Origin of the sequence: Shewanella sp. NKUCC01_JLK, assembly GCF_019345615.1 — a bacterium.
Lineage (GTDB): Bacteria > Pseudomonadota > Gammaproteobacteria > Enterobacterales > Shewanellaceae > Shewanella > Shewanella oncorhynchi.
Window position 1 is genome coordinate 56,618 of the sequence record NZ_JAHKRD010000020.1, and the last position, 56,144, is coordinate 112,761.

Here is a 56,144-nt window from a genome sequence, read left to right on the forward strand (position 1 = left end):
TTATCGGCAAATAAAAGGCACCACGATTGAAGTACCAGATTGGGTACAAGTACCGGCTTTCGCGGAGTTTAGTGAAGCAAAATTGGAGAAGAGCCGGCGCGCGATTGCGTATCTACGCAGTAAGTATTTTGGGAATGGAGTTGGTAAACGAAAAACCAGAGTCGCAGAAAAAACAAAGCCACAACCGCTGTAACGGTTATGGCCGATATCACTTAATGAGGCACACCAAATGATGGCAAGAAGCATAGCAGTAACTTCCCCTTTAATTCAAGCACCCGCCCTAATTTTGTCGGCGCTGACCACAGCGCAGGAGGCTAATGCCTTTATGAACCAATTTAATTTTGACCTTAACAATCATTACCACAGCAGCATGCGCCGGCTAATGGTGGATGTGCATACCCGCCATGGTGATGCGCTCGCGGATGCAAACCCTATGAGCGCTGCACGTTATCGCGGTATGGCGGCAGGGCTTGAGCGCGTTGCGCTATTGGTGCTGAACGATTCAATTCTGTACCACGCGTGTAGCGAGCTGGGCGATGAGCTTGAGCGGCTACATGAAGAAATGATGGCGGAGTCTGAACAATAAAAGTGGGGGATTTATGAAATTAGCCAATGTCGAGTTATCAGAAATCAGAGTTGTCTCGCTTTACGTGATCACCTGTTTCATGTGTGAAAAACAACTCCATCTAGCCGCGAGTGAAATTGATGCCAGCGTTAGTGATGCAGCAGCAATGGCCGCTTCACAGGGCTGGCATAGCTACGAAACCAGCGATGAAAGCTGTTCTGTTGCCTGCCCAAGCTGCATTAAAGAAGCGCAGGAAAACGAAGGGGAGGATTAAGCATGTGTACGTTAGCCGCAGCAGAACGAATGTTAGCCACTGGCAAGTTTTACAGCGCCGGCACCTTAGCCGCCGAATTAGGCATTTCGGCCGCGAGTGCGTCGGGCAAGTTATCGAACATTCGTTCTTCAAAAAAATATCAGTGCGTGGTGACGCCTTTGCCCAATCGCAAGGTCAAGGTTGTTGCCATTAATGGTAAGTCTGTTTCTAAACAATCGATGTGGGATTTGGTGCTGTTTAAGCGGCCATTACCGCAGGGAGTGCACGCATGAGTCAGCATTGCCAAATCATTGCAGAACTAGGCTCAGCACCGCGGCCTGTTTTTAATGGGCGCCACCCAGCGGGTTTGCGCAGTGACGGTTTGCCTTATGCCAGCCGCTGCAAAGTGAGCGCTGCAAAACGCGCGCGGACTCGCCGTATTGAAGATATGGCGTTAGCCAAAGAACTGGGCATTAACCTAGAAGAATTACAGGGCGGTGCTCTATGAATGATCATCAAGCCGACACTGAATTTAGTTGTCCCACTCACTCTAAAAATGGTGGCTGAGTCATGGCTAAAAAGTCGCACCGTTTCGCGCATTTATTGCAGCACTTTCGAGCTAATCGGGTGGATTTATTGATCCGCCTGAGACAGTACCAAGAAGACCCTACAGAGCTAAGCTTAGCAAGATTAGCCGCAGTACTGGGCGCACTTGAGTGCCTTTACTGGCAGGCGCTTGGCTGTGACGAAGTGTTATTTGCTAAAAAAATTGCGCGTACTACCGAGGCGTCAGCAGCTTACACCACTGACGCTATTGGTTGTATCACTAGCATTTTTTCAGCAAAACACTGAGCTGGAGCCGTATTACCCAATGAGCGCGCACACATCTTCTAATCCTTTTCCTTTTAAGCGGCGTTTGCAGCATTTGCCAACGCCGCTTGCTGATGACGTACTGGCAGCATTTGCTGTTGCAGCCGATCGCTTGCCTGCCGCACCGGTGGACTTGTGGGAGGATGAGGTTGTTGGCGTGCGGGAAAAGATTGATACCACTCGCTTGTATCAGCCTATTTTCGATAAGCCAGCAGAGCGTTTTACCGCGGCAAAAGGGTTTGAAATGCTTGCGCCGCTGTCATTCCATGTGCGCAATAAAGTACAAAATACCTATCAGCAACGTGTTAATCGCGGTGGCATTATTGCTGGCTCGGCGTATTTACGCGAAACCATTCAAAAGTTAACAGTGGTTTGGCATAAGTACCCATTTTTTAAAATATCGGGCATGAAGTTTGTTAAGCAACCAGAGTCTGTTGAGCAAGATGATGCTGTTGATAAGGATGAGATTGAAAACAGATTATTAGCTAAAGCGTCGCCATTCAGCGCTTTTAGGTTATTGCGCCATCGTAAGTCCACTGAACTAAAAAAGGCTTCAGCAATCATTGCAGATACTTGCATGCAGCAGGTTAAAGAGATTGCCGCTAGTGCAGACAAGGAGGTTGCTTATTTTGATGCCTATGACGCCGCCGCCAAAATATGCCAAACATGGGGTGTTATTTCGCCCTACTGGAATGCAGTAAAACGTGATCATATCGAAGATGCTGCCGAGTGCGCCATATTGCGCATGACTTGTGCAAAGTGGTGGGGCAGGCAGTTGCTAAAGTTGCGTGACCAATGCTGTGAGCATTTATGTATTGTTGTCGGCTTAGCTAATCAACACACGCCGTTTGTGAGTGACGAGTGCTTTAGCGAGTGGACCTCGCAGCAACGTACTGCGATGCAATGGCTCGAAAGCACAATGATTGAAAACGAAGCGGGGGTGATATTGCCGCTGATTGAAGCGGCGATGGCCGGTAATGCGAACCCTTCTAACCGTTTAGTTGAGCTGATTGTGCGTGCTCGTGGCTTAGATGAAATGGCTGAAGAGTCGGGCAAAATTGGCTTTATGGTCACGCTTACTTGCCCAAGTAAGTTTCACATGAAATCCCACAAATGGGATTTGAACAACGCCAAAACCGCCCAGCAATATCTGGTAAACGTGTTTGCTAAAATCCGCGCTGCATTAAGTTACCGCAATATTCCCTTTACCGGCTGCCGCGTCACCGAGCCGCACAAAGATTCAACCCCGCACTGGCATATGCTGTGTATGGTCAAGCCTGAGCATGAGCTGGCAGTAAAAGCCATTATCAAAAAATACGCCTATGAAGTTGACGGCGACGAGCCAGGCGCAAAAGAGCACCGTTTATTAATTGAGGCGATTGATAAGCAAAAGGGTTGCGCTGTGGGTTACATCATTAAGTACCTTTCAAAAAACATCATGGGCGAGCACATGCAAGGCGAGTTAGACCTTGAGACGGGCAAGCCTGTTAATGAGGTTGCGCCACGCGCCACAGCTTGGGCTAACCGCCACCGCATCCGCCAGTTTCAATTTTACGGCACATCATCAGTGCAGGTTTGGCGCGAATTGCGCCGGCTAAAAGTCGGACCGCAATCGCCAGAGATTGAGGCCGCTAAAGCTGCTGCGTGTAACTCGGACTGGAAAGCTTTTGAATATGCCATGAAAAATGCCCAGCTATCACTTAACTATGAAGTCACCCCGCAGGGGAATGAGTACGGCGAGATGACTAAGCGCGTGCAGGGCATTAGCGGCATTGCTTTTGGCAAAAAGCGCTTAATCATCACACGTGGCGAGCGCTGGAAACTGCGCAAGGCCAATGATGATGAACTGGAGGCATACAAGATTTTAAAGCAGCGCCGCAAAGACTTATTTACCGTTAATCGTGCCATGAATGCTGAAAGCCGGTTTTCAAGAAAAGAACTCAAAGACGCTATGCCGAAGTGGAGCATGGCGCTGTTGCCGTTGCCTTTTGGTTCTCCTTGGACTTGTAGGAATAACTGTACAGACCCTGTTTTGGAGGAGGTTGATAGCCGAATTATCAGGCACCTTGCGCAGGTAGGCATTACTGACCCTGCCAACATTGAGCGGTTATTGTTCGATGGTTGTCGAGTGATGGATGCCGACGGCGGTGAATGGTGGGTTGATGATGGCCAGCTGCGGAACGAACCGTATCGATACAATCAGATTGAGGGGCTTTCTCTGGATAAATTGCTTTCAAGTATGGAGTTGTGGTCAGCGACAATTTAAGTTCGGTAAAAATATCGCAGTTAATGTGATTCTATTTAACATTTTGATATTTATATTTTTAATTGCGGCGTGATGATGGCGTATCTGTACAAAAGATGACTATGGATCCGATAATAATTTTGCATAGAAAACTTTTCTTTTGAAATGTGTTCGTCCTGAAAGTCATGCACCTATCGAATATGTGGAGGATCGTTGAGGCACAGCAGTTTGTGTTCCAATTTGAGATAACCATAATAAATAATAAAATGACTTTAGTGGAACAAATGCTGTTGTTAGTTAATATGTATAGCTGCTCAGGCAGCGAGACAAAAAAGGACTTGACCGTTTCAATCATGGCGCAGGTACTGGCTGCTCAGTAGTATAGCGACTAACTAAAATGAAAGTTAAAACGCTAATTCACGCTGTAGGTTTTGCGCTGTTCGGGGGATAGCGCTTTGGCTAATACAGTAATGATTTCTGATGTGTTTTTTGCAGAGGGGCTTTGCGTGTGGCTAAACGACACATTCTGGGTCGGTGCAGGAACAGTAAAGATTGGCGTGTGCTACGCTCAATCAGTCGGTTGTACCGATAACGGCTTTTTTACCGCAACTAGTACATAGAATCCGCATACTGATCTCCCAATCACTTGTACGCCAGAGTATTGTTATTTTGAATAACGATCTTAACTTGAGAGCTTGCACATTAGACTTTCGACTACCGACAAGTGCTTCATCTATCTCCTAAAATTTTGATTAGGAGACTGTTACAATTTGGAGTTGAATTTGGGTTTCATTATGCGTATAACACTTTGTATGAGTGAGGTTGTAAACAGGGCAACCACATGAGTGCTTACTTTTTAAACTCTACGTTTAACCTGCAAGCAAAATAACAAGCAATCATCCTATTTATGAATATTTAATGAACTAGGGAAGCTCGTTAAACAACCTAAATCTGTTCAATAAACGTTCGCGATCTCGCCCTGGGGTTGTAGAGGAATATGTTTTGATATTTAGAAAAGAAATTAATGGTCTTAGAGCTATCGCGGTTATAGCCGTTGTACTCTTTCATTTTAATGCTTCTTGGATGCCTGGTGGTTTTGCTGGTGTAGATGTATTTTTTGTTATTTCAGGTTTTTTAATGACTGGAATAATTTTTAGTGGAATAGAACAGGGTAATTTTTCTATTCTAAGATTTTATGTTGCACGAGCAAATAGGATTATTCCTGCTCTAGCCGTTCTTTCTGTTGTTTTACTTGTTTTAGGTTGGTTTTTTTTAAACCCTATCGATTATAAAACACTAGCAAAGCATACTGGTAGTAGTCTAACTTTTTTATCAAATGTTACATATTGGAGGGAGTCCGGTTACTTCGACGCATCTTCTCACGAAAAATGGTTACTTCATACTTGGTCATTATCAGTTGAATGGCAATTTTATTTAATTTATCCGTTAGTACTTGTAGCTATGAGAAATTTCATGTCTGTAAAGGCTATGAAAGCAACTCTTTTATTTGGAACATTGCTGGGATTTATCTTTTGTGTAATAGCTACTTACAAGTGGCCCAACCCTGCTTATTATCTATTGCCTACTAGAGCATGGGAGATGATGATTGGTGGTGTTGCTTACCTATACCCTGTTATCTTGAAAGAAGAAAGGAAAAAGTTTTTAGAATGGTTTGGTCTAGCATTAATTATTGGCTCTTACCTTTTTATATCAAAAAACAATCCTTGGCCGGGTTATTTAGCGCTATTCCCTGTTTTAGGTTCTTTTTTGATTATTCAGGCTCAACGAAATGATAGTACAATATTAAATAACATAGTTTTTCAAAAAATTGGATCGTGGTCTTATTCCATCTATTTATGGCATTGGCCACTAGTTGTTGTTATTTATTACTTCTCATTAAATGATACTTTCATTTACCTAGGTATTGCGTTGTCAGTACTTTTAGGATATCTGAGCAATAAATATATTGAAAAAATAAAATTTAGAAATGACTTTGTTAATCCATTCGACTACTTAAAATGCAAACCATTGTATCTGGTGTTGGGACTTGCCTGTGCCAGCTTTGTTGTTTACAAGTCGGAGCCGAACCAATACCTTTACCCACTGCCTACTAGTGTATTAAAATCGTTTGAAAGTGGGGAGTATGATTGTTTTGATAAGGACTTTTTACATAACGAAAATACGGTTTTTTGTAAAATAACGGATGGAAAAAATAAGCTTTTTGCATTTGGTGATAGTCATTCATATTCTTCATTGCCTGCGGTCGAATCAATTTCAAAAGATCGAGGTTTTGAACTGACTTATGCAGGTTATAGCGGATGCCCTCCGTTAATTAATGTTTACCCAAAACGCTCCGATCAAAATAATAAAAACTGTAACGCTTTAAACGAAAAAGTTATAAATTATATAATTGAAAATAATTATGATTATGCTTTTTTAGCAGCCAGATGGACTTATTATACTGAGGGTGATTATCAAGATGGGGTCTTTCAATATTTAGTAAGTGAAGAAAGTGAAGGTATAAGTAGGTTGAACTCTATATCTGCGTTTAAAAAAGGTTTAGAGGCTACGTTTGAAAAATATTCCAAAACGAAAGTTAAAGTCATCGTAATGCTACAAGTTCCGATGCAATTGGCTACGCCACAAAAGGTCTATTATCAATCAATATCCTCTGGTAAATTAGATCAAGAGTTGCTGGACACTAGGTCTGTAAGTACAAAAAAACATCTAGATTTCCAGAGGATGACAAACGAAATCATCATAAATGTTGCTGATAAATATAAAAATGTTGTAGTTATAGATCCTACAGAGTCCTTTTGCTCCGATAAAATATGCTCTATAGGTGACGTAGTTAAATCTTATTACTTTGATGATGATCATTTGTCTGTATATGGGAATACTAAATTAAAAGATTTTATCAGTAATGCTATTAATTGAACCAGGCTCTTACTCAATTTAATATGCATACTAAAACCTTGTTAAAGGAAGGGGTGGTATTACACACCCAAAGTCTGGATGTTGATTGATATCGGTTGCTATGAAGAACAAACAATACTTTCTATTAGGTTGTTTGTTCTTCGTTTTACTAATCTTAATCAAACATAAATTTTAGCTTGCCGCCGGTCTCTGGAGCGCGATTAACCACATCGACAAAAATCTTAATCAGCGGCCGCGTTTCACTTTTAAAATACACTTCATCACACTTAGTCAGGTCGCCAAGGAGCAAAACTTAAATAGTTGTGTGCGTATACACTATTGTTTTTTTGTTATTTTTTATCAATGGCTTATGGTTTGTTATTTGAGGCGATAGGTTTAAAGTGCACGCGTGAACGTTTTTCCTTATGTCGTATTGGAATACGTGCTGGTATATTCTATTAAATTATAGTGTGGTAATTTCGTTATAACAAAAACCACAAATTAAATGGTTAACACTGTCGTATTTTTCGCAAATGAGACGCAAAAAACTACGCTAGCACGCTGTTTGTTAGGCTGGCGTTAACCCCATATATTTTATTATCTTGGATACATGCTGTAAGGCATGTGTCCTTGCACATTTCTGCTCTAAAAATGTGTTTGAAAGTGGCTAGACTTTATTCTCATCGTAAAAACCGTCTGCAAATCAGCGCGAAACTTATTAGTAAATTTCAATGGATCTATGGTGATCGTGAAAAGATCGATATCGCGTTTTTTTGCGTTTTTTGCAACGGGGCTTCACCAGTGAAAGCCGCCAGCGCCAGCGCGGATCCCGTGGGTTGCATTACTGCGATTTTTTCACCCGACAAAGCGCGCAGGCGTGGCGTGGGTCTGACGGCGCGCGCTGGGTTGGAAGTGGGGGTAAACTGCAGGCAATAAAAAACCGCCCGAGGGCGGTTGATGGGAATGGGGTTCCGATTGTTACTTGGCTTCGGTTGCGACCGCCAGTTGGTAAGGCTTGAAGCGGACTATCTCTTCGCCGGCCCATTCGTTGATGGCCAGTAGTGATTGGCGAATACAATCCAGCTCGTTAGCATCAAATACCTGTGCCGCCTTACCGGCATCACCAAAGCCGCCGGTATTGTTGGGCACAATCCCCATGAGTTGAGGTGGTACGCGGTGCGATGCCAGCTGGTCGTCACGGCTGACGTTCTTAATACTCAGGAACTCATCATTCGCGGCAACTTCTGCCACTGGGATTAATTTGATCCCGTCCTTATTGCCACCTGGTGCATGCAAAAACAAGTTGCGGAAGTTGCCAGGGCCTTTGCTGTTTCTTAGGGATTCACGGAGCTTGGCGACATCTTTCTCGTTCACGGTTGAGTCGGTGAGGTACATAATAAAACCAGCGTGACTACCGTTTTCATAGTACCGACGCCTAAAGAGGGTCGCGCTTTCATTTAACAGCGATGAGTTCATGCTAGCCACATAGTCGGGGATACCATAAACCTCTTGGTTTAGGTCTGGATCTTTTACATGAAAGATTGATGCTTCGGGAAACTCCATTTCCTCGTGAAAATTAGGTACCCACCAATACTGATTAGGTTTAATGCCTACTCGAGTATATTTAGCTGGCGAGGCTTGATACTTCAATGCACCGCCAAGGCGATTTTTAATGACTTGCACATAGGCATTATCAAAAACCAAATAGTCGAGCACAATGGCGGAAAAGTCATACAGGCTGAGCTTAGGATTCGGGATAAAACAACTTTTTAGAATGTTGCGCTTTACCTGAATCGCGCTAGCATGATGCACTGAAGCACGATAAATGCGGCTAAGGCCCGTCAAGGACAGCGGAGGCTCGTAGTATTTACCGTTAGACATGGCCTCAAGATAATCGAAGATCTCCCGTTGGCTCAGCACTGGCATAGGGTCGCCAAAGGTAAAGGTCTCAATTCGTTGCTCTTGCGGCCCTTGCTGCTGTTGCGGTTTGGCTGTCATAGCTCGAGCCTTTCTATATTTTGCCATTAGTCGTAAATCTCCAACGTCGATGTACTGGTGCCGCTGGTATCCAGTGGCTCATTGTAAAGTGCATGCATTGCCGCCCACGCGATATCTGCGTGGCTAATTTCTTCGCTGCGAGCGGATTCATAGGTAACTTGTTTGCCGTTGGCTGTCAGGGTTTTACGAATGCTCATAAATGCTTGGGCTAGGTCGGTCCAGCCTGCGTCATATTCCAAGCGGCCTTTGCTGATCACGTCATAGGCCTTGATCACCATCTGACTTTTCAGCACAGGGTTGTAGAGGAATGGCGTGACCTGCGGGAAAAACTTCTTCACCAGTTGATATACCGCCTCACCAAGACCCGTGGTATCGATACCGATAAAGGTCACGTTGTATTTATTGCAGATATCCTGAATTGCTTTGGCCTGTGCCTCAAAGTCCATCCCGTTCCAACGGTGTTTTTCTATCACGCGGAACTTACCGCCTGGCACAGCAGGAGGGCAGATCACAATGCAACCTGCGCTATCACCTTTGCCGCCTTTGTTAGGGTCGTAACCAATCCACACTTCACGGTGCGCGAGTGGTCTTGGTGCAAAGGGCTTGTAGTCTGTCCACACTTCCCACGAGTCAACCATGCAGCGCTGCATCATCACCATAGGGAACACTGACATAGTGTCGTCGATGAACTCGCACATCAGCAGGTTTGAATATTCGTCAGGGCTGTACTCTAAGTGCAGGGTATCTGGGTCGAATAAGTTGCAACCTTTGCGGATAGCATCATCGACCGTCACCACTTGCCGCCATTGGCCATCCTCACATCTGCGGCCATTTGCTAGGGCACTATGGCTCACATCAATCTCAATGCGATCGGCTTTAGGGCGGCCACGGTTAAACAATGTGCCTGTCCAAAACGGGTAGGCGTCGTGGGTAATCGATGACGGGGTAGATATGTAGGTTTGGCGCCATTTAGCATGGATAGCCATACCTGAGGCGACCTTACGGAACTCTTGGAACTTGTGGATCCAGAAGTACTCATCCAAATACAGGTTGCCGTGGTACGACTGAGCCGTTCTGGCATTGGTGCCCAAAAAGTACAGAATGGCACCGTTGAAAAGCACAATCGGGTCGCCCTTAAGTTCAATGCCGGTGACATCCTTCACGAACTGAATGATGTACTGCTTAAACACATGGGCCTGCGCTTTACTGGCCGACAAAAAGATTTGGTTACGGCCCGTTACCAGCGCATCAATAATGGCTTCATGGGCAAAAAAGTACGTCGCGCCAATTTGTCTCGACTTGAGAATGTTGCGTATACGCTGGGTTAAGCCTGCGGTATACCATTCTTTTTGATAGGCAAACATCGAGTCTTGGAACGCTTCAATCAGCTTTTCCAAATCCTCTTCGCTAACATGGTTCTTCACCGGCTGCTTTTTAGGTCCAGCATTGCGGTTTTGTACGTTCGGATTGAGGTCTGTCTCATTACCGCCATTGTGATAGCGAGTGATGCGGGCAATTCGCTCCAGCTGCCGACCGAGTAGGTCTATCTCCTTAAAATCCTTGCCGTCTTTATCCTCTTTGTTGATGAGCTGCAGCATGCGCATTTCAAGCGCAGAGTCGACCCTGTCAATGGGTTTGGCATCTTCCCAAGCATCGCGTTTTTTCCAACTCGACACGGTACTTTCAGGCAGTTGTAAATGCTGGCTAATCTCGCGGACAGCCCAGCCTTGCCAAAAAAGGGTTTTGGCAGATTGGCGTTGATTCTTATCTGTAGAGATTTGGGGATTCAGTTTCATGGCGCCAGTGTAAATAGCCCAATACCGAAAACCCTGCTGTTTAAGCGGTATCGGTTTCCTTATACCGCCCGAAGCCCTTGCCCATCATCGCCTTGCTCTTGACCATACAGGCAGCAGTTAACAGACCTAATTCAACCCCAAAGGGCGACCAAGATGGCTAAGAAATCGAAATTTTTCCGTGTATTTACTGAAGGACATACGACCGACGGCCGAGTCGTTGAGCGTCAGTGGATCACCGATATTGTAGAAACCTATAACACGGCAAAGTATGGCGCCCGTATTTGGCTTGAGCATATTCGCGGTATTACCCCCGACAGCGCCTTTAAAGCTTATGGCGATGTGACCGCGGTAAAGGCTGAAGAAGTCGATGGCAAATTAACTCTGTTCGCTCAAATCGAGCCAACAGATGAACTGATCGCCATGAACCAGAAAAAGCAAAAAGTGTATACCAGTGTTGAGATTGATCCCGACTTTGCCAAAACAGGCAAATGCTATCTCTCAGGCTTGGCAGTAACAGATTCCCCCGCATCACTTGGCACTGAAATGCTGGCGTTCTCCGCAACCTGCAAAGTCAACCCGCTTAACTCGCGTAAGCAACGCCCCGAAAACTTATTTACCTCAGCAGTGGAAGTGGATTTTGAATTTAAAGAGGTCAGCGACGAGCCCGGGCTATTTGCCAAGGTTAAAGCGATGCTCGGTAAAAACAAGGCAGAAGCCAAAACCGACTTTGCCGATGTGCATCAGGCCGTTGAAGAAATCGCCCAAGCCGTTGCTCATGCTGAAACGCAATTTGGCAGCAAGGTCACCAAAGGCATGGAAGATTTAACCAAGTTGCAGACGGATTTTAATGAGCTCAGCACGCAATTCAATGCACTCAAGACTCAGCTCGAAAAAGAAGAGCCACAAGGCCAACGACGTTCACCCGCAACCGGTGGCGACACCAACATGAAAACCGATTGCTAAGGAGCAAACATGCGCAATACCACCCGTACACTTTTTAACGGTTACCTAGGCCAAGTCGCCACGCTCAATGGCGTAGAAACAGCAACCGCCAAATTTACCGTTGAACCAACAATCCAGCAAACGTTAGAAACGCGAATGCAAGAAAGCTCGCAGTTCTTGACGATGATTAACGTGGTGCCTGTCACCGAAAAATCAGGCGAAAAGTTAGGCCTTGGCGTTAGCGGTACGATTGCTGGCACAACCGATACGACTCAAAGCGATCGCCAAGCCATTGACCCAACCGATTTAGATGCGCTGGGTTATGACTGTACCCAAACCAACTTCGATACGGCGCTTCGCTACGCCAAGATTGATATGTGGGCCAAGTTCCCTGATTTTCAGGCGCGTATTCGCGATGCCATTCTGAAACAGCAAGCACTCGACCGCATCATGATTGGCTTTAATGGTACCAGCCGTGCGGCTACCTCTAACCGCGCAAATAACCCATTGCTGCAAGATGTAAACATCGGCTGGCTGAAAAAAATTCGCCAGCATGCACCGCAGCGCCATATGGCAGAAGTGGTTGAAGGCTCAGGTAAAATTGTCATCGGCACCGATTACGCCAACCTCGATGCTTTGGTGTTCGACATGGTGAACAACATGATTGACCCATGGCACCAAGACGATACTGAGCTGGTTGTGATTTGTGGTCGTAAGCTGCTGGCTGATAAGTACTTCCCAATTATCAACAAAGACAACGTACCCACTGAAACCATGGCCGCTGACATGATCATCAGCCAAAAACGCATTGGTGGCTTAGGTGCGGTGCGGGTACCGCATTTCCCTGCTAACGCCTTGCTGGTCACGCGCCTGGATAACTTAAGCCTGTATTGGCAAGAAGGCGCTCGCCGACGCAGTGTGATTGACAACCCTAAACGTGACCAAATTGAAAACTACGAATCATCAAACGATGCCTATGTAGTTGAAGATTATGGCTGCACAGCGTTTGCCGAAAACATTGAGATGGGAGCATAGCCATGACATCACCCGCCCATAAACGCTTTCATGGTGTTTTAGCGGCAGCGCGGGGAACGGATTCCCCCTTAAGCGCTCGCTCCGAAAACACCTACGAGCTCATGCTCATGCAGCTTACCGAGCATCGCCGCATCTTAAAAACGGTGCAGGCGCTCGCACGTAAGCTGCAGGCAAAGTCGCAGTTCTTACCTGAATATGATGCCTATATCGATGGCACCATTAAGGGCGACAGTGGCGTGCAGGATGAAGTGTTCGTCACTGTGCTGCTGTGGCATATCGATGTCGGCAATATCGACCGCGCCATTGAGCTGGCCGCATACGCGCTTAAACATGATCTGGTGATGCCAGACCGTTTTGAGCGCAATCTGGCTTGCACCATTGCCGAAGAAATTGCCGAAACCGCCGCGCGCGTGATTGAAACCGAAACACCGGTGGCCAGTTCGCAGCTAAAAGCTGTGCTTGAGCTTACGGCCGAGTGCGACATGTACGACGAAGCGCGCGCTAAGTTGCTGCGTCAAATGGGGCAAGCATTTGAAGCTGAAGGCGAGTTAACCGCTGCGCTCGACGCCTATCAACAAGCATTGGCCCTAAACGATAAAGTGGGTGTGAAGAAGTTTATCGAGAAAGTCACTCGTGATCTTAAGAACGCCGACAAACAAACAACCGAAAGCACTGAGCCCTCAGAAACACAAGGCAGTGCTGGTTAACCGAGCGACCCTCGCAACCCGTGCGGCGCTGGCCAAGTAGCGTTATCCAATTTCACTACTTAAGCCAGCCCACCGCACAACCTAGCCGCAAGCAGGTAAACATGAGTTTTATCGCCCCAGCCACTAGCGCAGCACCAAGCACGATTACCAACAGCCCGTTTTGGCCTGATTTTCAGTTAGCGACATTGCGCGAGGCCATGCGCCTTGATGGCACAGTGACAAACGCACGACTTGAGCACGCAGTCATCAATGCAGCACTGCAGACAAACAGTGATCTCAAGGATTGGCGTATCGGGCAGCAAATCTTGGGCTTTGACGGTTTAGAACAGGTGCCAGCCGAGCAAATCAACGGCCAGAGCATCTATTTGCAATTGTATTTACGCGCGGTGTACTGCCTCACCAAAGCCAATCTCATTGAGCGTTATAGCGATTTTGATAGCACGGCCAAGGGGCTAAAGGCGGGTGAAGTGCTCGGCGATAGCGTTGACGATCTTCGCCGTGATGCACGCTTTGCCATTCGCGACATCTTAGGCGAAAGCCATGTCACGGTGGAACTGATCTAATGGAATTAGTCTGATGAGCAGCTTGCAGGCAGTGCGCAGCATCGAGGGCGATACCGTCGATAAGATTTGTTATCGATACCTTGGGGCAACGGCTGAGATCACTGAGCAAGTGCTAGACGCTAACCCGCAGCTTGCCGCCATCGGCCCTATATTGCCAAACGGTACGCTAGTACTTCTTCCTGTGCAGGTGGCCGCACCGACACAGCCAAACTTTATTCAACTATGGGATTAATGATGAGCGAGCCAATTTCAGCGACATCAGCCACATCTGCAGTCGTCACCGCCAGCGTGCTGACATTAGTGCCAGGGGCTGAACCTGCAGTCATGATCGGCGCGTTTACCGGTGCTGTGTTGTTCATTATTTCGAATGACGCCGCGGGGAATTACCAGCGTATCGGACTGTTTATCGTGTCATTTTTGGGCGGCGTACTGTGCGCCAATTGGGCCGCCAATGCCTTGAGTGCATTACTGCCAGATGCCTTGCAGGTCAATGTGGGCATGGCAGCACTCATTTCATCTGCCTGTGTTGTGCGCATGCTGCAGTATTTTATGAAACTCACCAATAACCCAGAAAGTTGGCTCAATGCCCTACGCGGGCTTAGGGGGAAATGATGCTGATCATCAATGCCATTATTTGCAGTTTGATTGTGTTGCGCCTGGCTTTGTTTGTGCGAACAGGGCGGCATCGAATCTTTATTAGCATTTGCGCCTATCTCATCACCGTTGCCGCAGGCATTGAGGTCATTCTCACTGTGTATGGCGTCGCCACAGCGCCAAGTTATGCGGAGCTATTTCTAAAAGCCACGCTCTGCATCGCCATTTTCCAAGTGCGGGGCAATGTTGCTCATCTGCTGCAACTCAATACGCATAAAGCTGGCAGCAGGCTAGGGCGTATTCCTCGCCCACAAACATTCAAAACCAAGCATAGGTAATTGAGATGACTCTAAGAAAAGGCAGCAATGGCACGGCAGTGCGTGATTTACAACAACGGCTCAATGCCGCTGGCGCGTCATTAACGGTAGATGGTTGGTTTGGTGATGCAACCCAAAAGGCCATCGAGCAATTCCAAGACAAGCAAGACTTACCGCGCACCGGCTATGCAGGGGTAAGAACGTTGGCGTTACTCGCCGGCGAAAGCCGTAACAAGTTTATTCAGCACTCACAATTAGCCGACGCAGCAATGGTTCTGGGCGTCTCGTTTGCCGCCATGGCCAGCGTGGCAGAAGTGGAATCCAACGGTTTTGGCTTTTTCGCTTGTGGTAGGCCCACGATTTTATTTGAGCGACACGTATTTTATCGCGAGCTGTTGGAACAAGGTGTCTCAGTCGATGAGCTTGCGGCTAAGTACCCGAATATTTGCAACCCAGCCCGTGGCGGTTATACCGGCGGCAGTGGTGAATATCAGCGGTTTGCTATTGCGTACCAGCTTAATCCAGAGGCCGCGATTTGCGCCTGCAGCTGGGGTATGTTTCAGATAATGGGCTTTCATTGGCAAGCCTTGGACTATCCGTCGCCGCAGGCATTTAAGCAAGCCATGGATATTTCAGAGGGGGAACAGCTCAAGGCTTTAGTTAAATTTATCGAGGCGGATCCTGTGCTGCATAAGGCACTCAAAGCGCGTAAGTGGGCAGAGTTTGCCAAGCGCTACAACGGCCCCGCCTATAAAGAAAATGACTACGACATTAAGTTAGCGCGCACGTATCAGCAGTTTACTGCCGCGAGTCAGCAGCAGGGCGCCGATAATGTTGTCGCTGCTTAGCCGGTTTATTCAGCCATTTACAGGCTATTTAATTGTCGCCGCCATCGGGATTGCGCTCACTATGGCGGGTGTTATCTATCAGCAACAAGAGCGACTTAGTCTGTTGCAGCAGACGCATGGCGCAATGCTGCAATCGCTGACACAAACATCACAGTCCTATTTTGACTTAAAGCAGCTATCAGCCGAAAACCAGCAAGCGCAGGCAGAGCTGCGAACGCAGCTAGCCAGCGTGAAAAGCACGAGCCAATACCGAAAAAACAAAATTGAGGAGCTAAAAAGTGAACTTAGCGATGTTAAAGCCTGGGCTGATGCTGTTCTGCCTGATGCTATTCGCCGGCTGCACCAGCGCCCCGCTATTAGTGGCAGTGCAGAGTACCGTCGTTGGTTGTCCACTCGTGATCCCTTGTCTGTTGCCGGCGAGCAACCCTATCAGCAATCAAGGGATCAGCAGTGAGCTCGATACCTGCGAAACGGCTTGGCATGACTGTGCCGCGCAAATCGATATGATTATCGAGTGCCAAACTAAACAAGAAGCTAAACAGAAAGCTAAAGACTTAAGTCAGAAAGAAGGGAAACGCCATGAATAAGCCGGCGCAGCTGCGTGAGTTGTTATCCAGTCATGTTCCCCACTTGCAACAAAACCCTGATTGCCTGCACGTCTTTATCGAGAACGGCAACATCATCGCCACCGGTGCAGGGCAAAATCTGAGTTTTGAGTATCAATTCAACTGTGTGTTAATCGTGACGGACTATGCCGCCCATGCTGATACGCTTATCGTGCCCATTTTAGGCTGGCTGGCCACACAGCAACCCGAGCTGTTATTTAACCCGGACAAGCGCGAGACCGGCTTTAAATTCAAAGCGGAAATCATTAATCACACCACTGCTGACATTGAAATTGTGCTGGCATTAACTGAGAGGGTAAAAGTTGTTGCGGGTGATAATATGCAGCTTGAGGTCACGCATTTACCTGAGCCCGTTTTCAATGACGAAGCGATCGATTGGACGTTATATACCAATGGAATTGAAGTGCCATGGCCACCGACGATTTAACCCGATTAAATGAGTTGTTTGACGGGCTAATACAGCAATTATCCCCTGCAGCGCGTAAGCAACTCAGCCTAGATATTGCAAGACGACTGCGCGCCACCCAGGCACAGCGCATTAAGCAAAACAAAGCACCCGATGGGGCAGCGTTTGAGGCGCGAAAGCCACAGTCTACATGGGCGAAAAGGCTTGGTGCTATTAAAAAGAAACTGATGTTCCAGAAAATCATCAGGCAAAAATACTTAAAACCTGTGTATTCAGCATCTGCAGCCAGTGTTGGGTTTACCGGGTTTATTTCCCGCGTAGCGACCGAGCATCAATACGGGCTTAGAGGACGGATAAACGAGCGGATATCGGCACAATATCCGCAGCGTGAGTTGCTAGGGTTCACGGTTGATGAACAGGAAATGATAGAAGAGACTATCGTTAGGCACTTAGCTATGATGCACTAAATCTATCCACCAACTAATAACTCAAACAGCTTTGGAAAAATTTCCGAGTTAGACTTTTAGCTCGGATTAGTGAGTCTCGAATAAAAATGTCTATGGGTAACGCCTCGTTAAGACGATAAAAACAGTTGGTTAAAATCGCAAAGCGTTAACCAACTGTTTTATTCAGTTTAAACTACTTGTTAAAACTCGTTTATCGAAAATTCTTTCTGATACTATTAATGTAACTCAAGTTAGTTGGACACTGATTTGATGGCATTATTAAACTTTTTACGCCAAATACTAACCCAGCTCCTGCGACACCAGCAATTAAAGGGGACATTCCAATGAAAGCAGAAACACCTGCGCTCCCTAGACCAGCTCCAACAATACCTGAAAAGTCAGTATTAATTATATTTTTTAAATGAGTTGTAACTCGTTTTACACCTGATTCTTTTAAAGTTTTATCGATATCTTTTAATGCTAATTCCACACGATCCATTTGAGCATTTCTTGCACGTGGTACATCTTTTGAACTCAGTATTTTTTCATTGATCTCATCCATATGACAACGAAATGCAATAAGTTCATCTTGTCTTTTTTCTTTAAACTCTAAAATGTCAGCTAATGGCGTATCCGCACTTGGAACAGGTAACATGTCATATAGCTCAACTTCAACACCAACACTTGTACTCTGTTGAGTGTAGAATGGGATATCTGCTAGTTGTGCAATTGTCCAGCAACCGGGTTCTTCTTCTTGATTTTTTCTAAATGCAGCTTCTTGTGCCTGAATGAAAAATTCACCTCTACCCAAGCTTATTGTTCCTTGAAATCTAACAATCGTGCGTTTTAATTTTCCTGATTGCTCTAGATAATCAATTTCAGGAGAGGAAATATGGATAAACATATTTGATGGGTAATCAATTTCATCCCAATACATAAGGTATTTCCTCAACGCTATTGGATCTGGATCTCCCCCGCTGCTTATTCCACCTGTATAAATAGGCTTGAAAGGTGGAGATACTACTATTCCTTTTTTATTCATACAGACCTCAGATTTAGAGTGCTAACGTCTTAGTATTTATGCGCTGCGCTGTTTAAATCGCTTGTTGGACTTGGCCACTGCCATATCCGTGTAAATGGGTATAAATGATGCTATAGGAATTTGCTTTTTTGCGGTAGCGGTTTTTTATACAGCTTGGTGGGTAATCACTTGATATTATCTTATCTTTCTCATTATTTTACGCCCACTTTCGACTGTTTATTGAACTTTATTGACAGCATTTTGGCCACGCACTCCGGCTGATACTCGTACCACTTTTTCTCATTGGCTAACGTAATTGCGGTCAGATAACGGATAAGGCCAGAACTCTGTTGTATTACTAAAATTGGGTCAATGTTCTGATGTTGGAGTTAGCGAGATGCCACGCTGCAAATCGAAAAGGGGCAGAAATAATTTTAAATTTTTATCTTGCGCTATAACTTCCTACATACCACTCAAAGCCTTTGCGGCTCGCCAAACAACTGGCAACCATAGCCGCATGAACACTGCCGCAGCTATCGCTGAACTCACACGCCGTATCGATAACCTTTTACGCATTGGCACCGTTGCCGAAGTAAAGGGTGATTCTTGCCGCGTAAAAACCGGTGAGTTACTTACCAAGTTTCGCCCCTTTTTTACCCGCCGTGCCGGCACAGCAAAAACCAGTTGGCGTCCTACCGTTGGTGAGCAAGTGATGCTGCTATCGCTAAGTGGCGACCTTACCAACGCTTATATTCTTCCTGCGCTTTATAGCGATGAAAACCCAGAGCCTGACGGCAATAACAATAACAATCGTGAGCGAACTGTGTATCCCGATGGCGCTGTGATTGAATACGACCCCGATACTAGCGCGCTTAAAGTGACTGGTATTAAAACCGCCACCGTACAGGCCTGCGAGCGGGTGACTATCGATTGTCCAAACTCCGAGTTTACGGGCAATGTGCTGGTTAAAAAAAAGCTCACTGTAGAAAAAGGCGCTAAGGTCACAGGCGTATTTGAACACAGCGGGCAAATGACGAACTCAGGCGGTGTAAGCATCGACGGTATTATTTTTGGCACCCATAAACACGGCGGTGTCGATACCGGCTCGGGCACTTCTGGAGGCCCGCAATGAGCACAAACAAAAACTGGCAAGGAATGAATCGCTTTACTGGCCAAAGCATTAGCGAGTCGCAGCATATCAGCCAAAGTATCCAGGACATATTAACCACGCCATTAGGTTCGCGCGTGATGCGTCGTGACTATGGTAGCGCCATTTTTGAACTTATCGACCAACCCCAAAGTGCAGCGGTAAAGCTGCAGATTATGGCGGCGGCAGTTATCGCGCTAACCCGTTGGGAGCCACGTATTCGCATTACTGAGATTGAAATTATCAGTGGCGGCAGCGACGGCAAAGTGCAATTCAATTTAGTGACAGACCGCATCGACACTCAACGCGCCCAATTATTCGAGGCCACCTATGGCTGAGCTAATCGACTTATCTAAAGTTCCTGTGCCTGACATTATCCAGCCGCTGAGCTTTGAGCAGCGCTTTGCTGCGCTCAAGCAACTACTGATAGATATCGACACAAGCTATGAAGCGGTGCTGGCGTTAGAGTCGGACCCTGTTACCAAATTACTGCAGGTATTTGCCTATCGTGAAATGCACTTAGTTGCGCAAATTAATGATGCCACTCGCGGCAATATTTTAGCTTCATCAACTGGCAATAACCTGATTGCACTAGGTTCGCGTTATGACCTCGCGCCATTAGTTATCCAAGCGGGCAATCCAACTGCAGTGCCGCCCATCCCTGAAATTTTAGAGGATGAGCAATCCTTTAAGCGCCGCGTGCAAATGGCATTTGATGGCTTAAATACGGCTGGCAGTATCGACGGTTATATCTTTTTTGCATTGGGCGCCGATGGCCGCGTGGCTGATGCAAAAGCCGTGAGTCCTGAACCCTGTGAAATGGTGGTCACCATTCTCTCTATCGAAGGTAATGGCACAGTCAGTAATGAGCTGCTTATTAAGGTACGTGACGTTTTTGGCATCAGTGCCGATGGCTTATCCCAGTCCAATACCCCGTCAAAAGTACGGCCGCAGGGCGATAGAGTCAACATTCAAGGTGCGAGCATTGTTAATTACAACGTACATGCCGTGTTGCAGCTTTTACCAGGGCCTGATGCGCAAGTGGTGTTAGAAGCTGCTAATCAAGCTTTGGCGCTTTACCAAAAGGAGCAGCGCCGCTTAGGGGCTGATATTACCCGTTCAGGAATATTCAAAGCGCTGCACCAAAGTGGCGTCAATAACGTCAATCTGATTAGCCCATCTGTTGATGTAACTGTGCTTGACCAACAGGCAGCGTATTGCACCAGCATTAACGTCTCAATAGGGGGCGTGGGTGAATAATCGGGTTTCATCATTACTGTCACCAAACGCTTCAAAACTTGAGCGCGATATTGAACAAGTGATCGCCAGCTCGCTGGATTTGCCCCTGTCTATTGCTGATCTGTGGGACCCGTTTCGCTGCCCATTGTCTTTGCTGCCATGGCTAGCATGGGCATACTCAGTTGACCAATGGGCGGACAGTTGGCCTGAAAGCTTTAAGCGTCAGGTGGTTAACGATGCTTTCGATATTCATCGCCACAAAGGCACTCCATACGCGGTGCAGCGGGCACTTAATAGCCTTGGTATTAAAACCAACATCCTCGAATGGTGGGAGAGTGCCGGTAGTAATCTGCGCGGCACGATGAAAGTGCTCGCGTTAGTTAACGACAATATCACTGACGAAAATGAAGGATTGATAACGGCCAAAATGCTCGCGATGGTGACAGAGGCTATTCGTGCCTCAAAGCGCGGTTCGATCCATTTCGATGTTGAGCTTGGTATCTCATTCGAAGAGTCGCTTACCGTTGCCGCGGGTATTAGCCCTAGCATTGGCATATCTGATATCGATGCCAATTCTAATGGCATTCGCCCTGATGATGTTATTGCCTTAGCCGGCGTATTTGGCATTGAGCATCGTATCGACTGCATCGATATCGATTACCTGTTATCTCCTGTACTACCTGACGAATTGTTAATTACCCACAGGCTTGCGGCGGCGTCGCATCAACTAATCATCTCTGAACACGAATTAACGGGAGTTGTGTAATGGCACTCACACTGCAATTTACTGAGGCTGGCCTTGCCGCTTGCTTATCATCAAAAGACAAAGGGCTCAAAGCCGAAATTACTCACATGGCGTTTGGCTCAAACGCCTATACGCCCTCTAAAACCCAGACCAGCTTGAGCGCTGAAAAAGAACGCATTGCCATTTCTGATTATCAAGATGGAGGTAAGAGTCTGCGGATGGCGGGTGTGTTTGATGCCGAGCTTGAATACGCCATCAAAGAGATAGGGTTTTACATTGGCACGACTTTGCTTGGCGTATACAGCGCACCGAACAAGACGCTGGGCTACCGAACCCCTGCAGTAAAAGTCGTGCAGTGGTTTACGTTAAATATTGAGGCGCTGCCAACCGACAGCATCACAGTGGTGGTGGGCGCTGAAAACCTTAACTTGATTTTAGACAAAGAGTTTATCGCGGGCTGTACGGCATTTTTACACAATGCGGCGGCAGTTATTAAAAATGCTCACTGGAACATGCAACTCAGTGAGCGCATTAGACAACTGGAGGGATAATTATGAGCTCGATTGCTGAAGAAATTGCGGGGCTAAAAGTCGCGTCCGCAGCACAAACTGCCGCATCACAGGCGTTATCGCAAGAAGTCGCTGGCAAGATGGCGGCTATCGATAAAAAAACCAATGACTCTATTGTTAAGGTTGAATCAACCTATGACCAAAAAGCGGCCGGACTGACCATTATCGCCACCGACGGCTACAAAAAAGCCATCGAGCACAATTCTGGCGGTCGCAATACCGTGGTGTATGACGTCCAAGGCAACCCTAACATTATGTGCGTTATCCCACGCTTCAATATTGAAGACCTAGGGCTGGTTGATTTAAACCTTGGCACAGGGGTTCACCCTGCGTTCCAGACTAACGGCGTACCTCGCGTCGAGATATTAGTCGGCAAGTACTTAGCATCGTCAGCCACCAATGGTAGTGCCGTGATTGGCGGTGTACAGCCACTCACAGCCGTTAATTACGATGTTGCAAAAGAGTTGTGTACACGCAAAGGTGCAAACTGGCATTTAATGTCAGTGCACGAATGGGCCGCGATTGCACTGTGGTCTCTAGCAAACGGAACAGTACCGCGAGGCAATACAAACTATGGGCGCTCGCATGAAAAAAAATGGGAAACGGCGAGTCGCAGTGACAATGGTGCTCCAGGAGACGTCAGCGGTACCGGTAGAACAGATACAGGTAAGGGGCCATCAACCTGGAATTATGATCATACCCATTTTGGGGTGTGTGATTTAGTCGGTAATGTATGGGAATGGTTAGATCAAATGAAGTTAGACAATGGTCAGATTATTACTACGTTGGATAATAATCCTGCAGTGGCTGAAGCAAACTGGCACAAACACGCAGCTTATTTTGACTCACCTACTGATAACCAAACCGGCGCGGGCAGCGCTGGCGCGCCGATCCTCAGCAATGCAGCGACTAAGCGCAACGGTCCGATGAATGATGATTCAAACGATTACCCGCACCTAACCGCCTCGCACTTTGCGGCCATCACCAAAGCCGCGGGCTACGTGCCTAACGAGCTATTGCGCAAACTGTTAATTGAGTCGGCCACTACAGCTACGGTCGTTGGTTATATTGGTGCGAGAAACTATGGCGACCGGTTCCCTGTCCGTGGTGGCAGTTGGGGCCACGGTACGAGCGCTGGGCTGGGCGCGCTCAGTTTGTACAATCCGCGCTCGTTTGCGGGCGGCGACATCGGTTTCCGCCCAGCTTTCTTTGTGTAGTGCCATTTAAATTTTTGGAGTAACCACGATGAACTTTACTTATCTTTTTAACGGCGTATCTCACACTGATGTGTCGCGTGAATACATGAACAACCTAGGCATGAATACTGAGCAGGTTAACTCTGTGCTCGCTCAGCGTGACTTTGAGTTGTCGCAAAATATAGAAAAACGTAAGGCTGCATATCGAGAAGAGTCGGACCCGCTTTATATGGAGTGGCAATATGACCAAACGCCAGAAAGCGAGCAACATTGGCGCGATAAAGTGGTCGAGATCAAGCTGCGCTATCCTGTCGCTACTGATGAATGATCTGAGGTTTTTAGGTCAATAAACGACTCTTACCACTCAAACCAGTAGCACCGCTCCGGTGTGCTCTGCAAGCTTAGCCCTGCTTAGTTTTGCAAAACCCACAGCACCGGAGCTTATTATGGATTATCACCACGGGGTCCGCGTCATTGAAGTCAATGATGGCACCCGAACCATTCGCACAGTATCAACCTCAGTCATCGGCATTGTCTGCACCGCCAGCGATGCCGATGCAACGCTATTCCCGCTAAACACCCCTGTATTGCTAACCAATGTCATGCAAGCCATTGGTAAAGCGGGCACCTTAGGCACATTAAAGCCCACGCTTGAAGGCATTGCTGACCAAGTCAATACGCTCACCGTTGTGGTGCGTGTTGAGCAGGGCGCGGATGAAACCGCCACAACGGCGAACATTATTGGCACTATAACGCCACTGGGCCAATACACTGGCCTTAAAGCATTACTGGCGGCCCAGTCTTTATTGGGCGTTAAGCCGCGCATTCTAGGCGTGCCAGGCTTAGACACTTTACCCGTTGCCACAGCGCTTGCAGCAACCGCCAAAAAACTGCGCGCCTTTGCCTACATCAGCGCCTATGGCTGTGCCACCAAAGAAGAAGCCGTGGCTTACCGTGAAAACTTTGGCGATCGTGAGGTGATGGTCATTTGGCCTGAGTTTGTTGCCTTTGATACGGTTGCCAAGGCAAGTGTTAACGCTACTGCGACCGCTCGCGCATTAGGTTTACGTGCGCGTATCGACAAAGAAGTCGGTTGGCACAAAACGCTATCAAACGTCACTGTTAGCGGCGTTACCGGTTTAAGTCAGCCAGTGTTCTGGGACTTACAAGATCCGTCTACCGATGCTGGTTACCTAAACAGTAATGACATCACCACGCTGATTAATCAGTCAGGCTTCCGCTTTTGGGGCTCACACACCTGTTCAGAAGATCCCTTATTCCAATTTGAAAACTACACCCGCACCGCACAAGTGTTGGCTGACACCATTGCTGACGCACACATGTGGGCCGTTGATAAACCGATGACTCCCACATTGGTTAAAGACATCATCGAAGGTATTAACGCCAAGTTCCGCGAGTTAAAAGGCCTAGGGTATATCGTTGACGGCCAAGCCTGGTACAGCGAAGACGTTAACGACGTCAGCACCATCAAGGCGGGCAAGTTGTATATCGATTACGACTACACCCCAGTGCCTCCGCTGGAAGACTTAACCTTCCGTCAAAAAATCACCGACCGCTATTTAGTCGACTTCGCGTCCGCAGTAGCAGCGGCCTAAGGATAATCCATGGCGTTACCAAGAAAACTCAAACACCTCAACCTATTCGGTGACGGTGAAAACTGGATCGGTGTAGCGGAAGAATTTACCCCCGCCAAACTAAGCCGCAAGTTTGAAAAATACCGTGGCGGCGGTATGCCAGGTGCGGCTGATATCGATATGGGGCTAGACGATGACGCCTTAGGCGTTGAGTTCACTCTTGGCGGTTACGAGGCCAAGCTGGTTAAGCAAATGTCGGCCAACAAAATCGACGGTGTGATGCTGCGCTTTGCGGGTTCATTCCAACGTGATGACACTGGCGAAGTACAAGCGGTCGAAATCGTTTGCCGTGGCCGTTACAAAGAACTGGATCGCGGCACTTACAAAACAGGCGACAACAGCCAAACCAAAGCCACCATGACCTGCACTTACTACAAAGAAACCGCAGGCGGAGAAGTGCTCGTTGAAGTCGATACCGTTAACGGCATTGAGCTAATCAACGGCGTCGACATGATGGCCGAACACCGCAAAGCTATCGGGTTATAACTCTGGCTTAAAGCGTTAATACAAACCTAAGCCCGCAATACATCACCGTATGCGGGCATTTTTTAATTAGGCGGCACCGGGCATCCTGCCCTCAAGCCGCATACCGGCCATCCTAGCCATAACAGAGGATCTAACAATGTCAGTCACTATTACCCATAAAAAAGTCACACTCGATCAAGCCATCAGCCGCGGTAAAGAGTCCGTTACTGAAGTCACCTTGCGCAAACCCAGAGCGGGCGAACTGCGCGGATTATCGCTATCTGATTTACTCAATCTTGATGTTAATGCTATCTCCACGTTGTTGCCTCGTATTAGCACGCCGATGATCACCAAAGATGAAGTACTCACCATGGACCCTGCAGACTTAGTTCAAATCGGCGGGGAAATCAGTAATTTTTTGGTGCCGAAGAAGTTACAGATGGACAGTCAGAGCGAGAGCGACAGTCAAGCCTCCCTGAGTGCATAGATGACACTATGGCGGATATCGCCATTATCTTTCATTGGCCGCTATCCGAGATGGCGGCAATGGACATCGATGAGCTTCTAGGCTGGCACGATAAAGCGCTGGATAGATGGGAAAGAATTAACAAGGTTTCACATGACTAAAAAATTAGAGATGCGCGTGTTATTGGCGGCAGTGGATAAGATCACTGGGCCATTAAAAAAGATGCGCCAAGCCAGCGGCATAACCGCCACTCAATTAAAAGAGACGCAAGACCGAGTAAAGTCTCTTAATAAACAGTCAGCTCAAATCGATGGTTATCGCAAGGTGAGCCGCAGCCTAGGCATTACCGCCAATGATTTGGCCAAGGCACAAAAGGAAGTGAAACGCCTAGCGCTTGAGATGCAAAGCAGTCAGGCACCGGCTAAAGCGCTGGTTAAAGAGTACGAGCAAGCTAGGGCGGCAACGGTCAGGCTGAATACTCAGCATAAAAACTTGACCATTAGCCAGCACCGGCAGCGTGAAGCACTCCGCTCTGCGGGGATTGATACTCGTAATCTTTCACAGCATCAACGCACGTTGACTGCTGATCTTTCTCAGGCTAACAAACAACTCGACCAACAAAAGCGCCGCCTACAACAGGTTTCGGAGCAACAGAAAAAGCTATCCGCAGCACAAGCCACTTATCACAAAACCAAAGCACTGCAGGGCAATATGGCTGGTGCGGGCGCAACAGCTGCAGCATCAGGTGCGGCTGCGCTCTATGCTGGCTCTCAGGTGTTACAACCAGGTCTAGATTTTACCGCCGCACAATCCAAGGTTCAGGCATTAACTCGGCTTGATAAAAACGATCCGCAACTTATCGCACTGCGCAAACAAGCGCGCGAACTTGGCGCCTCAACCAGCTTTACTGCTAACGATGTGTCACAGGGGCAGTCATTCTTAGCCATGGCGGGCTTTGATGCTAAGTCAATTAAACAAGCCATGCCTGGCATGCTCGACTTGGCCAAGGCCAACGATACCGATCTCGCGGTTACGTCCGATATTGCCTCAAACATATTGTCTGGCTTTGGCCTGGCGGCAGATCAAATGAATCGTCTTGGCGATGTGCTTACCGCAACCACAACCCGCGCTAACGTTGACTTAACCATGCTGGGTGAAACGATGAAATACGTTGCACCTGCCGCGCGTGATTTAGGTGTGAGCGTAGAAGAAGCTGCCGCTATGTCGGGGTTGCTCGGCAACATTGGTATCCAAGCGAGCCAAGGCGGCACGGTAATGCGCGCCATGCTTAACCGCTTGGCAGGGCAAACTGGGCCTGCTGCCGACGCAATAGAATACTTAGGACTAAAAACCAAAGACAGTGCTGGCAATCTGCGTGCAATTCCCGACATCTTGGCGGATGTGGTCAAGGCGACTAAGACGATGGGGAACGCTGACCGCGCCGCAATACTTAAAACCATCTTTGGTGAAGAAGCTGGCACTGGCGTCAGCGAGCTAATTAAGCAGCAGGGTGATGGTGCCATTACCTCGTTTACCAATGTGCTGCGTAAATCTGTTGGCGAGAACGCGCGAGTGGCTAAGACCATGGCTGATAATGCCAAGGGCGATATCGATACCCTTAAATCTGCATGGGAAGATGTCGGCATCGAAATATTCGAAGGTAACAACGGAGGTATTCGCAGTTTTATCCAGCAAATCACTGGAGTAGTTAACGGCATTGGTAATTGGATGAGGGTGAATCCTGAGTTAACCGGTACGCTTTTTAAAGCGGCTGCAGCCATGGCTATTGTCGCTGCCGTCGGCGGTTCGATCACCATCATGCTAGCGGGCATCTTAGGCCCAATGGCCATGCTTAAATACAGCACATCGATACTTGGCATTAAGTCATTACCGCTGATGGGTGGCGCACTCACTAAGATGGGTGGTGCATTTAAGTGGGTGATCGGTGGATTAAGGGCCTTATCTTTAGCGCTGGTATCTACGCCCATTGGTTGGGTGATCTTAGGCATTACGGCGTTAGTTGCTGCAGGCTATTTGCTGGTTACTCACTGGGACACGGTTAAGGCGTGGATGGTTGGATTCTGGCAGACAATCACCTCATTGGTCGATAGTGGCATTATTGCTGTTACTAACCTATTTAATGGTTTACCTGAGCCCATTAAAGCCGTGCTTTCTGGCATATGGGAAACCATGAAAACCGTTTTTTCATGGTCGCCACTCGGGCTGATTGTAAACAATTTTAGCGAAATCATGTCGTTTTTCACCGGACTGCCCGCTAAGTTTAGCAGCCTGGGCGAGATGACGATGGACGGCCTAGTTAAAGGGATCACCGGCAAGTTGACCGAAGTAAAAGAAACCATCACCAATGCGGCCAGCAATGCGATTGGTTGGTTTAAAGATGTGCTCGGTATTGCTTCACCCAGTAAAGTGTTTGCGGTAATGGGCGACCAAACGATGGACGGCTTAACTGTTGGCCTGAATCGAAGCCAACAAGCACCACTAAACGAAGTCAGCAAGCTCGGTAAGCAGATGGCAGGCACTGCCTTTGTGCTGGGCATCTCGGCACTTCCTGCCGCCGCAATGCCAAATATGCAGGCAATCCCAGACCAAACCCGCACCATCAGATATGAATACCAAGGCGCTGATTATTCGGTACCGGACGCAATCCGTTTGGTAAAAGAGGGCGAGCTGCCAGCCAGAAAAGCGAAGGGTGACGACTTAACGCATAACGGCAGCGACTTAGTGCTTAACAGCAATGGCTTAACGCATAACGCAGTGCCAGATAGATTAAACGCCGGCAGTGCCTTTGCGCAGCGCCAAGCGCCACAGCCTCAAACCGTTCACATCGATGCGGGGATCCATGCGCCCATTACCATCAACGCTACCGCCAATATGGATGCGCAGGACGTCGCGCGCCTAGTCGCGATTGAACTAGAAAAGCGTGACCGCGCTCAGCATGCGCGCCTTCGCAGCAGCCTTAAGGACCTTAACTAATTATGATGATGACACTCGGTTTTTTTGTATTTAGCCGGCTAACTGTGCCATACCAAACATCGCAACATGACATGGTATGGCGTCACCCAACCAATAGTCGCATCGGTGCGCGACCATCGGCGCAGTTCTTGGGTGTGGGGGACGAAACGCTAACGCTATCTGGTGTGCTAATGCCAGAAATAACGGGCGGAGAGCTAAGCCTTGAGGCGCTGCGTAAAATGGCCGACACAGGTAAAGCCTATCCGCTTATTGAAGGGCGCGGTACTGTGACAGGCTTTTTTGTAATCGAGAAAATCAGCAAAGGCCGTAGCGAGTTTTTTAGTGACGGCGCAGCGAGGAAGATTGAATTTACAATTGAGCTGAAACGGGTGGATGAAAAGAACACCAGCCTCATCGCGAACGAGAACCTTATTGGCATGGGTATCAGCAAGCTGATAAGGAAGATTTTGTGAACTTAGTCGAACAGTTTAACCCGCTAGCATCGAGCGACCAGCCCACGCCAGACTATCAAATATTGGTCAATGGCAAAGACATCAGCCCCAAAGTGAAAGCGCGGCTTATGTCGCTGCGCCTAACAGATAACCGCGGCTTTGAGGCCGACAGCATTGAAGTGCAACTTGATGACACAGACGGTGAGCTGGCGATGCCACCCAAGGGCGCAACCATGCAAGTGCGTATTGGCTGGAAGGGTAGTGCGCTGGTTGATAAAGGCACTTACACCATTGACGAACTCGAGCACAGCGGGCCGCCAGATTGCTTAACCATTCGCGGTAAATCCGCCGATATGCGCGGCACCTTGCAGCAAAGCCGCGAGCAAAGCTTTCATAAACAAAGCGTGAGCAGCATTATCGATGTCATCGCAGCTCGGCATCAGCTCAAGGCTAAAATTAGCGACAACTTGAAAATGGAATTTATCGATCACATCGACCAAGCCAACGAGTCCGATGCCAATTTTCTAAGCCGCCTAGCTGAACAGTTTGATGCCATAGCAACGGTAAAAAATGGCAACCTGTTATTTTTACAGGCGGGTTTAGCCCACAATGCCAGCGGCATCGCGCTCGACCGTGTAGACATTACCCGTCAGTCAGGCGACAGCCATCACTTTGGTGTAGCCGATCGCGATGCTTACTCAGGCGTCGTGGCCTACTGGCAAAACGATAAAGCCGCCAAGCGACAAACTGTTAAAGCAAAAAAGCCTTGGCAAAAAAGTAAACCCAAAGCTGAACTTGAGCAGCCTCTAGACCAAAATGGTGCACCAATAGCTGTGGGCGAAAAGGAGATCATGGTTGGCAGTAACAACAACGTCAAAACCCTACGGCATACCTATGCCAACAAGCAGAACGCCGAGCGCGCAGCGCGTGCCATGTGGGACAAACTGCAACGCGGCGTGGCCACCTTCACCATCACCTTAGCAATGGGTCGCCCGGAGTTATTCCCTGAGCTGCCGGTTAGCGTCAGCGGCTTTAAACCGCAAATAGATAACAGTGACTGGCTACTTACCCGCGTTGAGCACAACATCACCGACACTGGTTACATCACAGGGATCGAGCTAGAAGTAAAAAACAGTGAAGTGGCTGAGGTGACCAGCGGCGAAGATGAAACAGGTTAACCGTCAAATGTATAGAGCATAGACGCCAATAACTATGTTGGCTACAGCGGAAGGTAAAAATTTTGCAAAGACATACAATATGTTGTGTATATAACCCTATAGCCAGCCTTTAGAATGGTTGTACGCAGTGACAATAAGGAGTTAACCATGACCGTGCTTAAACCATATAAAACCAACACCCATAAAGAGGCTGTGTAATGGGTTGCGGTGCAGGCATGACCTGCCCACATTGCGACAGCCGTGCACTACAGCGCCGAACTCGCGCCATCACGCCACTCACCCGTGAGAAAACCTACCGATGCAATAACGACGAATGTGGTCACATATTCGTTAGTATTGAAGAAATCCAGCGCACCGTAGTACCGCCACGCATTCGCCGTGAAGGGATAAACCTGCAAATGAGCAGAATATCCAAGCCACAAGTAGAGCCGAGCCGCACAGAAGCTAGCCCAGCTCAGCGATAACCAGTAGTAAAACCAAAACAAAAAGCCCACATCAAAGTGGGCTTTTGGCTATTCTTTAAATTTGTCATGCAGCTTATGCGGGAACAGCTGTGTATAAACTTGCCATAAAATATTCAGGTTTCTATGCCCTGTAACCTGAGCGACTTCCTCAATCGAATATCCCTTTTCAAACAGTCTACTAGCCCCTTCGCGGCGGAGATCATGGTAACGCAAATCAGTAATACCGAGTTCATTACGAACACGCTGAAAGCCAGCCGTCACGGATGTGGCGTTATAGGGGAAAATTAAGTCATCAGAAACAGGTTGGCGCATAACAATGTCAAACGATCCACCAAGCAAAGGCACAATCATATGGTTGCCTTCTTTTTTTCTTGGATCCTTTCTATCACGGACTAAAATCGTTTTATGGTCTTTATTTAAATCGACCCATCTTAATTTACATACTTCGCCAATGCGCATGCAGGTCAAAATACTGAAATCCAGCATGTCGATAAACGGGATGCGATTAGCCCCGTTTGGGCGGTAACTCATGCGTTGCTCAAGCCCTTCTTTTAATCGTTCAAGCTCATTCTCTGTCGGTCTACGGGTTCGCTTTTGGCTTTTACCCACTAACCCCATTTCAATGAGAACAGGCACGGCCTCTTCAAAAACCTGAAAGTTAGCATCAATATTCCAGACGGGGGCGGCTTTTTTCATCACACTACGCAGGTAAGCAATATCGTGATAAATCGTCGCGGGGCCTGCGCCAGCCATACGCCGATTTTTACAGTGCTCAATTAAATCGCTGGTCTTTAAATTGTTACTTCTTACTTTTGAAATATCGCAGTCAATCAGCATGCGAATAACATATTGCTTGGTGCGGCCGGTTCTTGACCACAGGTCAGCATCTTCAAAAAAACGGTTAAGTAACTCGCCGATTAAAATCGCTTTATTCTTTTGCAGTACAAAATCATTTTCAATTGCATCACATCGGGTTTTGCCCCAAGTTCTAGCAACTTCCTTTTTACTGAAAGTTTTAGACTCACGATGTATAATTTCCCCACTTTCTTTAACGCGTATAGTGCAACGGTAGCTAAAATCCCCGTTTGCCTTAGCACGTTTCTCAATAGTAAATGACGCCATAGAATGAGATTAACCTTAATTCGTCCTACCCCAAAAAGGGGCCTATATGGGGCACCATATAACGAAATTGACGGCAATTACAAGCAACTAGAAGTAACTCAAGATAAACAATGAAAATTGAAAACCACCACTTAAAGCCATGTACACCAACGGAATTGCTCGATAGGACCTTTTCCATTGCGCCCATGTTGGACTTGACGGACCGTCATTATCGTTATTTTGCACGTTTGATGTCGGCTAATGCTTTGTTATATACGGAGATGGTGACAACAGGAGCGATATTGCATGGTCGCGGTGATTACTTGGCGTATAACCAAGAAGAACATCCTTTGGCGTTGCAGTTAGGTGGCTCTAATCCCTTAGATTTGGCTCGTTGCGCTAAACTCGCTGCTGAGCGAGGCTACGATGAAGTTAACCTCAATGTGGGTTGTCCTTCCGATCGAGTGCAGAATGGTCGCTTTGGCGCGTGTTTGATGGCGGAACCTGAGTTAGTGGCTGAGTGTGTTGACGCCATGAAACAAGTCGTTGATATTCCTGTGACTGTGAAAACGCGTATCGGAATTGATGAACAAGATAGTTATGCGTTTTTAACCCAGTTTATTGATGTGGTCAGTGCAAAAGGGTGTACGGATTTTACTATCCATGCGCGTAAGGCGTGGCTTCAAGGGTTAAGCCCAAAAGAGAATCGCGAGATCCCGCCGCTCGATTATGAGCGTGTGTATCAACTTAAGCGTGATTATCCTGCACTTAATATTGGTATTAATGGCGGCGTAACAACTCTCGAGCAAGCACAAGTTCATTTAGTGCAGCTCGATGGAGTAATGATGGGGCGCGAGGCTTATCAGAATCCTTATATTCTGGCGCAGGTGGATCAAATATTGTGTGGCAGTCAAAAAGCAGTGATCAGCCGCGAGGCTGTGATTGAGGCTATGTTGCCTTATATCGAAGCACATTTGCAGTCGGGTGGGCGACTTAATCATATTACTCGCCATATGATCGGGTTATTCCAAGGCTTACCGGGTGCCCGTGCGTGGCGCCGTTATTTGAGCGAAAATGCCCATAAAAACGGCGCTGGGATAGAAGTGGTAAAGCAGGCTTTTCAGAATATTCAGGCTGAAGTTGTAGAGTAATTCCACTCGACTTAAAAGATGGTGAAATTTACTAATTTGAGTAGTATTTTTCACCACTTGTTATTTTCCAATCCATCCCTATATCTCATTTTGTCCACATAAATTTTTTAAAATGATTAAAATCATAATCTTAAAAATATTTTTATAAGTTGGCACGCAGTTTGTAATAGTCCCTTCGTCAAGTTAATTAATCGAAAGGGATGCCATCATGTTTACGTTAACCATTAAAAAATCAGTACAAATGAGTGTGTTATTAGGCGCGTTAGTCGGTAGCGTTGCAGCACACGCAGAAGCCGCACCAATATCAGATGTTGTGGGAACTATTGAGCAAACATTAACTGCGCAGACACAAGAGTTGTTCGTCAGTGTAAAGCGTGAATTTGTGATGTCATTGCAAACACAACTGGCTGAAAGTATTTATGACTTCAACAGTCAACTTAGCTTAAACGCTGAAAATAAAGGTGAATCGGCAGGTGCCGATGAATATAGCGCTAAGTAAAGGATCTGCTTATGTGGTTTGTAGCACCTTTGATGACATTGCTACTGTTACCTGTAATTAGTCTTGCGTTGTTTTCAGGCATTATTTGCTGGTTTCAGTGGCATAGTGTTAGTGATAAATAAGTTAGCGATGAACTGAGCCGAGGTTTTAGATGAAACGATTAAAAGTGCGTATGGAGAGTCCAGAGCGGTTAGTGTGTGGTGTTGCTGCTGGCATGGCGTGGAAATTTGATTGGTCTTGTTTTTGGACTCGTGCGGTGTGGGCTGGTGCAGTTGTATTTATGCCGGGTGTAAGTTTGCTAATTTACTTTGTTTTAGCATTGTTAGTTGACCAATGGAAAAAACCAGCCTAAGCATGCCGTGATGGCTGGCGTTCGATGAGCTCATAAGTGGCTTGTTGTGATTTAAAATGTTGCAATTAAACCTATCAACAAGAGGGCACTTTGACCCTCATGCGACATGTATGTGCATACTGCCTTGCAGACTACTTTTTCAAAAAAGCCTGAAATCTGCTTTTGGCTTCATCACTTTTTAGCCTAGCGCTAAATTGTTCAAGTTCTTGGTGCATTTGGTGTTGTACACGATTTTTATGCGGACGCATTAATTGACGTGTGATTTGTAGTGCTTGTGGCGGTTGATTGGCCAATTTTTTTGCCTGAGATAATGCATAACTGAGTAAATCTTCATGGGCCACAATTTCGTTGATCATATTGAGTCTATGGGCCGTCTCGGCATTAAAACTTTCACCAAGTAGCAGTAACTCAGCCGCTTTTTGATAACCAATGAGTTCTGGTAAGAGTAGGCTAGCCCCCGCTTCCGGCACGAGAGCCAGGTTGACGAAGGGAAGTTGAAATTTCGCCGTGTTGTCAGCGTATACCAGATCGCAATGTAGCAGTACGGTTGTACCTATACCGACGGCGGCACCAGAAACAGCAGCCACCAGAGGTTTTTTGAGTTCGAGCAGACAAAATAAGAAACGTACTGCGGGATGATTTGGCCCTAAGTCACTATTTTTCAAAAAGTCAGCAACATCATTGCCTGAGGTGAAACAATTATCTTGGCCATGGAGCATAAAGGCACGAATGTCGTTGTCTGCTTCACCTTCGATCAGGTATTCTGTCAGTTGTTTATACATATTAAGATCAAGTGCATTGCGTTTATCAGGGCGATTAAAGCTAATAATACGCACGCCCTGATCATCCTGAACCTGTATATGACTCATGGGTTGTTTCCTTTACGACGACATTGGGTAGACATGGAGTTTAAGACATTGAAACCAATATTCAAACAGCTGTTTAATTGTCTAGTTTTATCTTGTGCATCATTTTCAGCGTTGGCGAACGTAGTCATGACTGAAGGTCATATACGCGCCATGCCTGAGACAGTACCAAATACTGCCGCTTACTTTACGCTTGAAAACCACACAGATAAAGCGATTCGTCTTATCGGTGTCAGTACGACTGTGGCAAAGGATGCCCAATTACACACGATTATCGAAGACCAAGGCATGGTGAAGATGCGCCATGTTGAAGGTTTTGACATCCCCTCCCATGGCACATTAACGTTAACGCCGTCAGGGGATCACGTCATGTTGCTTGGCTTAAAAGCGCCATTGGTGTTAGAGCAACAAGTTGAACTGCAATTAGAGTTTGACGGTGGCGAGAAAATGGCAATTACCCTGCCTGTTAGTAAAGCAGTAGAAAACGCCGCAGAGCAAGAGCATCATCACCATCATTAAGGAGTCGCTTGATGCAAATTACATGGAAAAAAGTTACCGGGGTCGGTTTATTTTTAGTATTAATCGGTTATGGCGTGAGTGTATGGTGGAGTATCGAACCGGATCCGATTAGCCCTCAACAATTAACAGCATCCAATAAGAATATTGTTGGGTACGCTACCACTACATCGCTAATCCTCACTGTCGAAAATTTACTCGATAAGCAAGGTGGTTGGTTATCAAACGATGTGATGCCACCTTCCATCTTCATGGATAACATGCCCGCATTTGAATATGGTGCTTTGGAGCAAGCCCGTGATTTAGCCTTGATTATGCGTAAAGAGTTTAGCCGCTCACAGTCACAATCTGCGGCGGACAAAGATTTAGGCGAAGCCCAATCTAAGCTCAATATTGACCACACTAGCTGGTTAGTACCCAGTGCCGAAAGCGAATATCGCGATGCAATCAAATTGCTGAAGCTTTATCGTGCCCGCATGATGGACCCTAATAATCAAGATGCACAGTTTTATGCCCGTGCTGACAACCTTAATGAATGGTTGAAAGAAGTGCAGAAACGTCTGGGCAGTATGTCACAGCGTTTATCTGCCAGCGTTGGCCAAGAGCGCTTAAATACAGACCTAGCTGGTGACAATTCGGCGCGTCAATCAACCCCAAATTTGACCAGCCATCAGGTAAAAACCAGTTGGTGGAAAATTGATGATGTCTTCTATGAGAGCCGTGGTGCTTCATGGGCGTTGTTGAACTTTATGCGTGCTGTTGAAGTCGATTTTGCAGATGTCTTAAAGAAGAAAAATGCTGAAGTGAGCCTAAGACAGATCATTCGTGAACTGGAAGCTACTCAGCAAACTGTCTGGAGCCCTGTTGTGCTGAATGGCAGCGGTTTTGGCTTAGTCGCTAATCATTCATTGGTTATGGCTAACTATGTATCCCGTGCGAATGCCGCGGTGATTGATTTAACGAACTTGCTATCTCAAGGTTAATTATGAAAAAAACTCTCCTCGCCAGTGCGGTATTAGGATTCTGTATGGCCTCATCTGCCCAAGCGGCAACTGTGGTTGGTTTTACTATTGGTGGTGATTACTGGCGCGCCGATACTAGCGGTACTTTTGCTGATAAAGGTCAACCACAACAAACATTTGATTACAGTTCATCTGCTCAAGGCAGTTATTGGATTGCAGTTGAGCACCCATTGCCATTTGTCCCTAATATTAAAATCCGTGAAAATAGCCTAGATCAGAAAGGCGGCATGTCGGATGCTGATTTCAACTTCAATGGTCATGATTTTAACGGCAATGTTACCACTTATACTGATTTGAGTAACACAGACTTCGTGCTGTACTACGAAATATTGGACAACGACATAGTGTCATTGGACCTTGGTGCTGCATACAAGTTAATGAATGGTTCACTGCGCGTGCAAGATCCTGGCCATCCTGAAGAGAAAGATGTCGATAGCGGTATTGTGATGGGTTACGCCAGTACGCATGTAGGTATGCCTGGCTTAGGCTTGTACGGTTTTGCTGATTTGATGCAGGGCGTCAATGAGTCAAGCGTGCACGACTATGCTATTGGTTTAGGTTGGCAATTTGATGGTTTGGCCGTCGATACCCGTGTGCGTGTAGGCTACCGTGAATTTTTATTCGATGTGAGTAATTTCTCGGGTGTGAGTGCCGATACTAAATTTAAAGGTTATTTTGCGGGTGTTGAAATCAACTTCTAATTTTGTTGATTTTAACTTTTAAGCATAAAAAAACCGCCAAATGGCGGTTTTTTTATGCTTAATGACTGAGAGCGTTGTTACTGTGCAATCAAGCCATTATTGATGGCGATAACATCATCTTCATTCAATGTACCCGCAGCTTGCTTTAGTGCAACAACTGAGTTGATGTAGCTATAGCGCGCATCGGATAATTTACGTTTTGAGTCGTACAAGTCACGGGTACGGTTCAAAACATCAACGATAGTACGAGTACCCACTTCGAAACCCGCTTGAGTGGCTTTTAGGGCACTTTCTGATGAAATAACCGATTGCTCATAAGCTTTGATTGAGCTGATAGAAGCACCTACGTTGTTGTAGTTATTACGAACGTTTTTCACTACACCACGGTAAATTTGCTCAAGCTTTTCACTTGCTTCAACATACTGGAATTGTGCTTCATTAACTTGTGAGCTGACTTTAAAACCTTCGAAAATCGGAATGCTTAAGTTGACACCAACGCTGACATTATCAAAATCAGGTTCGTTGAGATTCCCCATTTTTTGCTCAAGACCTTTGTTGTAACCGGCATTTAAGCTTAAAGACGGCATGTGGCCTGCTTGATAAAGCTTAATGGTCTCTTGAGCAATATCTTTACCAATACGTTGAGTCATTAAATCAACACTATTGGTTTCAGCAATTTTTAACCATTCGCTAGATGACGTTGGCGCTGGCGTAACGGCTGAGAAACGGTTGGTATCTAGCACATTAATCGTCTTGTGATCGATGCCGGTGATTTCACGTAAGGCTTCATAACTATTGGCGAGCGTGTTTTCGGCTAAAATTTCAGTGGCTGAGGCTAAGTCATATTGCGCTTGAGCTTCATGCACATCGGTAATCGCGGTTAAACCCACTGCGAAACGTTGTTTAGTTTGTTCAAGTTGACGCTCGATTGCGCGTTTTTCTGCACCTTGGAACTCGTAGTTGTCTTTCGCCGTTAATACATCGAAATAGGCTTTAGTGATACGAGTAATCAAGTTTTGTAATGCTGAAGCATAAGCGGAATCAGCTTGAGAAGCGGCTTTCTCAGCAAGACTTAAACCAACCCAAGCACTGTGATCATAGATGACTTGATTTAATTTCAGGCTACCTACTAGACCACTTGCATCATCCTTCGGATCATTCCAAGCTTTGTCATAACCGACATTTGCACTAATGGTTGGCAACAGCGGAGCGCGGTTTTGTTCGATTTTCTCAAACAAACCATTACGCTGGGCTTGGGCTTGCAATACGAGCGGGTCGCTGGTCAGTGCTTGCTGATAAATTTGCAACAAATCATCTGCTTGCACCGCTGAAGCGGAAGCCGCAAGTGTTAATGCTGCGCATAAATTATGGATCTTAAATTTCATTTGCTGTCCTTATTAGACAAAATCCCCCCACGGAGGAATATTTTAACTTCGTTTAGACTAAGTAATGCCTTTACCAAGGCGGTTTGCGCTTCCCGACGCTTCCCGATACAGCTAAAACTTAATGACCTAGAGTCTAAGAACTCTGACACTTTCAAGTCAAATTCGAAGTGTAACAGATTTTATTTTAAAAATGTGCTCAAATTGCCTTGATTATAGGCGCAAATTTAACTTTTAAGGATAGAGTATGAAACCCCCTGTTTTTTCGCAAACGGATATTGAGATCTTAGGAAAAAAATCCCTTTATCAAGGTTTTTTCTCAATGGACGAATACACTTTCAAGCATAAATTATTCGCTGGTGGCTGGAGTAAGCCTGTCACTCGCGAAGTGTTTGAACGGGGTCATGCTGTGGTCGTCCTTCCCTATGATGCCAAGCAAGATAAAGTCGTACTCATTGAACAGGTACGCTTTCCTGCATTAGCAACCGCTAAATCTCCTTGGCTTCTTGAGTTAGTCGCGGGTATGATTGCGCCCGCAGAAACGCCTCTGGATGTTGCACACCGAGAATTAATGGAAGAAACTGGCTTAATGGCTAAGCAAATACACAGTGTAAATAGCTATTTAGCGAGCCCAGGTGGTAGTACAGAACGTTTCTATTTCTATTGGGCTGATGTCGATTCAAACGATGCCCGTGGATTGCATGGATTAGCTGAAGAGCACGAAGATATTCGATTGCATGTTATGAGCCGCGAGCAAGCTTATGAGCGAGTGGTTGCGGGCGAGATTGATAATGCGTCGACCGTTATTGGATTACAATGGTTACAATTAAACTATCAGCAACTGGTTTAAGTTGGGATGAATTTGGCTACTTCGAGTCTAAAACGGCGCTATAAACCCAACGTCAGTGATTTTTTAGCACTGTGCGGGCGTAATTATGGCTACATGTTGAAATGGTTACCGTTAGAGATAGCTATCGGTGAGTCATGGCGACTCGAAGGTGAGTTTGGTATATTAGTAGTGCGAATTTTAGAAAATACCAAATATACTCAGCTAGTTGAGATATCTCGTCCCATCGAAATCAAGGAGTTTATCAATACTCCCAAGGTGTTAGTGAGAATTTATCACGATGCTAAATTAGCAGAAGTGTTAACTGGCCAACAGATTTACCAATTACGCCCAGTGTATGATTATCCCAATGTACGCATGTATCAAAGTGATGAAAAGTACCAGGTGAATGCATTCCTGGAAGAGTTATTAAAGATTGGTTACCAACACAGTGTCGTGTGCCAGTCTTAGAATTGGGTATTCAATGTGCTGAAAGAGGCTGTCTCTTACTCCATAGCTGAAGGGGAAAGCGTGCGTATCGTGCAAGTCACAGATCCGCATCTTTTTGCCGATCCTGAAGCTCAGCTATTAGGAGTTAATACTAGCAAAAGTTTTGCTGCCGTATTAAATACGATTAGAGCTGTGGACTATCCTGCTCACTTGATGCTCGCCACGGGCGATTTGAGTCAAGACTATTCGGCTGAGTCCTATCAGCAATTTGTGAAAGCAGTCACCCCCGTTGGCTTACCTTGCCATTATCTTCCTGGAAATCATGACGATCCACGGATCATGTATCTGCATATGCAGGGTGAACAGATTTTTGGGCAGCAGCGTATTTTGGCGGGAAACTGGCAAATCCTCATGTTGGATTCAACCGTGCGGGGAAAGCCTGGCGGCAATATGGCCGAGACTCAATTCGAATTAATTGATGAAGCCATTACCGCACATCCTGAATGCCATACTTTACTGGTGATGCATCACAATCCCATCGTTGTGAATTGTACTTGGCTGGATCAGCACTGCATGGACAATGGCGCCGAGTTTATCGCGCGAGTGGCAAAGTATCCGCAGGTCAAAGGATTGCTCTGGGGACATGTGCACCAATGTATTGATACCCATCATAATGGGCCCCATGGCACGTTGCAGTTGATGGCGACACCTTCCACTTGTATTCAATTTAAGCCGTTATCGCCTTATTTTGCCTTGGATGGCGTTCAACCGGGTTATCGTTTGCTGGAGTTGAAAGCAGATGGTAGCATCAACACTAAAGTGTATCGCGTACCGGGTAACCATTTTTCCCCCGACAACAACTCTAGCGGTTATTAACGCGAATAGCCGCAGCCTGAGGAAATATGCTGCTTTATATTCACGGTTTTAATAGTTCTCCATTTTCAGATAAAGCTGTGATGACGGCTAAGTACATGGCGCTGCATCATCCTAGTGTGGCCTTCCATCAGCCCCAATTACCCAATACACCTAAGGCTGCGATGGTGCTCTTAACCGCTTATGTTGAGGCGGCGATTGATGCCAACGAGCCATTAACTTATATAGGCTCATCTTTAGGCGGGTATTTCGCCAGCTATTTAGCCGAAACCTACGGTGGCAAAGCGGTGTTAGTTAATCCAGCGGTAAAACCCTTTGAGTTATTCGATGAGTTTATGGGGCCGCAATTCAATCCTTACACTGAACAGCATTATCTTGTCTTACCTGAGCATAAGTCTGAAGTCGCTGAATTTAATACGGCTGTGATCCGCAATCCGGATCGTTTTTTGGTATTATTGCAGACAGGTGATGATGTGCTGGATTATCGCGAAGCGGTCAATAAGTATCATCACTGTCAATTGCGAGTTGAAGCGGGTGGTGATCACAGCTTTGTTGGTTATGAGTCGCATCTGCAAACTGTAAGCCAATTTTTACACTTACCTTGACAAACTGACATGCCGAGCCGCAACATGGCCGGATATAACAACCTATAGCGTGCCCTATGACAAATCAATACACCTCTGACGCCATTGAAGTTCTCAACGGACTCGATCCTGTTAAACGCCGTCCAGGTATGTATACCGACACCTCCAGACCTAACCATTTGGGCCAAGAGGTCATAGATAACAGTGTCGATGAGGCATTGGCAGGTCACGCGACAAAAATTGAAGTTGTTCTACATACAGATAACTCCCTCGAAGTCACTGATGATGGCCGTGGTATGCCGGTGGATATCCACCCAGAAGAAGGCATTCCTGGGGTTGAGTTAATTCTGACCAAATTGCATGCTGGCGGTAAATTTTCGAATAAAAACTACCAGTTCTCCGGTGGTTTACACGGTGTTGGTATCTCGGTGGTTAACGCTTTGTCGCGCCGTGTCGAAGTCACGGTTCGCCGTGATGGCCAAGTGTATGACATCGCTTTTGAAAATGGATTTAAGGTTGAAGATTTACGCCCAACAGGGACCTGTGGCCGTCGTAATACGGGGACTCGAGTGCATTTTTGGCCCGATGCGAGTTATTTTGATTCGGCTAATTTCTCAAATTCAAAACTGATTTATCTGCTTCGTGCTAAAGCGGTACTGTGCCCAGGTTTACGGATTAAATTCACCAATAAACAGACAAATGAAGTCCATGAATGGTTCTATGAAAGCGGCCTAACTGATTATTTAAAGGCGGCTATCGGTGACAATTTAAGATTGCCAGAAGAGCCGTTTGTCGGCTGTTTTAAGGGCCAGCTAGAAGCCGCAGATTGGGCGATTACTTGGTTGCCAGAAGGCGGTGAATCCATTGGCGAGAGTTATGTTAACTTAATTCCGACTCCGCTCGGTGGTACCCATGTGAACGGTTTCCGCCAAGGTTTATTGGAATCTATGCGGGAGTTCTGTGAGTTCAGAAATTTAATTCCCCGTGGTATTAAACTGTCACCCGAAGACATTTGGGATCGCGCCGCGTTTATATTGTCGGTGAAGATGCAAGAACCGCAATTCGCTGGTCAAACAAAAGAAAAGCTTTCTAGTCGCCAATGCGCTGCTTTTGTGTCTGGCGTTGTGCGTGACGCATTCTCACTCTGGTTGAACTCAAATACCGAGTTAGCTGAATCCTTAGCCGAAATGTGCATAAATAATGCCCAGAGTCGGTTAAAGGCCGCCAAAAAAGTGGCCCGCAAAAAGGTGACTTCGGGACCTGCACTGCCGGGTAAGCTGACAGACTGTAGTGGCCAAGATCCGATGCGCGGAGAGTTATTCCTCGTGGAAGGGGATTCTGCGGGTGGCAGTGCTAAACAGGCCCGCGATCGTGAGTTTCAAGCCATCATGCCGCTGCGTGGCAAAATCTTGAATACCTGGGAAGTCGATGCTTCACAGGTGTTAGCTTCACAGGAAGTCCATGATATTTCGGTCGCGATTGGTTGCGATCCCGATAGCAGTGATATTTCTGAATTACGTTATGGCAAGATTTGTATCCTTGCGGATGCCGACTCAGACGGACTGCACATTGCTACCTTGTTATGCGCGCTATTTTTGAAGCATTACCGTATCTTAGTTGAGCAGGGTCATGTGTATATTGCTATGCCGCCGTTGTTCCGTATTGATATCGGCAAAGAGGTTTATTACGCCTTAGATGAGGCAGAAAGAGCGGGTATTTTAGACCGTATTGCCGCTGAGAATAAAAAGGGTAAGGTACAAGTCACCCGCTTTAAGGGCTTGGGTGAGATGAATCCTTTACAACTTCGTGAAACAACGATGGATCCAAACACTCGTCGTTTAGTACAGTTGACGATAGATGACATCGAAGAAACGGATGCTTTGATGGATATGTTGCTCGCTAAGAAGCGTTCGCCGGACCGTAAAAACTGGCTTGAAGATAAGGGTGACATGGCTTTACTTTAATGTTGTGCACTATTGCCGATAACAATAAAACATAGGCATAAAGAAAATTACAATGTTGTATATTAAAACTAATAATTATAATTGCTTAAAGGTGTTTTCTGCCGGTTTTACGCTCTTAGCGAGTGTGACGTTATTGCTCTGCAATAGCGCCTTTGCGGGTTCCCAATCGATCATGATTACCGTCGCTAAGGGGTTTGGTTTATCGCTTTATGCCTCGGATATTGGCGATGCTAAGCAGATGGCGATGGGGGCTAATGGCACTTTATTTGTCGGTTCCAATAAGAGCGGCACTATCCATGCTCTCGTTGATAGTAATCAAGATGGTCGTGTCGATAAGCGCTATGTGATAGCCAAAGGGCTTGAATCACCCGATGCGATTGCATTCCACAATGGTGACTTGTTTGTCGCCACTGAAAATCAAATAGTGCGCTTTGTTGATATTGAGCAAAGATTGCGCCGCCCGAGTCGACCCAAAGAGATTTACAGTGACTTGCCTTACTCAGAGAAGAAAAGTTCTCGGGCAATTAATTTTGGCCCAGATGGCCGTTTATATGTGTCTATTGGTGCGCCCTGTAACGTCTGTGAAGCGCCAGTGCCTTACAGTAGTATCATAGCGATCAATGTTGATACAGGCGCGAGTGAGCAGATTGCGGCTGGTGTGCGAGATGCAAGTGGATTTGATTGGTCGCCAATAGACAAAAAATTATGGTTTGCCGATCAAGGCCGTGATTGGATGGGGGACAACTTGCCACCCGATGAGATTAACCGCATCGATGTGATAGGGAGTCATTATGGCTTCCCTTATTTACATGCCAGTAGTGTTGTCGAACCCGCCTATGAAAAACCGAAAAATTTAAAAATCACTCTGCCAATGTATGAGTTGCCAGCCCATGTTGCACCCACGGGACTTGCATTTTATCGCGGCAGTCAATTTCCCGATATTTACCATAATCAGTTGTTTGTCGCCGAAAATGGCTCGTGGAATCGTTCGAGTAAAGTTGGCTATCAAGTAGTTATGCTTAAGATTGAAGATCAAAAAGTGGTGAGTCGTGAAACGGTTGTTAGTTTCCTTGACGGTGAATTTCCCGTTGCTCGACCCTTTGCGCTGTTATCGGCATCCGATGGTGCTATGTACATCTCTGATGATTTAAAAGGTAACGTGTATCGCTTGTTTTATAAGGGCGATAGTACTGAAGAAACACAGGAACTAGAAGAAAATGAGTGACGCTATCAAGTTAAGTCTCGATGGGGTAGAGCAAATGCCATTGCGGCGCTTTACCGAAGAGGCTTATCTGAACTATTCCATGTACGTCATTATGGACCGAGCCCTGCCACACATTGGTGATGGACTTAAACCGGTACAGCGTCGAATTATCTATGCGATGAGTGAGTTAGGTTTATCGGCTCAATCTAAGCATAAAAAGTCGGCCCGTACGGTTGGTGACGTATTAGGTAAATACCATCCTCACGGCGATAGCGCTTGTTATGAGGCTATGGTATTGATGGCGCAGCCATTTTCATATCGCTACCCGTTAGTTGATGGCCAAGGTAACTGGGGTGCCCCCGATGATCCTAAGTCATTTGCGGCTATGCGTTATACCGAAGCACGTCTCTCTAAATTCTCTGAAGTGTTACTCAGTGAACTGGGGCAAGGTACGGTTGAATGGGGTGCTAACTTTGATGGCACGTTAAAAGAGCCAAAAGTACTGCCGGCACGTTTACCGCATATTTTACTCAATGGTATTACTGGTATTGCCGTAGGTATGGCGACGGATATTCCGCCGCATAACGTGAGAGAATTAGTCTCCGCCTGTGTAGCATTGCTCGATGATCCTAAGCTTGAACTCGAGCAATTGATGGCCTTTGTACCAGGCCCTGATTATCCAACTGAAGCCGAGATTATTACCCCGTCTGCCGATATTGCAAAAATTTATGAGTCGGGCCGTGGGTCATTAAGAGCGCGCGCGGTTTACACTGTCGATGGCGGTGAAATCATCATAACGGCGCTGCCGCATCAAGCCAGTAGCGGTAAAATCTTAGAGCAAATCGCCGGTCAAATGCAGGCGAAGAAATTGCCTATGGTGGCCGATTTACGCGATGAGTCGGATCATGAAAACCCAGTGCGTCTTGTGGTGGTGCCGCGCTCCAATCGCGTCGATTGCGATCAACTGATGGCGCATTTGTTTGCCACTACAGATTTAGAAAAGAGCTTTAGAGTTAACTTAAACGTGCTGGGTCTCGATGGACGTCCGCGAGTTAAAGGGTTGAAAACCTTATTAACAGAGTGGTTAGAGTTCCGCGTTGATACGGTTAAACGTCGTTTAGAATATCGTTTAGACAAGGTGGTATCGCGGTTACATATACTCGAAGCCCTAATGATCGCTTTCCTCAACATTGATGAAGTGATCGAGATTATTCGTTTTCACGATGATCCTAAAGCCGAGTTGATGGCCCGTTTTTCACTCAGTGATAAACAAGCCGAATCGATCCTCGAGTTAAAGTTACGGCATTTAGCTAAGTTAGAAGAATTTAAGATCACGGCCGAACAAAATGAGCTTGAAGCCGAACGCGAAAAACTGGAGCAGTTATTGGGCTCAGAGCGTCGCTTGAAGACGTTGATCAAGAAAGAATTAATTCAAGATGCCGAAACCTATGGCGATAATCGTCGCTCGCCAATCGTATTGCGTAATGAGTCCAAAGCATTAACTGAACAAGAGTTAACACCGACAGAAGCCGTGACTGTTGTCTTATCTGAAAAAGGTTGGGTGCGTTGTGCTAAGGGCCACGATATCGATCCTTTGTCGCTCTCCTATAAGTCTGGCGACCAATATCTATGTAGCGCGATGGGACGTAGTAATCAGGCCGCAGTGTTTATTGATTCGTCTGGGCGGGCTTTTGCGACGGATAGCCATACTCTGCCATCGGCCCGTAGCCAAGGTGAGCCTATTACGACTCGCTTCAATATGGCACCTGGCGAAACCATGCAGCATGTGTTGATGGGTGAAGAAGACCAATGTTACTTGTTAGCAACGGATGCGGGTTACGGTTTTATTTGTTCATACAACGATATGGTGTCGCGCAATAAAGCGGGTAAAGCCTTGCTGAGTCTACCAACAAACGCTAAATCATTAACGCCTAAGTTGATCGACCGCACTAAAGAAATGTCACTGCTAGCGATTACAAACGAAGGGCGGATGTTACTGTTTTCGCTAGAAGCGTTACCGCAATTATCCAAGGGTAAAGGTAATAAAATTATTGGCATACCAACCGAAAGAGCCAAGAGTCGCGATGAACTTATGACACATTTACAATTAGTGCCGAGTGATACGCCGGTTACCTTGTGGGCAGGTAAGCGCAAGCTCACACTGAAGCCAAGCGATCTTGAGCATTATCGAGGTGAACGTGGTCGTCGTGGTGCAAAATTGCCTAGAGGATTACAACGTGTCGATAGCGTTGAATTAGGTGACGGTGGTGATGCTTTAGCGAGCATCTAATGCTTTGTAATGGCTTCAATGCTATAAAGAATTAAATGGGTTAACTAAAACCACCTCAGTTTGGCTTAGGTGGTTTTTTATTTTTTGCGTTTTGGATTAGATTATGAGACATAAAAAAACCTACTGTATTACTACAGTAGGTTTCTATTATCTCTTAGGTAAGAGATTAGAAGTCGTAACGTACGCCTACAGAGAATACGTTGTCATCTTGTAGATCTGTTTTAGCATTAGCAACAGTAAAATCACCACGGTACATAGCGTATTGACCATAGATCATAGTTGATTTCGCTAAGCGATAATCAGCACCAATGTTGAAGTTTTGGAAATTGATGTCATCAGCACCTTTTACGCCGCCCAGTTTAGTGTAAGCGCCACCTAAACCAGCTTCATCAATGCCGTATTCAGCCTTCAGGTTTACACCGTTCAGATCATAAGAAACGTTAACAAAGTAAGTGTTACCTTCGATGTCATTGTTCACAACATCTTCAGAGTTTTGGAATAAACCACCAACTTTGAATTGACCGAATTTTGCTTGGCCAACTAAACGGTATGCATCAACACCAGCAATGCCTTTGTTATAGGCTACTGCAGCATAGTAATTCTGCTCTTTAAACTTGCTGTCACCTAGAGTTGCGCTTAATGCATATAGGCTTTCAGAAGTCTTAGCTGTAGTGTCGTTATCATCAAATTGATAGTTAGCGTTTAATGTCACTAAGCCTGCAATTTTTGGTGAATAGTACCAAGCACCATCGGCAGTACGAGTTTGGGCACTGACTAAACGGTCGATATCGGCGTTAGTGTTACCGAAAATATCCACAGCACCTTCGGCTTGTTTGAATACTGAGTCATTACGACCCACTAACACAGTACCAGCGTTAGTTTTTAAACCTAAGAAAGTGTTACGTGCTTTGAAAACATCACCTGCACCAGAAGTGTTTTCAACTTGGAATTCCATTTGGTAGATAACGTCAAAGCCATCAGCAATTTTTTCTGAACCTTTAACACCTAATAGAGAGAAGTTGTTTTCTAAATAAGTACCTGCGTTATTCTCATCGGCATAGTTTGCTTCTAAGCCGTTAGTACCTGATTGTAGAGTGGCACCTGTGTCAGTATGGGTTAGAGCAAGCTCTAAACGACCATAGAAGCTTGGGCCTTCGGCTAGCGCACCGAATGAAGCCAATGCCAATACTGATGCAACTGATGCAGAGATGAATGTCTTTTTCATGTTTTGTGCTCCCTCGAACCTAAGTTCTTATCCATTTTTCATGGTTTTTGTGTGGTTTAACGCATTTGCTACCTGAGTCGGTAACAAAGTTGCCGCCGATTTTTACAGTTTTACGACTCGCAGGCTGTGGCGCAGATCATGTTTTTGGCTCTCCTTGCCTATATTCGGGCCATTTCTGGGATCTTTCCTTATATCTTGACTGCAAATTTACCTGAAAGGGGTAAAACTCTATTTTTCACTTACTACTTAAGTGGTAGGTAAGGCGGATTGCCTTAGATAGTGCGTCGGCGAGGGTAACTGTAGCATATACTAATGCTGTAGCAAGTCTGTCATATTGGTTATAGATTTGTGTTTGGGGGCGATATCTAAGCAGAAAAAGCGGCCGAAGCCGCTTTTTTATCAATAAATAACCTTGGGGTTAGTTGATTAATCTATTTAAAAATCAACGCGTAAACCGACAGTAAAGATGTTGTCATTCAGGTCTTGCTTTACATCGGCCAACATAAGATCACCATCGAAGCGTGTGTAGTGACCATAGACCATAGTCTTAGTGCTCAGGCGGTAATCAGCTCCCACACTGAACTGTTGTAGGTCAACATCGCTGACTTGTTCTAAACCGCTGTTGTCTTGGTCACCAACATAACGGCTCACGTACTTGCCTAGACCTGAGTCATCTTTGCCGTACATCATCTTTAGTTTTAAGTCGCCAATTAAGTAGGCTGCGTTGACAAAATAGGTATCGCCTGAGAGATTGGCAAACTTATCATCTACATGCTCACTGTGTTGATATAAGGCACCTAAGATTACGTCACCGAATTTAGCTTGGGCCACACCACGATAGGCTTCAACGTTATCAATACCATCACTATAGGCGGCAGCGACATAGTAGTTTTGTGCTTTAAAGGCTTTATCCCCTAAGGTGGCGCTCAGAGCATACATTTGATCTTTGCTATACACGTCGTTGCCATTGCTATCCACTTGGTCATAGTTATCACTCATCAGATAAGTGGCATTAAGCGTCACGAGATCGGCAATTTTAGGTGAATAGTAAGAAATGCCATCGGCGGAGCGTGTTTGGCCTGCAACCAGTAAGTCGATATCAGCATTGGTATTACCGAAAAGATCGAAGCTTCCTTCAGCTGCTTTAAATACGGTATCGTTACGACCCACTAAAGCCGTACCTGCGGCACTTCTGATACCTAGGAATGTATTACGGGCATTGAAGGTTTTATTTGAGTTATCAAAGTTTTCGACACCAAATTCCATTTGATAAATGATGTCAAAGTAAGGGCTTACAGCTTCAGAACCTTTTACGCCTAACCAAGAGAAGTTGTTTTCAAGAACAGTGCCCTCCTTTTGGTTTTGAGTTGCATAACCTGTGTCTGAATTGGTAATGGCAAGATCAGCATGACCATAGAATTCAGGGCCATCGGCGAGTGCTGTGAATGAATAGAGTGTGAGGCTAGAAATAATAGCCGTCGTCAGTAGATTCTTTTTCATCTTCATTTTCCTGTGCTTATCGCTGTTATATGCATTGATAACTTCAGTATCTATGCATGCTGTTGAGCTTTTATGCGGCAAAGTCTGCACAGACTTGAAATGATAAAGTGTGATCTTGATCAAGTTTCATATAAAGGATGGCTTATTCAACATATTGTTTTACAAGTGAAATACATGTTTTTATTAAGTCGATTACCAAATGACTCGGTGGTAAATGATGGGCCTTTGCTTTTATTACACTCATTTAGTATTCGTATCCCTTTGCATCTAGTGTTTGGTGGCTGAGGATCTGATTTCGGTTTATGTCGATATCGTTTAGAATCCACGGCACATTTCTGGTGTTGCTATTAAGCTGCCCCTGTTGGCATCCATTCGATGCTAGGGCAAGCGCTCCTGCTGTTATTGGGTAATATAAGGTAAGTATTTATGACTGAGGCCTATCTAAATCGATTTGGCGGAATTGGCCGTTTGTATGGACAAAAGGCTCTGGCTAAATTTGCCACATCCCATGTGATGGTGATTGGCATTGGTGGCGTCGGTACTTGGGCGGCTGAAGCCTTAGCGCGGAGCGGCATAGGGCAGATAAGCTTGATGGATTTAGATGATATCTGTGTCACTAATACTAACCGACAAATACATGCTCTTAGCTCCACCATCGGCGGTTCTAAAGTTGCTGTGATGGCACAACGGATCCGTGAAATTAATCCTGATTGCCAAGTGAATGAAATTGAAGATTTTATTACATTGGATAATCTAGGCGAGTATTTGCTTGGAGCTAAAGAGGGTGGCAATATTGATTATGTTATTGATTGTATTGATGCCGTTAAGCAGAAGGCTGCGTTAATTGCTTGGTGTAAACGTCAAAAAATTAAGATAGTGACAGTGGGCGGTGCGGGTGGACAGACAGATCCGACGCAAATTCAGTTAACTGATCTCGCTAAAACCTACCAAGATCCTTTGCTAGCTAAAGTGCGTAATATTTTGCGCCGCGAGTATAACTTCTCTAAAAACGTGCAACGCCGGTTTGCTATCGATGCTGTTTTTTCCAGTGAGCAGTTAGTGTATCCCCAAGCCGATGGCTCAGTGTGCGGTACTAAAGCGGCGGCTGATGGCAGCATGAGGATGGATTGTGCTTCTGGTTTTGGGGCTGTGACTATGGTAACTGGGACATTTGGTTTTGTAGCGGCAAGTCGCGTGTTAGCGCGATTGGCACTGCAGGCTCAAGAGGCGGTTTAAACTCTTAACCTAGATTCAGTCAAGATATCACCGCTTTCAAGGGCGGTGATACCCCTTCAATATTATGTATTTTCATTGGTTATACCTAGATATAAAAATCTTGTTGATTATTGACTGGTTCACATTGAGTGTATGGAAATTTAATATCAAATTGCGGGCCGCCTAGTTTTGAGTCTGCGCTATAACTCATAGTGCCTTTCAACAGTGTTGCGGCATTAAAGGCCGCTGATAATCCTAAGCCAGTACCACCTTTATTACGATTTGTAGTAAAGAAGGGTTCGAACATGTGCTCAGCAACATCGGCTGGAATGGCTAAGCCATTATTTTGAATGCTGATTTGAATTGATTCTTCATCCAAAGTCGCACTAATGTGGATAAGATTGTCTTCATGTCCTTGGAATGCATGGGTAAAGGCGTTCGAGAGAATATTACTAACAATTTGATTTAACAAACTGATATTGGTTTTGATATTGAGTGTAGGCTCCACGTTGATCTCCGTTGAGGCGTTAACATTGGGATGCATAATTAATGTCGACTCTAGGATTTCATGTAGCTGCTGGTTTAGATTACAGCATTGGTGTTCTTCATGACTGCGATCGATGGCGATCGTTTTAAATTTTTGAATTAAACTACTGGCTTTAGTGATATTACGGACAATGAGTTCACAGCTTTCTTGGTACTCATTAAGTATTTCATTTATCTCATCTAATGTAGCTTGATCGCTGTGGATCAGATCGATCAGTTCTTCAATATGGCTGAGCTGCGCACTCGCCGCCGTCAAACAAATGCCAATTGGGGTGTTTATCTCATGTGCAACCCCTGACACGAGTCCACCCAAGGCCGCCATTTTTTCTTGCTCAACTAAAACCTGTTGTGCTCGTTTTAGTGCGCTAAGGGATTGTTCTAACTCTAGTGTTCTTTCTTTGACTTGTCTTGCGAGCTCTTCTTTATAGCTACGTTCGAGCTTGAGTAGCCGCTCTCTATCTTCTAAGGCTATTTGCAGTTCCGTCTTAGAATTCTTTAAGGCGCTAAATGAGCTTCTAAGTTGTACTTGCATGCTATTGATGGAATCGGCGACTTGTTTGAATTCATCAATTTTTTCATGACGGTCAAATTGTAGTGGCTCATATTCATGGTCTATGTCGATATTTTTGCAGTATTGGCTGAGTTTATCTAAGTGTTTAGTAATGTTGAACCACACTAAAAATAGAATAAACCCAGCCACTAAGAAGGTTTTAATGGCATTAGAAAGCAGAATGATAATGGCCTTATCATACAAGCGTTGATAGATAGCATCGACATCGACTTGTATTTCGAGTGTGCCGACATTGATGTTTTCAGTCGGTGATTTATAGACTAAAGGAAAGGTTTTATCTAAGGAGTGTTCTTGTTTCTGCTCGCCTGCATTCCATGCTTGGCCGCTGTCATCTTTAATCGAAATATAGTTAATATCGGGCAGCTGAATTAGCCCATTGAGCTGAGTGTTAATGAGCCGCTCGTCAATAACCCAAATACTGGCGGCGAGCACATCTAAGTTCACCTTTTCCATGTTGGAAAATACTCTATCGATACGCACGACATCATTGCGATAATCACTGATCAACTGATACGCAGTGGTGATTAAGGTGATAACAGAACTAAAAAGTACAATAGACAGGGTAAGGTGCCTGCCTATGGGGCTTTTGATAAGTTGGCTAAAGAATGTCAGCATCTTAAATTTTCTTTATGCAATAGCGGCTTGAGATGCTTATAAGCATAGACCTACAGATCCAGAAAGTGCATTTTCTCGCAGATAAAATCAACGAAATATGTCTTCATTTGTGGCATTAAATTTGCTTATTAGCCGATAAGTTCAATTTTTTGTCACTGGGATAGCACTATGTTTAAACTCAAGCTGGATTCAGTTAAGTTTTTTAGCCCGAAGAAAATGATGTTTAGAGTCATGCTGTGGCTTATGGTGAGTTGTTCTGTCTTACTTCTTATTCCTCCTAATGTGCTGGCAGTGCTGGCGCTCGATAAATTTGTGCCAGAACATGCACAGTTTGTTGGATTAGGTCTAATCGTTTCTATCGCTTATTTTTTGAGTCAATTAATTAACTTAGGCTTAGATGAGTCTATCCGTCATTTAAGTGATAAGCGCGTTATTGAGACGATTGAAGCTAAAGTGAATCTACTTGATCCCGCTGAGCGAGCTTTAGTGAGGGAATTCTTTCTTCAAGGCGCCACGATTTTGACTCTGCCGCAAAATGAACCCGCTGTAAAAAGTCTAGTGAATGCCTGTATCTTAGAAAAGCTCGGTAACGAGCGCCATTATGCGATTCAGGGACCGACCGCTGACTATAAGATTGCCATGAAAGCGCGTATGTACCTCAACCGTGATGTGCTGCGTTTACCTGCCGGTGAGCCGAGCCAAGAAGAAATGCAGTCGTTGATTAAGGCGCGCCCGCAATTTTTGAATGGATTAGTACAAAACAGAAAACACGCAGCATAGGCGTGTTCTACCTCACTCGGATGAGTGCTAGCTATGGTTTAGTTAGCATTTTTAACATGCGAGACAACAAAAAATGGGGGTGATAAAACCCCCTAGATTTTGCATTTATACAAGAAACATGAAGAACAACTGGAGCAAAAACTATGGTTTCGGTGCCGACTTCACAATGAACATCCAAGTGATATAAGACACTATCCCTATTGTGCTAAAGATAACGATCATTGAAAGTAAGCCTATGGGGTTACCAAACATTAGATCTAACCAAAATGCCATGACTGAAATCCTCTTTCCTGTGAAGTCCTCGCTAAATTAGCGGTATTCGATAGCTAAAATACTGATCTCGATCAATAAAAAATCGACATAGGAATACAAAGTCATAACCCTTAGTTAACTCTGTGATCTTGGTCAAATTTAAGGATGTGCTTAACAGCGACGAGTTCAAATAATTTAGCTTTGTTTCTTCTTCCGTTAGCGTCTAGGATTAACCTATTCAACTCGATCGATATTCAGTTAACGCGCTATTCCATTTATTCGTTCTTGTTTTTATATGAAGGCGCGATATCAGTTTTTTAAAGGAGTAAAAAATGGATTCTAAAAAAAGTCACAAGGATTCAATGGGATATAATTCTATCTTTGCGCCACTATTGTTGCTGATTTATCCCCTCTATTGTTTGGTGATCACAGGGCACTTTGTTGCCATTTTGTGTTTAAGCGTGCTCGCCGCCATTTTAATGTTCAACATCAATAAATTAATTCGTAATTTGAGACAACTTGAGCGTGCAGCACACCACTTAGGCGAGGGAGATTTGAGTTATCAATTGGAAGAGAAAGATGCGGGTGTGTTCATTAAGGTAGTACATAACATTAATCGCATGGGCGAAGATGTCAGCCGTACGATTTTGTCTTTATCTGATACCTGTGAAGGGATGAAAAAAGTCGCCTCGGATATCAAGGTTATTAGTGAACAGGCAAAGCAAGGCGTGTTAGAGCAAGAGCATCAAACTGAACTGGCAGCCAGTGCAATGACACAGATGGTTTCAAGTGTACAAGCCGTATCGCAAAATGCGGTGAGTGCTGCGCAGGCAGCTGATATTGCCCAAAGTTCTGCTAAGCGCGGCGATCAAATCATGAATGGCATAGTCACTAAAATTGGCGCTATGTCGCAACAGATCCATGATACTCGAACCGTGATCGAGCACTTGGCCGCCGACAGCAACAATATCAGTAGCATTATTGAAACCATTTCGCAGGTGGCCGAACAGACCAATTTACTCGCCTTAAATGCTGCCATTGAAAGTGCGAGAGCGGGTGAACATGGCCGCGGTTTTGCTGTAGTTGCCGATGAAGTGCGTAATCTCGCTAAACGAACATCCGAAGCCACGGTTGAGATCCAGCAGCAAATCGCCGCATTACAAAAAGGCGCACAACATGGTGTTGAAGTCATGTTGAAAAACGTGGCGATTGCCGACGAAACGGCTGATATGGTTGATCAAGCTCACAGTGCACTCGGGCAGATTGTCGCTCAGGTGGAGACCATTACCGATATGTCCCACCAAATCGCCACGGCATCGGGACAACAACATACAGTAGCAGAGGAAATTAATAAAAATATCAGTGTGATGGCTGAGCTAGCCCTGAGTAATGCCTCCCACACCAACAACACTAACTTATCGAGTTTGAAAGTGTATAACATGTCGCAGGAAATCGGCTCCTTGCTGCATCGATTCCATGTGAATGCGGCATTCTTTAATTCGAGTCAGGCGCAAAATAAACTCTTTGTGAAATGGGGGCCTGAGTTAGACATAGGAATGCCTGAGATCAATCGTCAACATCAGCGCTTAGTCTCATTGATCAATGAATTACACCGCACATTAAATGAAGAGTATGGACTCGAAGCCATCAAACGTATCGTGCAAGGATTAGTGGATTACACCGCCAATCACTTTGCCTATGAAGAGGAACTCTTTGCGCGTTTTGGTTACCCTCAAACTGACAGCCACAAGGAAAAACACGGCAAGTTAGTTGGGCAAGTACTTGATTTTCAAAAGCGGGTTGTTAGAGGTGAAGATGTTGCCGACGAATTAATGGCTTTCTTGAAAGCTTGGTTGGTAAACCATATTCAAAAAAGTGATAAAGAATATACCGCTTTTTTATTATCACATGGCGCAGAATAACCTCAAGAGCATGATTTTTGAGCGGTTAAATGCAATTTGTATTAAAGTCGCGGCAAAAGACTTGCCATTGTCATAAGCAAAGGTATAATTCCCAGCACTTAGAGACAGCCAGTTGTTTTGATTGCTTCTAAGTGCATATTTGATATGCCAGTGTGGTGAAATCGGTAGGCACAGGGGATTCAAAAGTCACAGTGTTTACAGCTTAATTTTCACTAAGCTGATGATGTAAAAAGTTAATTTAAAAGAATTAACGTGCAAAATCCTTGCAAAGATTTGCAAAGTTTTTGAGATTGAAGATAATGCCAGTGTGGTGAAATTGGTAGACACACGGGATTCAAAATCCCGCGCCCTTAAAAGCGTGCCGGTTCGACTCCGGCCACTGGTACCACTTCAAAGCCGACCTTAGCGTCGGTTTTTTTGTATCTAAAATTCAGTCATGTTAGATACTTACCAACTCGCTACCTTGCTAGAGTTCATCACTTTCCTTCCAGCAAAGCACCACACTGGGCATACTTGCCTAGGTCAAATCTTTAATGGTGGTTGTTTTACCATTCTCCATCACTGACTTAATCCCGTTATCTCTTGGAGCAGTGCTCGAATACATTTGGCTAGTGCCAATGATTTGATGATTCGCTGCTTTGAGGTTGAAATACGGCTTCTCGTTTTTAGCCACTTCTTTAGCATATCGGGCTTCGATTGGGGAGTTGGTTTGCACGGATTCAATACCGTTCAACGCGCCACTCTTACCTGTGTAAAGCTCGCTGGTGAGAATGATCTCTCCATTTCCCGCCTTTAATACAAACTTAAATTGCTCATTACTGCTTTTACTTAATTCATACCATCCTGACATGGGTTTGCTCCTTATTCTTTAAGACAGTGCATAGCGCAAGCAAGGAAGACATTTCCTGCTTGAGCATCAGTGTAGTCGACTTTAGCGTGTTTAATAGATGACTTTTGCGGCGGTTTTGAGTGTTTTGAGGGTTAATCTGGCGACACACTGACATTAAAAACGTCTAACTCTTGCCAGTAGCACAGGAAGT

Annotated in this window: 63 protein-coding genes, 1 tRNA gene and 1 pseudogene (2 of these 65 running past the window's edge); 53 read left to right on the forward strand and 12 right to left on the reverse strand. The window is 45.8% G+C overall.

Annotated features, from left to right (window positions below; all coding sequences use genetic code 11):
• From KO537_RS19315 to KO537_RS19355, 9 genes are all read left to right on the forward strand, one after another.
• Positions 1–193, forward strand: the 3' portion of a protein-coding gene (locus tag KO537_RS19315) for a hypothetical protein (protein WP_014358053.1). The gene continues 5 nt to the left of window position 1, outside the view; only the last 193 of its 198 coding nucleotides appear in the window; its start codon lies off the left edge, out of view; its stop codon occupies positions 191–193.
• Between the two features lie 36 nt (positions 194–229).
• Complete coding sequence (locus tag KO537_RS19320; RefSeq protein ID WP_219235378.1) at positions 230–586, forward strand: hypothetical protein; 357 nt, start codon at positions 230–232, stop codon at positions 584–586.
• Between the two features lie 13 nt (positions 587–599).
• A complete protein-coding gene (locus KO537_RS19325) occupies positions 600–839 on the forward strand; it encodes a hypothetical protein (RefSeq protein ID WP_219235380.1) in 240 nt (79 codons plus the stop codon).
• Between the two features lie 2 nt (positions 840–841).
• Positions 842–1,111 (forward strand): hypothetical protein, encoded by a 270-nt coding sequence (locus KO537_RS19330; RefSeq protein ID WP_115407002.1) that lies wholly within the window; start codon positions 842–844, stop codon positions 1,109–1,111.
• Positions 1,108–1,326: a hypothetical protein gene (locus KO537_RS19335; protein ID WP_219235381.1), complete on the forward strand. Its 219-nt coding sequence runs from the start codon at positions 1,108–1,110 to the stop codon at positions 1,324–1,326. Before KO537_RS19330 ends, KO537_RS19335 begins: the two co-directional genes overlap by 4 nt.
• 62 nt (positions 1,327–1,388) lie before the next feature.
• Positions 1,389–1,670: a hypothetical protein gene (locus KO537_RS19340; protein ID WP_219235383.1), complete on the forward strand. Its 282-nt coding sequence runs from the start codon at positions 1,389–1,391 to the stop codon at positions 1,668–1,670.
• A gap of 19 nt (positions 1,671–1,689) precedes the next feature.
• A complete protein-coding gene (locus KO537_RS19345) occupies positions 1,690–3,954 on the forward strand; it encodes a replication endonuclease (protein ID WP_219235385.1) in 2,265 nt (754 codons plus the stop codon).
• A gap of 981 nt (positions 3,955–4,935) precedes the next feature.
• Positions 4,936–6,870, forward strand: coding sequence for an acyltransferase family protein (locus tag KO537_RS19350; protein WP_219235386.1), 1,935 nt, complete (start codon positions 4,936–4,938; stop codon positions 6,868–6,870).
• 609 nt (positions 6,871–7,479) lie between these two features.
• The gene (locus tag KO537_RS19355; RefSeq protein ID WP_219235389.1) at positions 7,480–7,785 is read left to right on the forward strand and encodes a hypothetical protein; all 306 of its coding nucleotides are present in this window, start codon (positions 7,480–7,482) and stop codon (positions 7,783–7,785) included.
• A 42-nt stretch (positions 7,786–7,827) separates the two neighbouring features.
• Here KO537_RS19355 and KO537_RS19360 read toward each other — a convergent pair whose 3' ends face one another.
• The gene (locus KO537_RS19360) at positions 7,828–8,874 is read right to left on the reverse strand and encodes a phage portal protein (protein ID WP_219235391.1); all 1,047 of its coding nucleotides are present in this window, start codon (positions 8,872–8,874) and stop codon (positions 7,828–7,830) included.
• Positions 8,874–10,637 carry a terminase ATPase subunit family protein gene (locus KO537_RS19365; protein ID WP_219235453.1) on the reverse strand — a complete coding sequence of 588 codons (1,764 nt, stop codon included), beginning with the start codon at positions 10,635–10,637 and terminating at the stop codon, positions 8,874–8,876. The genes KO537_RS19360 and KO537_RS19365 overlap by 1 nt, the downstream gene beginning before the upstream one ends.
• Before the next feature lie 159 nt (positions 10,638–10,796).
• Between KO537_RS19365 and KO537_RS19370 the strand changes: the two genes are divergently transcribed.
• The 12 genes and pseudogenes from KO537_RS19370 (at position 10,797) to KO537_RS19420 (ending at position 17,148) form a co-directional block, all read left to right on the forward strand.
• Positions 10,797–11,606 (forward strand): GPO family capsid scaffolding protein, encoded by an 810-nt coding sequence (locus tag KO537_RS19370; protein WP_219235393.1) that lies wholly within the window; start codon positions 10,797–10,799, stop codon positions 11,604–11,606.
• A 9-nt stretch (positions 11,607–11,615) separates the two neighbouring features.
• Positions 11,616–12,620: a phage major capsid protein, P2 family gene (locus KO537_RS19375; protein WP_014358041.1), complete on the forward strand. Its 1,005-nt coding sequence runs from the start codon at positions 11,616–11,618 to the stop codon at positions 12,618–12,620.
• A 2-nt stretch (positions 12,621–12,622) separates the two neighbouring features.
• A complete protein-coding gene (gene gpM / locus KO537_RS19380; RefSeq protein ID WP_014358040.1) occupies positions 12,623–13,327 on the forward strand; it encodes a phage terminase small subunit in 705 nt (234 codons plus the stop codon).
• Positions 13,328–13,428: 101 nt separating this feature from the next.
• The gene (locus KO537_RS19385; protein WP_219235394.1) at positions 13,429–13,890 is read left to right on the forward strand and encodes a head completion/stabilization protein; all 462 of its coding nucleotides are present in this window, start codon (positions 13,429–13,431) and stop codon (positions 13,888–13,890) included.
• Positions 13,891–13,903: 13 nt separating this feature from the next.
• Positions 13,904–14,122, forward strand: coding sequence for a tail protein X (locus tag KO537_RS19390; protein WP_219235396.1), 219 nt, complete (start codon positions 13,904–13,906; stop codon positions 14,120–14,122).
• Between the two features lie 2 nt (positions 14,123–14,124).
• Positions 14,125–14,502: a putative holin gene (locus tag KO537_RS19395; protein ID WP_012197334.1), complete on the forward strand. Its 378-nt coding sequence runs from the start codon at positions 14,125–14,127 to the stop codon at positions 14,500–14,502.
• Positions 14,499–14,822 carry a phage holin family protein gene (locus KO537_RS19400; RefSeq protein WP_219235398.1) on the forward strand — a complete coding sequence of 108 codons (324 nt, stop codon included), beginning with the start codon at positions 14,499–14,501 and terminating at the stop codon, positions 14,820–14,822. The genes KO537_RS19395 and KO537_RS19400 overlap by 4 nt, the downstream gene beginning before the upstream one ends.
• Positions 14,823–14,827: 5 nt before the next feature.
• The gene (locus KO537_RS19405) at positions 14,828–15,649 is read left to right on the forward strand and encodes an N-acetylmuramidase family protein (RefSeq protein ID WP_219235400.1); all 822 of its coding nucleotides are present in this window, start codon (positions 14,828–14,830) and stop codon (positions 15,647–15,649) included.
• Positions 15,650–15,752: 103 nt separating this feature from the next.
• Positions 15,753–16,007: pseudogene (locus KO537_RS23195) on the forward strand (peptidase); the annotation flags it as partial.
• Entirely contained in the window at positions 15,973–16,236 is a 264-nt protein-coding gene (gene lysC, locus KO537_RS23200) for an Rz1-like lysis system protein LysC (RefSeq protein WP_251071162.1), read from the forward strand. The pseudogene KO537_RS23195 and the gene lysC, both read left to right, overlap by 35 nt.
• On the forward strand, positions 16,229–16,702 hold the full coding sequence (locus KO537_RS19415) for a phage tail protein (RefSeq protein WP_219235403.1): 474 nt from the start codon (positions 16,229–16,231) through the stop codon (positions 16,700–16,702). The genes lysC and KO537_RS19415 overlap by 8 nt, the downstream gene beginning before the upstream one ends.
• Positions 16,684–17,148, forward strand: a complete 465-nt coding sequence (locus KO537_RS19420) for a phage virion morphogenesis protein (RefSeq protein WP_219235405.1) — start codon at positions 16,684–16,686, stop codon at positions 17,146–17,148. The genes KO537_RS19415 and KO537_RS19420 overlap by 19 nt, the downstream gene beginning before the upstream one ends.
• 190 nt (positions 17,149–17,338) lie before the next feature.
• Here KO537_RS19420 and KO537_RS19425 read toward each other — a convergent pair whose 3' ends face one another.
• Positions 17,339–18,169 (reverse strand): DUF6236 family protein, encoded by an 831-nt coding sequence (locus KO537_RS19425; RefSeq protein ID WP_219235407.1) that lies wholly within the window; start codon positions 18,167–18,169, stop codon positions 17,339–17,341.
• Positions 18,170–18,665: 496 nt separating this feature from the next.
• On the opposite strand from KO537_RS19425, the gene KO537_RS19430 reads away from it, so the two are divergent.
• The 15 genes from KO537_RS19430 (at position 18,666) to KO537_RS19500 (ending at position 30,697) form a co-directional block, all read left to right on the forward strand.
• Entirely contained in the window at positions 18,666–19,280 is a 615-nt protein-coding gene (locus tag KO537_RS19430; protein WP_219235409.1) for a phage baseplate assembly protein V, read from the forward strand.
• Complete coding sequence (locus KO537_RS19435; protein WP_219235411.1) at positions 19,277–19,633, forward strand: GPW/gp25 family protein; 357 nt, start codon at positions 19,277–19,279, stop codon at positions 19,631–19,633. Before KO537_RS19430 ends, KO537_RS19435 begins: the two co-directional genes overlap by 4 nt.
• Positions 19,626–20,555 carry a baseplate J/gp47 family protein gene (locus KO537_RS19440; RefSeq protein WP_219235413.1) on the forward strand — a complete coding sequence of 310 codons (930 nt, stop codon included), beginning with the start codon at positions 19,626–19,628 and terminating at the stop codon, positions 20,553–20,555. The genes KO537_RS19435 and KO537_RS19440 overlap by 8 nt, the downstream gene beginning before the upstream one ends.
• Positions 20,548–21,300, forward strand: coding sequence for a phage tail protein I (locus KO537_RS19445; RefSeq protein ID WP_219235415.1), 753 nt, complete (start codon positions 20,548–20,550; stop codon positions 21,298–21,300). Before KO537_RS19440 ends, KO537_RS19445 begins: the two co-directional genes overlap by 8 nt.
• Entirely contained in the window at positions 21,300–21,830 is a 531-nt protein-coding gene (locus KO537_RS19450; protein WP_219235417.1) for a hypothetical protein, read from the forward strand. Before KO537_RS19445 ends, KO537_RS19450 begins: the two co-directional genes overlap by 1 nt.
• A gap of 2 nt (positions 21,831–21,832) precedes the next feature.
• Positions 21,833–23,065 carry an SUMF1/EgtB/PvdO family nonheme iron enzyme gene (locus KO537_RS19455; RefSeq protein ID WP_219235419.1) on the forward strand — a complete coding sequence of 411 codons (1,233 nt, stop codon included), beginning with the start codon at positions 21,833–21,835 and terminating at the stop codon, positions 23,063–23,065.
• A gap of 28 nt (positions 23,066–23,093) precedes the next feature.
• On the forward strand, positions 23,094–23,372 hold the full coding sequence (locus KO537_RS19460) for a hypothetical protein (RefSeq protein WP_219235421.1): 279 nt from the start codon (positions 23,094–23,096) through the stop codon (positions 23,370–23,372).
• Between the two features lie 115 nt (positions 23,373–23,487).
• On the forward strand, positions 23,488–24,660 hold the full coding sequence (locus tag KO537_RS19465) for a phage tail sheath protein (protein ID WP_219235455.1): 1,173 nt from the start codon (positions 23,488–23,490) through the stop codon (positions 24,658–24,660).
• 9 nt (positions 24,661–24,669) lie between these two features.
• Positions 24,670–25,185, forward strand: a complete 516-nt coding sequence (locus KO537_RS19470; protein WP_219235423.1) for a phage major tail tube protein — start codon at positions 24,670–24,672, stop codon at positions 25,183–25,185.
• A 136-nt stretch (positions 25,186–25,321) separates the two neighbouring features.
• Positions 25,322–25,651 carry a phage tail assembly protein gene (locus tag KO537_RS19475; RefSeq protein ID WP_219235425.1) on the forward strand — a complete coding sequence of 110 codons (330 nt, stop codon included), beginning with the start codon at positions 25,322–25,324 and terminating at the stop codon, positions 25,649–25,651.
• Positions 25,652–25,659: 8 nt separating this feature from the next.
• A complete protein-coding gene (locus KO537_RS19480) occupies positions 25,660–25,791 on the forward strand; it encodes a GpE family phage tail protein (RefSeq protein WP_014358022.1) in 132 nt (43 codons plus the stop codon).
• Complete coding sequence (locus KO537_RS19485) at positions 25,784–28,624, forward strand: phage tail tape measure protein (RefSeq protein WP_219235427.1); 2,841 nt, start codon at positions 25,784–25,786, stop codon at positions 28,622–28,624. Before KO537_RS19480 ends, KO537_RS19485 begins: the two co-directional genes overlap by 8 nt.
• A 2-nt stretch (positions 28,625–28,626) precedes the next feature.
• Positions 28,627–29,076 (forward strand): phage tail protein, encoded by a 450-nt coding sequence (locus KO537_RS19490; RefSeq protein WP_219235430.1) that lies wholly within the window; start codon positions 28,627–28,629, stop codon positions 29,074–29,076.
• Positions 29,073–30,233, forward strand: a complete 1,161-nt coding sequence (locus KO537_RS19495) for a phage late control D family protein (protein WP_219235431.1) — start codon at positions 29,073–29,075, stop codon at positions 30,231–30,233. Before KO537_RS19490 ends, KO537_RS19495 begins: the two co-directional genes overlap by 4 nt.
• A gap of 197 nt (positions 30,234–30,430) precedes the next feature.
• Entirely contained in the window at positions 30,431–30,697 is a 267-nt protein-coding gene (locus tag KO537_RS19500) for an ogr/Delta-like zinc finger family protein (protein ID WP_014358019.1), read from the forward strand.
• A gap of 48 nt (positions 30,698–30,745) precedes the next feature.
• Here KO537_RS19500 and KO537_RS19505 read toward each other — a convergent pair whose 3' ends face one another.
• Positions 30,746–31,819 (reverse strand): site-specific integrase, encoded by a 1,074-nt coding sequence (locus KO537_RS19505; RefSeq protein WP_113941525.1) that lies wholly within the window; start codon positions 31,817–31,819, stop codon positions 30,746–30,748.
• A 110-nt stretch (positions 31,820–31,929) separates the two neighbouring features.
• On the opposite strand from KO537_RS19505, the gene dusA reads away from it, so the two are divergent.
• From dusA to KO537_RS19520, 3 genes are all read left to right on the forward strand, one after another.
• Positions 31,930–32,949, forward strand: a complete 1,020-nt coding sequence (dusA, locus tag KO537_RS19510; RefSeq protein ID WP_219235434.1) for a tRNA dihydrouridine(20/20a) synthase DusA — start codon at positions 31,930–31,932, stop codon at positions 32,947–32,949.
• A gap of 208 nt (positions 32,950–33,157) precedes the next feature.
• Entirely contained in the window at positions 33,158–33,448 is a 291-nt protein-coding gene (locus KO537_RS19515) for a hypothetical protein (protein WP_173246873.1), read from the forward strand.
• 151 nt (positions 33,449–33,599) lie between these two features.
• Positions 33,600–33,800 carry a PspC domain-containing protein gene (locus KO537_RS19520; RefSeq protein WP_113941528.1) on the forward strand — a complete coding sequence of 67 codons (201 nt, stop codon included), beginning with the start codon at positions 33,600–33,602 and terminating at the stop codon, positions 33,798–33,800.
• Between the two features lie 131 nt (positions 33,801–33,931).
• Here KO537_RS19520 and KO537_RS19525 read toward each other — a convergent pair whose 3' ends face one another.
• Positions 33,932–34,669, reverse strand: coding sequence for an enoyl-CoA hydratase (locus KO537_RS19525; RefSeq protein WP_028761866.1), 738 nt, complete (start codon positions 34,667–34,669; stop codon positions 33,932–33,934).
• A 33-nt stretch (positions 34,670–34,702) separates the two neighbouring features.
• On the opposite strand from KO537_RS19525, the gene KO537_RS19530 reads away from it, so the two are divergent.
• From KO537_RS19530 to KO537_RS19540, 3 genes are read left to right on the forward strand one after another with little or no spacing between them, the layout of a single operon-like run.
• Positions 34,703–35,185: a copper chaperone PCu(A)C gene (locus KO537_RS19530; protein WP_113941529.1), complete on the forward strand. Its 483-nt coding sequence runs from the start codon at positions 34,703–34,705 to the stop codon at positions 35,183–35,185.
• Between the two features lie 11 nt (positions 35,186–35,196).
• Positions 35,197–36,165 carry a DUF2333 family protein gene (locus KO537_RS19535; RefSeq protein ID WP_105251468.1) on the forward strand — a complete coding sequence of 323 codons (969 nt, stop codon included), beginning with the start codon at positions 35,197–35,199 and terminating at the stop codon, positions 36,163–36,165.
• Positions 36,166–36,167: 2 nt separating this feature from the next.
• A complete protein-coding gene (locus KO537_RS19540) occupies positions 36,168–36,905 on the forward strand; it encodes a TIGR04219 family outer membrane beta-barrel protein (RefSeq protein ID WP_173246867.1) in 738 nt (245 codons plus the stop codon).
• Between the two features lie 77 nt (positions 36,906–36,982).
• Here KO537_RS19540 and tolC read toward each other — a convergent pair whose 3' ends face one another.
• The gene (gene tolC / locus KO537_RS19545) at positions 36,983–38,290 is read right to left on the reverse strand and encodes an outer membrane channel protein TolC (RefSeq protein WP_105251469.1); all 1,308 of its coding nucleotides are present in this window, start codon (positions 38,288–38,290) and stop codon (positions 36,983–36,985) included.
• A gap of 244 nt (positions 38,291–38,534) precedes the next feature.
• On the opposite strand from tolC, the gene nudF reads away from it, so the two are divergent.
• The 7 genes from nudF to parC are packed head-to-tail and all read left to right on the forward strand — an operon-like array spanning position 38,535 to position 46,478.
• Positions 38,535–39,137 (forward strand): ADP-ribose diphosphatase, encoded by a 603-nt coding sequence (gene nudF, locus KO537_RS19550; RefSeq protein WP_028759445.1) that lies wholly within the window; start codon positions 38,535–38,537, stop codon positions 39,135–39,137.
• A 6-nt stretch (positions 39,138–39,143) separates the two neighbouring features.
• Positions 39,144–39,584, forward strand: a complete 441-nt coding sequence (locus KO537_RS19555; RefSeq protein ID WP_105251470.1) for a DUF1249 domain-containing protein — start codon at positions 39,144–39,146, stop codon at positions 39,582–39,584.
• A 15-nt stretch (positions 39,585–39,599) separates the two neighbouring features.
• Positions 39,600–40,439: a 3',5'-cyclic-AMP phosphodiesterase gene (gene cpdA, locus KO537_RS19560; RefSeq protein ID WP_173246864.1), complete on the forward strand. Its 840-nt coding sequence runs from the start codon at positions 39,600–39,602 to the stop codon at positions 40,437–40,439.
• Positions 40,440–40,465: 26 nt separating this feature from the next.
• On the forward strand, positions 40,466–41,041 hold the full coding sequence (locus KO537_RS19565; RefSeq protein ID WP_173246860.1) for a YqiA/YcfP family alpha/beta fold hydrolase: 576 nt from the start codon (positions 40,466–40,468) through the stop codon (positions 41,039–41,041).
• A gap of 56 nt (positions 41,042–41,097) precedes the next feature.
• On the forward strand, positions 41,098–42,984 hold the full coding sequence (gene parE, locus KO537_RS19570; protein WP_105251473.1) for a DNA topoisomerase IV subunit B: 1,887 nt from the start codon (positions 41,098–41,100) through the stop codon (positions 42,982–42,984).
• Between the two features lie 52 nt (positions 42,985–43,036).
• Positions 43,037–44,209: a PQQ-dependent sugar dehydrogenase gene (locus tag KO537_RS19575; protein ID WP_105251474.1), complete on the forward strand. Its 1,173-nt coding sequence runs from the start codon at positions 43,037–43,039 to the stop codon at positions 44,207–44,209.
• Complete coding sequence (parC, locus tag KO537_RS19580; protein WP_105251475.1) at positions 44,202–46,478, forward strand: DNA topoisomerase IV subunit A; 2,277 nt, start codon at positions 44,202–44,204, stop codon at positions 46,476–46,478. The genes KO537_RS19575 and parC overlap by 8 nt, the downstream gene beginning before the upstream one ends.
• Positions 46,479–46,644: 166 nt before the next feature.
• On the opposite strand, the gene KO537_RS19585 is transcribed toward parC, so the two are convergent.
• Positions 46,645–47,703 (reverse strand): porin, encoded by a 1,059-nt coding sequence (locus KO537_RS19585; RefSeq protein WP_105251476.1) that lies wholly within the window; start codon positions 47,701–47,703, stop codon positions 46,645–46,647.
• 435 nt (positions 47,704–48,138) lie between these two features.
• Positions 48,139–49,203, reverse strand: coding sequence for a porin (locus tag KO537_RS19590; protein WP_219235436.1), 1,065 nt, complete (start codon positions 49,201–49,203; stop codon positions 48,139–48,141).
• 426 nt (positions 49,204–49,629) lie between these two features.
• On the opposite strand from KO537_RS19590, the gene tcdA reads away from it, so the two are divergent.
• A complete protein-coding gene (tcdA, locus tag KO537_RS19595) occupies positions 49,630–50,439 on the forward strand; it encodes a tRNA cyclic N6-threonylcarbamoyladenosine(37) synthase TcdA (RefSeq protein ID WP_173246853.1) in 810 nt (269 codons plus the stop codon).
• An 85-nt stretch (positions 50,440–50,524) separates the two neighbouring features.
• On the opposite strand, the gene KO537_RS19600 is transcribed toward tcdA, so the two are convergent.
• Positions 50,525–52,150, reverse strand: a complete 1,626-nt coding sequence (locus KO537_RS19600; protein ID WP_173246850.1) for an ATP-binding protein — start codon at positions 52,148–52,150, stop codon at positions 50,525–50,527.
• A 168-nt stretch (positions 52,151–52,318) separates the two neighbouring features.
• Here KO537_RS19600 and KO537_RS19605 point away from each other — a divergent pair, with 168 nt between their 5' ends.
• On the forward strand, positions 52,319–52,930 hold the full coding sequence (locus KO537_RS19605) for a superinfection exclusion B family protein (protein ID WP_105251480.1): 612 nt from the start codon (positions 52,319–52,321) through the stop codon (positions 52,928–52,930).
• Between the two features lie 141 nt (positions 52,931–53,071).
• Here the strand turns inward: KO537_RS19605 and KO537_RS19610 are convergent, their stop codons facing one another.
• On the reverse strand, positions 53,072–53,203 hold the full coding sequence (locus KO537_RS19610; protein ID WP_105251481.1) for a DUF3149 domain-containing protein: 132 nt from the start codon (positions 53,201–53,203) through the stop codon (positions 53,072–53,074).
• A gap of 311 nt (positions 53,204–53,514) precedes the next feature.
• Here KO537_RS19610 and KO537_RS19615 point away from each other — a divergent pair, with 311 nt between their 5' ends.
• Both KO537_RS19615 and KO537_RS19620 read left to right on the forward strand, forming a co-directional pair.
• Positions 53,515–55,104 (forward strand): bacteriohemerythrin, encoded by a 1,590-nt coding sequence (locus tag KO537_RS19615; RefSeq protein WP_131524106.1) that lies wholly within the window; start codon positions 53,515–53,517, stop codon positions 55,102–55,104.
• 301 nt (positions 55,105–55,405) lie between these two features.
• A tRNA-Leu gene (locus KO537_RS19620) sits at positions 55,406–55,492 on the forward strand.
• Positions 55,493–55,621: 129 nt separating this feature from the next.
• Here the strand turns inward: KO537_RS19620 and KO537_RS19625 are convergent.
• Both KO537_RS19625 and KO537_RS19630 read right to left on the reverse strand, forming a co-directional pair.
• On the reverse strand, positions 55,622–55,954 hold the full coding sequence (locus tag KO537_RS19625) for a YegP family protein (RefSeq protein WP_219235439.1): 333 nt from the start codon (positions 55,952–55,954) through the stop codon (positions 55,622–55,624).
• Between the two features lie 131 nt (positions 55,955–56,085).
• On the reverse strand, positions 56,086–56,144 hold the 3' portion of the coding sequence (locus KO537_RS19630) for a DUF2787 family protein (protein WP_219235441.1). 346 nt of this gene lie beyond the right edge of the window; 59 of the gene's 405 nt are visible here — the last part of the coding sequence; its start codon lies off the right edge, out of view; its stop codon occupies positions 56,086–56,088.

Excerpts from the sequence above, each read along its gene's own strand:
- KO537_RS19320 (WP_219235378.1), top strand. The coding sequence starts at position 230 with ATGATGGCAAGAAGCATAGCAGTAACTTCCCCTTTAATTCAAGCACCC.
- KO537_RS19325 (WP_219235380.1), top strand. The coding sequence starts at position 600 with ATGAAATTAGCCAATGTCGAGTTATCAGAAATCAGAGTTGTCTCGCTT.
- KO537_RS19330 (WP_115407002.1), top strand. The coding sequence starts at position 842 with ATGTGTACGTTAGCCGCAGCAGAACGAATGTTAGCCACTGGCAAGTTT.
- KO537_RS19335 (WP_219235381.1), top strand. The coding sequence starts at position 1,108 with ATGAGTCAGCATTGCCAAATCATTGCAGAACTAGGCTCAGCACCGCGG.
- KO537_RS19340 (WP_219235383.1), top strand. The coding sequence starts at position 1,389 with ATGGCTAAAAAGTCGCACCGTTTCGCGCATTTATTGCAGCACTTTCGA.
- KO537_RS19345 (WP_219235385.1), top strand. The coding sequence starts at position 1,690 with ATGAGCGCGCACACATCTTCTAATCCTTTTCCTTTTAAGCGGCGTTTG.
- KO537_RS19360 (WP_219235391.1), bottom strand. The coding sequence starts at position 8,874 with ATGGCAAAATATAGAAAGGCTCGAGCTATGACAGCCAAACCGCAACAG.
- KO537_RS19370 (WP_219235393.1), top strand. The coding sequence starts at position 10,797 with ATGGCTAAGAAATCGAAATTTTTCCGTGTATTTACTGAAGGACATACG.
- KO537_RS19375 (WP_014358041.1), top strand. The coding sequence starts at position 11,616 with ATGCGCAATACCACCCGTACACTTTTTAACGGTTACCTAGGCCAAGTC.
- gpM (WP_014358040.1), top strand. The coding sequence starts at position 12,623 with ATGACATCACCCGCCCATAAACGCTTTCATGGTGTTTTAGCGGCAGCG.
- KO537_RS19385 (WP_219235394.1), top strand. The coding sequence starts at position 13,429 with ATGAGTTTTATCGCCCCAGCCACTAGCGCAGCACCAAGCACGATTACC.
- KO537_RS19390 (WP_219235396.1), top strand. The coding sequence starts at position 13,904 with ATGAGCAGCTTGCAGGCAGTGCGCAGCATCGAGGGCGATACCGTCGAT.
- KO537_RS19395 (WP_012197334.1), top strand. The coding sequence starts at position 14,125 with ATGAGCGAGCCAATTTCAGCGACATCAGCCACATCTGCAGTCGTCACC.
- KO537_RS19400 (WP_219235398.1), top strand. The coding sequence starts at position 14,499 with ATGATGCTGATCATCAATGCCATTATTTGCAGTTTGATTGTGTTGCGC.
- KO537_RS19405 (WP_219235400.1), top strand. The coding sequence starts at position 14,828 with ATGACTCTAAGAAAAGGCAGCAATGGCACGGCAGTGCGTGATTTACAA.
- lysC (WP_251071162.1), top strand. The coding sequence starts at position 15,973 with ATGCTATTCGCCGGCTGCACCAGCGCCCCGCTATTAGTGGCAGTGCAG.
- KO537_RS19415 (WP_219235403.1), top strand. The coding sequence starts at position 16,229 with ATGAATAAGCCGGCGCAGCTGCGTGAGTTGTTATCCAGTCATGTTCCC.
- KO537_RS19420 (WP_219235405.1), top strand. The coding sequence starts at position 16,684 with ATGGCCACCGACGATTTAACCCGATTAAATGAGTTGTTTGACGGGCTA.
- KO537_RS19425 (WP_219235407.1), bottom strand. The coding sequence starts at position 18,169 with ATGAATAAAAAAGGAATAGTAGTATCTCCACCTTTCAAGCCTATTTAT.
- KO537_RS19430 (WP_219235409.1), top strand. The coding sequence starts at position 18,666 with ATGAACACTGCCGCAGCTATCGCTGAACTCACACGCCGTATCGATAAC.
- KO537_RS19435 (WP_219235411.1), top strand. The coding sequence starts at position 19,277 with ATGAGCACAAACAAAAACTGGCAAGGAATGAATCGCTTTACTGGCCAA.
- KO537_RS19440 (WP_219235413.1), top strand. The coding sequence starts at position 19,626 with ATGGCTGAGCTAATCGACTTATCTAAAGTTCCTGTGCCTGACATTATC.
- KO537_RS19450 (WP_219235417.1), top strand. The coding sequence starts at position 21,300 with ATGGCACTCACACTGCAATTTACTGAGGCTGGCCTTGCCGCTTGCTTA.
- KO537_RS19455 (WP_219235419.1), top strand. The coding sequence starts at position 21,833 with ATGAGCTCGATTGCTGAAGAAATTGCGGGGCTAAAAGTCGCGTCCGCA.
- KO537_RS19460 (WP_219235421.1), top strand. The coding sequence starts at position 23,094 with ATGAACTTTACTTATCTTTTTAACGGCGTATCTCACACTGATGTGTCG.
- KO537_RS19470 (WP_219235423.1), top strand. The coding sequence starts at position 24,670 with ATGGCGTTACCAAGAAAACTCAAACACCTCAACCTATTCGGTGACGGT.
- KO537_RS19475 (WP_219235425.1), top strand. The coding sequence starts at position 25,322 with ATGTCAGTCACTATTACCCATAAAAAAGTCACACTCGATCAAGCCATC.
- KO537_RS19480 (WP_014358022.1), top strand. The coding sequence starts at position 25,660 with ATGGCGGATATCGCCATTATCTTTCATTGGCCGCTATCCGAGATGGCG.
- KO537_RS19485 (WP_219235427.1), top strand. The coding sequence starts at position 25,784 with ATGACTAAAAAATTAGAGATGCGCGTGTTATTGGCGGCAGTGGATAAG.
- KO537_RS19490 (WP_219235430.1), top strand. The coding sequence starts at position 28,627 with ATGATGATGACACTCGGTTTTTTTGTATTTAGCCGGCTAACTGTGCCA.
- KO537_RS19500 (WP_014358019.1), top strand. The coding sequence starts at position 30,431 with ATGGGTTGCGGTGCAGGCATGACCTGCCCACATTGCGACAGCCGTGCA.
- KO537_RS19505 (WP_113941525.1), bottom strand. The coding sequence starts at position 31,819 with ATGGCGTCATTTACTATTGAGAAACGTGCTAAGGCAAACGGGGATTTT.
- dusA (WP_219235434.1), top strand. The coding sequence starts at position 31,930 with ATGAAAATTGAAAACCACCACTTAAAGCCATGTACACCAACGGAATTG.
- KO537_RS19515 (WP_173246873.1), top strand. The coding sequence starts at position 33,158 with ATGTTTACGTTAACCATTAAAAAATCAGTACAAATGAGTGTGTTATTA.
- KO537_RS19520 (WP_113941528.1), top strand. The coding sequence starts at position 33,600 with ATGAAACGATTAAAAGTGCGTATGGAGAGTCCAGAGCGGTTAGTGTGT.
- KO537_RS19525 (WP_028761866.1), bottom strand. The coding sequence starts at position 34,669 with ATGAGTCATATACAGGTTCAGGATGATCAGGGCGTGCGTATTATTAGC.
- KO537_RS19530 (WP_113941529.1), top strand. The coding sequence starts at position 34,703 with ATGGAGTTTAAGACATTGAAACCAATATTCAAACAGCTGTTTAATTGT.
- KO537_RS19535 (WP_105251468.1), top strand. The coding sequence starts at position 35,197 with ATGCAAATTACATGGAAAAAAGTTACCGGGGTCGGTTTATTTTTAGTA.
- KO537_RS19540 (WP_173246867.1), top strand. The coding sequence starts at position 36,168 with ATGAAAAAAACTCTCCTCGCCAGTGCGGTATTAGGATTCTGTATGGCC.
- tolC (WP_105251469.1), bottom strand. The coding sequence starts at position 38,290 with ATGAAATTTAAGATCCATAATTTATGCGCAGCATTAACACTTGCGGCT.
- nudF (WP_028759445.1), top strand. The coding sequence starts at position 38,535 with ATGAAACCCCCTGTTTTTTCGCAAACGGATATTGAGATCTTAGGAAAA.
- KO537_RS19555 (WP_105251470.1), top strand. The coding sequence starts at position 39,144 with ATGAATTTGGCTACTTCGAGTCTAAAACGGCGCTATAAACCCAACGTC.
- KO537_RS19565 (WP_173246860.1), top strand. The coding sequence starts at position 40,466 with ATGCTGCTTTATATTCACGGTTTTAATAGTTCTCCATTTTCAGATAAA.
- parE (WP_105251473.1), top strand. The coding sequence starts at position 41,098 with ATGACAAATCAATACACCTCTGACGCCATTGAAGTTCTCAACGGACTC.
- KO537_RS19575 (WP_105251474.1), top strand. The coding sequence starts at position 43,037 with ATGTTGTATATTAAAACTAATAATTATAATTGCTTAAAGGTGTTTTCT.
- parC (WP_105251475.1), top strand. The coding sequence starts at position 44,202 with ATGAGTGACGCTATCAAGTTAAGTCTCGATGGGGTAGAGCAAATGCCA.
- KO537_RS19585 (WP_105251476.1), bottom strand. The coding sequence starts at position 47,703 with ATGAAAAAGACATTCATCTCTGCATCAGTTGCATCAGTATTGGCATTG.
- KO537_RS19590 (WP_219235436.1), bottom strand. The coding sequence starts at position 49,203 with ATGAAAAAGAATCTACTGACGACGGCTATTATTTCTAGCCTCACACTC.
- tcdA (WP_173246853.1), top strand. The coding sequence starts at position 49,630 with ATGACTGAGGCCTATCTAAATCGATTTGGCGGAATTGGCCGTTTGTAT.
- KO537_RS19600 (WP_173246850.1), bottom strand. The coding sequence starts at position 52,150 with ATGCTGACATTCTTTAGCCAACTTATCAAAAGCCCCATAGGCAGGCAC.
- KO537_RS19605 (WP_105251480.1), top strand. The coding sequence starts at position 52,319 with ATGTTTAAACTCAAGCTGGATTCAGTTAAGTTTTTTAGCCCGAAGAAA.
- KO537_RS19610 (WP_105251481.1), bottom strand. The coding sequence starts at position 53,203 with ATGGCATTTTGGTTAGATCTAATGTTTGGTAACCCCATAGGCTTACTT.
- KO537_RS19615 (WP_131524106.1), top strand. The coding sequence starts at position 53,515 with ATGGATTCTAAAAAAAGTCACAAGGATTCAATGGGATATAATTCTATC.
- KO537_RS19625 (WP_219235439.1), bottom strand. The coding sequence starts at position 55,954 with ATGTCAGGATGGTATGAATTAAGTAAAAGCAGTAATGAGCAATTTAAG.